Origin of the sequence: Bacillus sp. ISL-39 (assembly GCF_018613295.1) — a bacterium.
Classification (GTDB): domain Bacteria; phylum Bacillota; class Bacilli; order Bacillales; family Cytobacillaceae; genus Mesobacillus.
The window spans coordinates 57672-115342 of the sequence record NZ_JAGGQM010000001.1 but is presented as its reverse complement, the minus strand read 5'-3'; the positions used below and the strand labels follow the sequence as shown (position 1 = coordinate 115342).

Here is a 57671-nt window from a genome sequence, read left to right as displayed (position 1 = left end):
CTGGTCTTCGTTATGGTCAAAGCCTTCCGCGCCATTCCAGCGCAGCAGCCTGTGGATGGTCACGGCAGGCAGGCCGGTTGACTCAGTCATCCTCTTAGCTGCACGACCAGTCGGAGCTGCAAGCAAGAACGGATAAGGTTCTTCTTTTTTATAATCTTTAGGATCCAAAGAACAGCCATGCAGCTCTGCATATAGCTCAACAATTCCCTTGATGACCGTTGTTTTCCCTGTGCCGGGTCCGCCCGTCAGGATCATCATTGGTGACATGAGCGCAGTCTGGATTGCTTCCTTCTGACTTGGTCCGTATTGGACACCCAGGCGCTCCTCTAGATTACCGAGAGCTAGCAGAAACTCTGACTCAGGAAATTGATTTTCATATTCAGTCTGGTCAAGAATCCTTTTTATGTTCACAACCAGTCCTTTTTCCGAGTAATAAAGGGACGGCAGATAAATCCTGTGCTCTTCAGCAACCAGCTTACCTTCTTCACCAAGCTGGATGATTTCGTTCGAGATATCAGTGAATTGTATCTCTATATTCTGATTGTCCTCAAGCAGTTTTTTCACATCGACGAGCAGTTCCTCTGCATCCATGAAAACATGCCCGCCCTGGATGCTTGAAGCCTCGAGAGTATAAAGACAGGCCGCTTTGATACGATCCGGATGGCTGCCTGTCAAACCCAGCTGGCTCCCCAGTTCATCCGCCCTGCCGAACCCGATGCCTTGGATATCCTCCACCAGCTTATAAGGGTTATTTTGGATTACCTCAATGGCCTGTTCTTTGTATACCTGATAAATCTTCATCGACAGCTGAGGGCCAAATCCATATTCGTTCAATGCGACCATTACTTGTTCAAGGCCCTGATGCTCCATCAAAGTGTCATATAGTTCCTTCGCTTTTTCAGGAGCCAGCTTTGGAATCTGGTCAAGTACTGACGGGTTCTCAATGATTCGCGTTATCGCCTTTTCCCCAAGTGTATCGACGATTTTCTCTGCCGTTTTTATCCCGATTCCTTTGAAGAGATCACTTGATAGGTAACTGATGATCCCCTGCTTTGACTGTGGCAGATCCTTGCGGAAATGTGTCGCATGGAATTGGGCGCCGAACTTAGGGTGCTCTTTTACCTCACCAAAGAAAATATAAGTCTCCTGCTCATGAATCCGGGGGAAATAGCCTGTTATGACTGCTTCCTTATCCTCGTACTGCTCATTCGTTTCCTCAACCCTGATCCTCAGGACTGTGTAAAGATTTTGTTCATTATGAAAAATGGTGACAAGATGCTTTCCTTTCATGAACTTACCCTGTTCTGAAAACAAATCAAGCGAGTCCTGTTTGTCCAAAGCACTTCCCCCTTCCCTCCATTGACTTTTGATTGATGACTGATTTCGCATTAATTCTTGCTTTGTATATCTTAGCCGGTTGTTGTAAGGCATCAAGCTCTCTTCTTACTGCCTCTCATTGAAGAAGTCACAACACCCGTAAAAATTCAGCAGCCAATGATTACTGAAGCAACAAAGTTTACGAAAATAGGCTAATTAATTGAGATCCTGGCCCTCAATCAATTTCTTGCCGTGTCCTGCAAGCAAGTGATCTGGCTGGACTTCCAATGCACGATTGAACATATCGAGTGCCTTGTCGCCATCTTCTTTGTACCCATAAGCTACCCCTAGATTATAAAGTGCGTCCGCATGCTCCGGGTCCAGTTGGATTGCCTGTTCAAGCGCAATAATTGCTTCATCGATAAAAGCTTCCCTGGCCAGGCATAGGCCATATTGAAAATGGGCTTCAGCATCATTTTCGAGAAGCTCCGTGCTGCGCTGTAAATATGGCAGAGCCAGCTTGCTGCTGCCCAACTGTGCGAGACTCATGCCCAGCATAAAAAAATTGTCTCCATTGTCCAGCCCTTTTTTCATGGCCAGCTCAAACATCTTTCTGGCTTCATCGAAATCCTGGTTATCGTAATAAACACTGCCCTTGCTGTAGTATGCTGCGGTAGCATTTTCATCAAGATTGATTGCTTTATCGTAAAAATTCATCGCTCTTTCCGTATCGCCTACCGCGGTAAGAACGTTCCCGAAATTTATGTATGCAACTGGATCCTCTGGATGGTCTTCAATCGCTTCGGCGAATGTCTTGGCTGCATCCTCCCACTTGCCTTCTTTCATAAACTGAATACCTGTCTGATTTTTATCCATATATAACACTCCATTCTCCATGAAAGTATACCATACTAAAGGGAATTTAGACTCTATAGTGGGTGACTTCCCAAACTGTAAATGCGTTAAAAACTCCTAAAAAAGCCTAGTCAAAAAACAATCCCCGGCGAAGCTGGCCCGCCGGGGATTTGATCAGGATTAGCCGACATATGTCAGTTTGCTTCCGTCCTTGAAAATCTCGTCAATCGTTCCTCCGCCAAGACATTCATCACCATCATAGAAAACGACGGCTTGTCCGGGTGTCACAGCACGAATTGGTTCTTTGAACAGGACTTTTGCTGTCCCATCATCCTGAAGTTCGACCGTCACAGCGTTATCTGGCTGGCGGTAGCGGAATTTTGCAGTACATTCGAAAGTCTTAGGCTTTTCCCTATCAGATACAAAGCCGACATTAACCGCCGTGATGCTGTCTGAATACAGCAGTTCGTTGTGGAAACCTTGTTCAACCAGCAAGACATTACGTTCAAGGTCCTTGCCGACAACAAACCAGGGTTCACCTGAACCGCCAATGCCAAGGCCCTGGCGCTGGCCGATTGTGTAATACATCAGACCGTCATGTTTTCCTTTTACAACACCGTCCATTGTCTCCATATTGCCTGGCTGTGCCGGCAGGTAATTCCCAAGGAACTCCTTGAAATTCCTTTCACCTATGAAGCAGATGCCTGTACTGTCTTTTTTGGTTGCCGTGGCAAGGTTTGCTTCCATGGCAAGCTCCCTGACTCGGGATTTTTCCAGATTCCCGATCGGAAACAATACTTTTTCAATCTGGCTTTGACTCAATTGGTTCAAGAAATAGGTCTGATCCTTATTTTCATCAAGGCCGCGGAGCATTTGGCGTTCCCCGTCCCGGTCTTCGACTCGAGCGTAATGTCCTGTCGCCAAATAATCAGCTCCAAGGTTCATCGCGTGCTCAAGGAATGCTTTGAATTTGATTTCCTTGTTGCACATGACATCTGGATTCGGCGTCCTGCCTGCTTTATATTCATCTAGGAAATAAGTGAAAACTTTATCCCAATATTGTTTTTCAAAATTGACCGCATAATATGGAATGCCGATCTGGTTGCAGACGCGGATCACATCCTCGTAATCCTCGGTCGCCGTACAGACTCCGTTCTCGTCCGTGTCATCCCAGTTCTTCATGAAGATGCCGATCACATCATAGCCCTGCTCCTTTAAAATGAGCGCAGCAACAGATGAATCAACACCGCCGGACATCCCTACCACCACTCTCGTATCCTTTGGTGATTTTTCCATTATGCTTCACCTCTTTTCTCTTCCTTTAAAACTTATTCTTCCCTTAAACCTGGCTGTTTTTCTAAAACTAGCTAGTTTTCGCAAGCCGGCTGACAATTTTCGCCGTATTCTCAGCTGCTTTTTCAATCTGTTCCTTCGTATTGTGCAACCCAAAGCTAAAGCGGATGGAATTGGTCAGCTTATCATCTTCTTTTCCGAACATCGCGACCAGCACATGGGAAGGATCGATTGATCCAGCAGTGCATGCTGAACCGCTTGAAGCAGCAATGCCAGATAGGTCAAGATTGACAAGCATCGCTTCGACATTCGTGCCCGGAAAGCTTAAGTTTAAAATATGAGGAAGTGATTTATCAAGCAATCCGTTCAGCTGGAAAGAGATTCCGCTCATTTCGAGTTGGTCAATGAACAAATTCCTTAAATCGTTATAGAAGCTGCGTTTTGTTTCAAGCTCCTTCTGGGATAGTTGAACGGCTTTGCGGAACCCGGCAATAGCCGCTACATTCTCGGTTCCGGCACGGCGCTTACGTTCTTGTTCACCACCGAATAGCTGCCTGGACAGCTTGATTCCTTCCCGGATATAAAGAAAGCCAATCCCCTTGGGTCCATTGATTTTATGGGCTGAAACTGAAAGCAAATCAACCTTCAGATCTTCGACGTCCAAATTTTCAATCCCATAAGCCTGGACAGCATCCGTATGAAAAACAGCTTGATGCTCAGCTAACATTTCACCAATCTCTTTGATTGGCTGTATTATGCCCACCTCATTGTTTCCGTACATTATTGTCACAAGGATTGTGTCATCACGTAAGGACTCATCCAATTTCCCCAAAGAAACCAGGCCATTTTCATCTACTGGGAGATAAGTGACCTCAAATCCGCGCTTCTCCAATTCCTCACAGCTGTGCAGGACAGCATGATGTTCAATCTGTGTCGTAATGATATGCTTTCCTTTAGAGCGATTGCTTTCCGCATAACCGATTATGGCCAGGTTATCTGCTTCGGTACCGCCGCTGGTAAAAATGATATTGTTTCCTCTCGTCCCGATGCTTTTCGCCAGTTCATCTCGGGTATCGTCAAGGATCTTCCTTGCCTCACGACCGAAATGATGGATGCTAGAAGGGTTACCGAATTCTGCTTCCATTACCTTGACCATTTCAGCCAGCACGTCCGGATGCATTGGTGTAGTGGCTGCATGGTCCAAATAGATTCTTTCCAAAGTCTTACCCTCTCTTCAGAAGATTTTTTAAAATTGACGTTGTTGCATTTCCCTTAATAATGGACTGTGCAGGCAACAAATTTTTACGAAGAAAATCTAAATATAAAACATATAAGCGTCAGACTCGCCAAAGTTGTCGGAATGATTGGCTAGGTCCTCGATTGTTGTATTGTCAAGTACGTCCTTGACAGCATCCCTGATTCTTGTCCAGAGTTCGCGCTTGGCAGGTTCCTCATCCTCGATACCCTCGACGATGCTGATTGGCCCCTCGAGGACACGAATGATGTCCCCAGCCGAGATGGTTGATGGTTCTGAACTGAGAATATACCCGCCATATGCTCCCCTGATGCTTTTCACCAGGCCGGCATTCCTTAGCGGAGCAACCAATTGCTCCAGGTAATGCTCTGATAAATCATTCGTTTGCGCAATGGACTTTAGTGATATCGGGCCTTCACCATATTTCTTAGCCAGCTCGATCATGATCGTCAATCCGTAGCGTCCTTTCGTTGATATTTTCATATTGCACCTCTATTCCAATTTTTCTTAAAAAGTTAGCTATTTTTTCAGATATATTCATAATGCCCCATATGGCATTCTCTCACTATAAATAGTATCAAAATCCTCAGTCAATAGGTAGGCTTTTGCAATTATAGCACAAATTGCGTGCCCCATGCGCAAGTCCCTCGTTCGTGTTATTGTATATATACGAAATATGCGTTATTGGAGCGATGAGCATGAATATTAAACCTCTTGCTTTCAGGATGCGGCCGAGGACGATAGAGGAAGTGATCGGCCAGTCACATCTTGTTGCTGAAGGAAAAATCATAAACCGGATGGTCAAGGCTCGGCAATTATCCTCCATGATCCTTTACGGTCCGCCTGGCATTGGAAAAACTTCGATTGCCAGTGCCATTGCGGGAAGCACGAATTTCGCGTTCAGGACCCTGAATGCTGTTACCAATAATAAAAAAGATATGGAAGTAGTCGCCGCTGAGGCTAAAATGTCAGGGAAGGTGATCCTGCTTCTTGATGAGGTCCACCGCCTTGACAAGGCAAAGCAGGACTTCCTGCTTCCTTACCTTGAAAATGGAATGATTGTCTTGATTGGAGCGACGACGAGCAATCCTTACCACGCAATCAATCCCGCGATCCGGTCAAGATGCCAGATTTTCGAACTGAAGCCGCTTGAACCAGATGATATTAAAACTGCATTACGCCGGGCTATTGCCGATGAAGAAAGAGGCCTTGGGGACTTAAAAATTAAGATTACCGATGCGGCTCTTACCCATTTCGCCACAGCTTCAGGCGGAGATGTGAGAAGCTCACTGAATGCTCTTGAACTCGCTGTGCTTTCCACCGAACCAGATGGAGACGGGGTCATCCATATAGATGAAGCTGATGCAGAAGAATGCATGCAGAAAAAAAGTCTCTCTCACGATAAAGATGGTGATGCCCATTACGATGTACTGTCAGGTTTCCAAAAATCGATCAGAGGCAGCGACGTGAATGCCGCCCTCCACTATCTTGGCAGATTGATAGAAGCAGGCGACCTCGTCAGCATTAACCGCAGGCTCCTTGTCATTGCCTATGAAGATATTGGACTGGCCAGCCCGCAGGCGGGACAAAGGACGCTGGCAGCCATCGAAGCAGCGGAAAGGGTCGGTTTTCCGGAAGCAAGGATCCCACTGGCCAATGCGGTTATAGAACTATGTCTGTCTCCAAAGTCCAATTCGGCGTATGTTGCTCTTGACTCCGCACTGGCTGACATCCGTTCCGGGATCAGCGGCGAGGTTCCTGACCACCTCAAGGATGCCCATTATAAAGGTGCGAAAGACCTGGGAAGAGGCGTTGATTATCTTTATCCGCATGATTATGAAGGCGGTTGGGTCAAACAGCAGTATCTCCCGGACAGGATCAAGAACAAGGTATATTACAAGCCCAAGAAAACCGGTAAATTCGAACAGGCCATTGCTGCAATCTATGAAAAGATTACAGGGCAAAAAAAATAAGCGGAAGGGCCGACTTACGGCTCTTCCGCTTATTTTTAGCTATTCACGCGTTCAATTTCAATATCTTTCAACAGCTCTCTGACAACATGACTTGCCATGATGAGTCCTGCTACTGACGGAACAAAAGCATTGGAAGATGGCGGCATCTTCGCTTTCCTGATTTCCGCATTATCATTGCCGACCTCTTTTCGGACATCTTCGCGGATTACGATTGGGCTTTCATCTGAAAATACAACCGGAATCCCCTTTTTGACCCCTTCTTTGCGCAAGCGAGTACGAATGACTTTAGCAAGCGGGTCAGTGTGCGTCTTGAAAATATCAGCAATCTGGAAGCGTGTCGGATCCATTTTGTTAGCGGCTCCCATACTTGAAATCATCGGGATGTCACGCTTGATTGCTTCTTTGATCAAATGGATTTTGTAAGAGATTGTATCCGATGCATCAACAATAAAATCCAGATCATAGCCAAAAATTTCTTCATATGTTTCTTCTGTATAGAACATTTTCAACGCAATGACTTCGCATTCAGGATTTATATCCATGATTCTATCACGCATCACTTCTACCTTCTGCTTTCCGACAGTGGAAAGAAGAGCAATAAGCTGTCGGTTGACATTCGTGATATCAACATCATCCTTATCAATCAAGATTAGTTTGCCAACTCCCGACCTTGCCAGGGCTTCTGCCGCAAACGAACCAACTCCGCCTATTCCCAAAACAGCGACGGTACTGTTCTTCATTATATCTAGGCCTTCCTTGCCAATGGCCAATTCATTACGAGAAAATTGATGAAGCATCCATACTCACTCCAAATTTAAGATTAATGTTACTATCTATACCCGCTTTTGAATATAACATACCCTTCATTATTTTAAAGTATTTTTATAGGAATTGAAGTGTATGTAAGTATTGGTAGAGCACTGAAGGAAAGAAGGGTGTATTACATAGAAGTGTCTATTAGAAGATTTCTATCGGACAAATCGAAGCCGGATTTCCTAATTTTTGTCCATTAGAAGGGCCCTATCGGACAAATCGGAGGCTGATTTCTTTAAATTTGTCCATTAGGAGGGCTCTATCGGACAAACCGAAACTTGATTTCCTAATATTTGTCCATTAGAGGGGCTCTATTGGACAAATCAAAGCCTGATTTCCTGATTTTTGTCCATTAGAGGAGTTATATCGGACAAATCGAAGCCTGATTTCCTGATTTTTGTCCATTAGAAGGGCTCTATTGGACAAACAGAAGGCTAAAACTCTGAAATTTGTCCGTTAGAGAAAAACGATATCAGCCGATACGCATTTGGCCATTTATATGGATGATCGTGACATAAAAAAACCATGCATTTCTGCATGGTTTTAGATTACGTATGTAGGAAGAGTCCCAATCGTGCCGTCGTGTTGGTTGCCTTCGTCTTGAACCCGCTCTCAGCAGGTGGGTGCCCTGTTCCGGATTTCTGTAAGTCCTCTAGCCAGAGGCATTTACGCGGCCCGGAAACGCGAACTCCCGAAGGATAGATGTTAGGTCAAAACTTCAGGTTAAACAACGAACACATCAGGACTCTTCATCTGTTGTTATTATATTACCACACGCCTGAATGAACTTCAAGGATATGGCTAATGGATATTACTGGTCTTTTTTAACATTTAATGACAAGTGAAGTTCGTCCAGCTGTGCTCCGCTTACCTCTCCAGGAGCATCTGTCAGCAGGTCGCTTGCGCTTGCTGTTTTCGGGAAAGCAATCGTATCGCGCAGATTTGATCTGCCAGCAAGGAGCATGACCATTCTGTCCAGGCCAAGCGCTATTCCTCCATGAGGAGGCGTTCCATATTCGAATGCCTCAAGAAGGAATCCAAACTGCTCGACTGCCTGCTCCTTCGTGAAGCCCAGAACGGAGAACATTTTTTCCTGGACATCTCTTTCAAAAATCCTTAGTGATCCGCCGCCAAGTTCATAGCCGTTCAGGACAAGGTCATACGCTTGTGCCTTGACACTTGCCGGATCGCTCTCGAGTAAAGCCAGGTCTTCGCGAGCTGGCATCGTGAATGGATGGTGGGCGGCGAAATAGCGATCTGCTTCCTCGTCGAACTCCAATAGGGGCCAGTCTGTAATCCAAAGGAAATTGAATTTGCTCTGGTCAATCAATCCAAGCTCTTTTCCAAGCTTTAAGCGTAAAGCACCAAGCCCATCTGCTACAACAGACTTCTTATCGGCAACGAATAAGAGAAGGTCTCCAGCTGAAACTCCCAGCTTGCCTTTAAGTGAATCTTGTTCTTCTTCCCCAAAGAACTTGGAGATTGGGCCTTTAAGTCCATCTTCTTCTGCTTTCAGCCAGGCAAGGCCTTTGGCACCGTACACAGAAACAAACTCTGTCAAAGCATCAATATCTTTGCGGGAGTAGTTAGCTGCCGCACCTTTTACATTGATGGCCTTTACCTGCCCGCCGTTTGCGACTGCTGATGCAAATACCTTGAAGCCTGAGTCTTTAACCGTTTCCGACAGATCGACAAGCTCCATCCCAAACCGAGTATCCGGCTTGTCTGATCCAAAGCGGCTCATTGCTTCTTCATAGCTCATACGCGGGAATGTCGCAGGGACATCCAGGCCTTTTACATCCTTCATGACCTTTTGCATCATTTGTTCAGTCAGACCCATGATTTCTTCCTGGCTCATGAAGCTTGTTTCAATATCGATTTGCGTGAATTCCGGCTGGCGGTCAGCTCGCAGGTCCTCATCGCGGAAGCAGCGGGCAATCTGGTAATAACGCTCAAAGCCGCCAACCATCATCAACTGCTTAAAAATTTGCGGTGATTGAGGAAGAGCGTAGAACTCACCCGGATGGACACGGCTTGGTACCAGATAGTCACGCGCTCCCTCTGGCGTGCTTTTCGTTAAAATCGGCGTTTCTACATCAAGAAAGCCTTCTCCATCAAGGAAGTCACGAATCGCTTTTGTTACCTGGTGCCTCATCTTGAATGTTTCGAACATGACCGGACGACGGAGATCAAGATAGCGGTATTTCAAGCGCACATCTTCTGATACATCTGTTTTATCAGCAATCACGAAAGGAGTCGTTTTTGCTTCATTGATGATTGTAAGTTCTTCAGCCTGGACTTCAATTCTGCCAGTCTTTAGATTTTCATTGATGCTTCCTTCACTGCGGGCGATAACCGTCCCTTTGACATCAAGAACGTATTCTGTACGAACTTTTTCTGCAAGCGACAGCGCCTCTTGTGACACATCAGGATTGAAAACAATCTGAACAAGTCCTGTCCTGTCACGCAAGTCGATGAAAATCAGCCCGCCAAGATCCCGGCGCTTCTGCACCCAGCCTTTCAGCGTTACCTTTTCACCGATTGCTTCTTCTGTTACTTCACCGCAAAAATATGATCTCCCAAACATCGAAACTCCCCCTCTACTTGCAAATATCCTTGAATTTTTCAACAAAACTTTCAAGCGGCAGTTGAATTTGCTCTCCATCCGCCATTGATTTCAGGTTAATCTTCTTCTCTTTTAATTCGTCTTCTCCCAGCACTGCTACATATCTAGCATTCATCCTGTCAGCAGCCTTGAACTGGGCCTTGATTTTGCGGTCTTGATAATCTCTTTCCGCAGAGAAACCTGCCATTCTCAAATTGTGGAGCAAGCCTACAGTATAATCCTTTGCTTCATCCCCCAATGAAACGAGGTAGCAGTCGATTTCTTCTTTTACAGGAAGTTCAATCCCTTCCGCCTCCAGTGCTGCAAGCAATCTTTCAACGCTTAGCGCAAAACCGATACCCGGTGTTTCCGGTCCGCCGATTTCTTCGACAAGGCCATTGTATCTGCCGCCGCCGCAAAGAGTTGTGATTGCACCGAAGCCTTCTGCATCACTCATGATTTCAAATGCTGTGTGGTTATAGTAGTCCAGTCCGCGTACTAGATTGGCGTCAACCTCGAATTTAATCCCAAGATCAGTCAAATACTTCGTCACTTTACTAAAATATTGAGCAGACTCATCAGTCAGGTAATCAATGATCGATGGTGCCGACTTCATCAGTTCATGGTCACGGTCAGCTTTGCAATCCAGGATTCGCATTGGATTCTTTTCAAGTCGGTTCTGACAATCGCTGCAGAATTCCCCGATTCTAGGCTGGAAATGGCTCACTAAAGCATCCCTGTGAGCTTTCCTGCTTTCCTTATCACCGAGACTGTTCACGACAAGCTTGAGCTTTTTCAATCCAAGTTCCTTATAAAGGGACATGGCAAGGGAAATCACCTCAGCGTCAATCGCCGGGTCTGCACTGCCCATTGCCTCAACACCAAACTGGACAAACTGGCGGAAACGTCCAGCCTGCGGGCGTTCGTAGCGGAACATCGGTCCCATGTAGTAAAGCTTCACTGGCTGATTAGGACTTCCGAACATTTTATTCTCGACAAAAGAGCGAACAGCCGCTGCCGTGCCTTCAGGACGGAGCGTCAGGCTGCGGTCACCCCTGTCAGTGAACGTGTACATTTCTTTTTGGACGATATCTGTTGTATCACCAACGCTTCGCTTGAAAAGGTCTGTATGCTCAAAAATCGGAGTCCTTAATTCCCGATATTGATATCTTTCACAAAGTTCTCTTGCCTTCGCTTCTATAAGCTGCCATTTCTCTGTCTGGCCTGGCAAAATGTCCTGTGTACCGCGTGGGATATTGATTTGATTAGCCACAGTGCATCCTCCTCCATTCATTTCAAATCATTACTTTATAGGCACCTTTACTTTTTTCTTTGCTTTTAACTTGTTGGGAACTTCACAGATAAAGAACCCCTTCTTAAAGCAACATTCCAATGCAAAACCCAGCCTTATGTAAAAAAAAGAATACAAAAAAGCCCCCAATCCCTTGCTATAATAACAAGGGACGAGAGCTTTGAATTCCCGTGGTGCCACCCTAATTGAAGCGCTTGAATGCACTTCCTCTTTAACAGTTAACGCCTGATTACGTCTCCTCCTAATGATGGGACAGCCCATGTTCAGAGAAAATCCTACGGAGTGTTCATTCGCCAAGTCATCGTGCAGAAATGCTTTCAGCCAAGGCATTTCCTCTCTTTTCACTTGTTTCATGGCTACTGTGCTCCATCAACGGTATGTTTTCTATATAACATTTTATTTATATTATAATACGGAGTCCAAATGGCCTTGTCAAGCACAATTCAAGATCGTTCAATCTGTTTTTTCAGTTTTCGGACATCACGGAGTGAAAGCCCAAATTCCGAAGCTAATTCTACAGTGTTGGAGCTTTGTTCCTTTTGGATAAAATCGTGAAAATCCACTCCGAATAATTGATTCTCCCCGAATGATGCAGAATTTCCTTTGTCACTGAACCGCATGGTATCACCTTCCAATGTTTATTGCTAACTATTCTGCCCAGCCTGTGTGAAAACTTTTCATGATTTTAAGATATTCTTCAACACTTGAATTTTTTTCGTTCTTTACCGATATAAGAGAAAAGTCCTCGTGATTTTACCGGAAAAATCCGGTAATATATTTTTATAGAGAGTAAGAGAGGGAGGGAGAGTATTGCCCAGAAATAAAATGGTTCCGATCATCCTGTGCTTGATGCTTATTTTCGGGAGCCTTCCAGCTTTAGAATCGGCTCGGGCGGATAATGGAAGTGTCTCGATTACTGCCACAAGCTTGAATGTAAGGTCGGGACCGGGACTAAGTTACCCGGTAACAGGATCAGTCAAAGTAGGAGAGAAGTTTTCAATCGTAAAGGAAGAAGGCGATTGGATACAAATCAGCCTTGGCGGCAGTAAAAACGGATGGGTCGCTGAATGGTTTACCGCTAAGGAGTCTCCCAAGACAGCAGTTTCACCAGCTGTTTCGGCAAATTCCAAAGGCTCAGGCAGCGTTAACGTCAATGGGTTGAGAGTAAGAAAAGGGCCGGGCACCAACCACCAGGTCATAGGGTCTTTTAACAGTGGACAAGCTGTCGAAATTCTTGGCTTCAATGGAAATTGGGCCGAAGTGCGCAATAGTAACATAAGCGGCTGGGTCTCAAAGGAATACATATCTGTAAAAGAAAACAAGGCTGAAGAAGCACCGACACCTAGCACTAAAACAAGCGGGACGGTCACCGCTACTTCCTTGAATGTAAGAGAAAAGCCTTCATTGAACTCTAGCAAAGTGGGTCAATTAGGTTATGGAGCTGCAGTGACTGTCCATTCACAGTCCAATGGCTGGGCCGAGATTACATACGAAGGAAAAAATGCCTGGGTAAGCGCTGAGTATGTGAAAATCGGAGGAAAACCAACGGATGACAGCAGCAAGCCCTCACCCCCTGCTGATCAGTTCACAGGCACTGTAACTGCCTCACAGCTCAATATCCGGGATAAGAACTCACTGGATGGCAGCGTTATAGGTTCTGTATCAAAGGGACAAAGCTTTAAGATTCTCGATGAACAAAACAATTGGGTCCAAATTGAATACCAGCCGGGCAAAACAGGCTGGGCAGCAGGCTGGTTTTTCGAAAAAAAGAAAAACGGGCCAGCAGCTGCACCTAGCCAGCCTGTTAAAAACAGCAGCGTTTCCATGCTCCACAACGGGACAAACATTCGCAAAGGCCCAGACACAGGCACAGCAGTCATTTTCCGAGCCAATCAGGGTGACAGCTTTGAAATCTTAAGCGTTGAAAAAGATTGGTATAAAATCGCGCTTCCGAATGGGGCGAGCGGGTTTGTAGCCGGCTGGATTGTTTCTGTAAAAGGAACTGCACCGCAAATAGAAAGACCGGGAGCAGAGAAACACACTAAAAATAAAACTGTCGTCCTTGACCCTGGCCACGGCGGCAGGGATAACGGGACAACGGGTGTAAGAGGTACCCTGGAGAAGGCTCTTACACTGAAAACAGCTCAGCTTTTATATGACAAACTAAGAGCTGCCGGCACAAACGTCATCCTGACCAGGAACAATGACCAATATATTTCACTTGGTTCAAGAGTAAGCAGCTCTCATTACCATAATGCCGATGCGTTTATTAGCATCCATTACGACAGCATTAACGATCGGACCGTCAGGGGCATGACGACTTACTATTACAATTCAAAACAAAAACCTTTGGGTGAACAAATCCACTCTTCTGTAATAAGCAAAACGATGTTAAAGGATCGAGGCACTCGTTTTGGAGACTATCACGTCATCAGGGAAAACAAGCAAACAGCCGTCCTCCTGGAATTAGGCTATTTAAGCAACCCTGCGGAAGAGATGCTTGTCAATACACCTCAATATCAGGAAGCAGTAGCAAACGGGATATTTGAAGGACTTGCCCGCTATTTTAAGAATAATTAAGCAGAACGACTGAAGACATCCCAACTGTCTTCAGTCTTTTTTTGTGAGAAGAAGGGAATGCCCGATAAATCATAAGGCTATCTTTCGGCGCGAGAGGTGCCCTTATCTCTTCGAATCCTCCTCCATAAGGGTATCTTTCACCGTGAGAGGTGCCCTTATCTCTTCGAATCCTCCTCCATAAGGGTATCTATAGGAACGACAAGTCCGCTATATACTAAAAAAAGAATCCCGCTATCGGGATTCCTTCTTTGAATTATTTACTGTCAATGATTAATGTTACCGGACCGTCATTTGTCAATTGAACGTCCATCATTGCGCCGAATACACCTGTTTCGACCTTGATTCCCTTTTCGGAAAGGAAACGGTTGAATGCTTCATAGACAACTTCTGCGTGATCTGGCTTGGCTGCGTCCATGAAGTTTGGACGGCGTCCCTTGCGGCAATCACCATACAGGGTAAACTGTGAAACGGAAAGAATCTCTCCCCCTACATCGAGGAGGGACAAGTTCATCTTTCCTGCTTCATCTTCAAATACCCTGAGATTCGCAGCCTTCTCGGCAAGAAAAGCTGCATCTTTTTCCGTATCCTCATGTGTAACACCCACAAGGATGACAAATCCTTTATTGATGGAGCCTGTTACTTCCCCATCAACTGTCACTTTTGCTTCTTTGCTTCTCTGTATCACTAAACGCATCGGTAATCTCCTTACACATCGGTGTCACAGTTTTTGCTTCATGACTACTAAGTCTGCTTAACTCATTACCCTTCTGACCGCATAGATATCGGGAATTTGCTTAATCCGGTCGACGACTCTTTGCAGATGGCTGACATTATGGATGGCGATGGACATATTGATGGTTGCCATTTTATTTTTGTCAGATTTCCCCGAAACCGCGGTAATGTTCGTCTTTGTTTCATTTACCGCCTGCAGGACTTCATTCAGCAAGCCCCTGCGGTCATAGCCGCTGATCTCGATATCCACATTATATTCCTTGCGGTCATTCAAGCCGGTCTCCCATTCTACCGGAATCAATCTGGCCTGCGCATCCTCAGTGTGGATGTTCGTGCAGTCAGAACGGTGAACAGATACTCCCCTGCCTTTTGTGATGAAACCTACAATATCATCCCCAGGTACAGGGTTACAGCAGCGGGATAGCCTGATCAGCAAATTATCGATACCCGACACTCGGACTCCAGACTCTCGCTTCTTAGCAGGTGAAAATGATTTAAGCTCGGAAACAGCATTCGAAATATCCTTTTCCTGTTCCAGGTCACGCTGCTTGCGGAGCTTTTCTGTCAGCCTGTTGGCTACCTGGAGAGCTGTTATTCCGTTGTAACCGATTGAAGCAAACAAATCGTCTTCATTGGTAAAATTATATTTCTCGGAAACCTTTTTCAGGTTTTCAGTTGTCAAAATCTCTTTAACATCGAAATCCATATTGCGGACTTCTTTTTCCAGGAGCTCACGGCCCTTTTCAACATTTTCATCCTTCTGCTGCTTCTTGAAGAATTGGCGAATCTTGTTTTTTGCCTGGGAGGTCTGTGCAAGCTTTAGCCAATCTTTGCTCGGTCCATAAGAATGTTTTGAAGTAAGGATTTCAATGATATCCCCAGTTTTCAATTGGTAATCCAAAGTCACCATCTTGCCATTGACCTTGGCACCGATCGTCTTATTGCCGATTTCAGAGTGGATTCGATAGGCGAAATCGATTGGCACTGAACCAGCTGGCAACTCGATAACATCGCCTTTCGGTGTGAAAATAAATACCATATCCGAGAAAAGGTCAATTTTTAGAGACTCCATGAACTCTTCTGCATTTGCAGTATCATTCTGGAATTCAAGAATTTCACGGAACCATGATAGCTTTGTTTCAAAATTGGAAGCATCAGTTGGTTTGCCCTCTTTATATGCCCAGTGGGCCGCAACCCCAAATTCCGCGATCCTGTGCATTTCATCAGTCCTGATCTGGACTTCCAGCGGATCACCTTTAGGGCCGATCACTGTCGTGTGCAGGGACTGATACATATTAGGCTTTGGCATCGCGATGTAGTCTTTGAATCTGCCTGGCATCGGTTTCCAGCATGTATGGATGATTCCCAGGATTGCATAGCAGTCCTTGATGCTGTTGACGACAATACGGACAGCCAGCAAATCGTAGATTTCATTGAACTGCTTGTTTTGCAGGACCATTTTCCGATAGATGCTGTATATATGCTTAGGCCTTCCTGAAATTTCAGCCTTGATTGAAACCTCATTCAGCCTTTCCTTCACTTCATCGATGACTTCATCAAGATATTGCTCGCGTTCTGCCCGTTTCTTTTTCATCAGGTTGACGATACGGTAATATTGCTGGGGATTAAGATAGCGTAAAGCAGTATCTTCAAGCTCCCATTTGATTTTTGAGATACCGAGCCTGTGAGCCAGAGGTGCAAAAATCTCCAGCGTTTCATTCGAAATCCTCCGCTGTTTTTCACTCGGCAAATGCTTCAAAGTCCTCATGTTATGAAGGCGGTCAGCAAGCTTGATCAAGATGACACGGATATCCTGTGCCATTGCAACAAACATCTTCCGGTGGTTCTCCGCCTGTTGCTCTTCATGCGACTTATACTTGATTTTACCAAGCTTCGTGACTCCATCAACAAGCATGGCCACTTCGTCATTGAACGCCTCTCTTATATCACCAAGAGTCACATCCGTATCCTCGACGACATCATGAAGAAAACCAGCTGCGACCGTCGCCGGATCCATCTCCAGGTCAGCGAGAATCCCTGCTACCTGGATAGGGTGGATGATGTACGGTTCCCCGGATTTCCTGAATTGATCATGATGAGCCTGTCTGGCGAACTCATATGCCTCTCTTACCATTTCAACATGTTCATCATTCAAATATGATTTTGTACAGTCAATGACTTGTTCTGCGGTCATTACCTGGTCATTCGCCATAGGATCACCTAATTTAAATTTCTTTATATTAACCCGCATTTTCTCTCCAGCGGGAACCAAGGGAAAAGTCGACAAAAATATTAAACATCCTCTATATACAATAATTATTCTTATAAAGGATTGTTACTATTATCAAAGAAAAAATTGAAGATGTAAAGAGAAAGGAAGAGATTTTACAGCAGAAATTAAAAAAATTGTCGAAAGATATTTTATTATAGGTTAATTTTAGCAAACCTGCCTGCCATTGGATGAATTTCTTTTTATAAAAAACTGTTTTCGTAAAGATTGTTGTTAAAATCCTAAAGCCGATTTTAACGTAATAGATGATCATTTTGCAGGTCGGTATAAAGCTTGCATGGTCTTTTCTCACAAAAGAGTTAACCTTTCGAAAGAAAGTAGATCATCCAATCCTATTTTGTCGTCAATAGCAACAAAGTTTGAGAAAAGAGCCTTATAAAAAAAGGGCACTTCGCAATGAAGCGCCCGGTCGATTTAATATTGCATCAAGGTTAAAATATCGTAGCCATCCAACTTGTTACGGCCATCGAGATAAGTAAGTTCAATCAGGAAGGCGATTCCTGCCACGATTCCCCCTAGTTCTTCAACTAGCTTGATCGTTGCTTCAATCGTTCCGCCAGTTGCAAGCAGGTCGTCGGTGATCAGGACTCTTTGTCCGGGCTTGATCGCGTCTTTATGGATCGTCAAGACGTCACTGCCATATTCAAGTCCGTAGTTGACCTTGATTGTCTCGCGCGGAAGCTTTCCTTCTTTTCTGACAGGAGCAAAACCTACTCCATGCGCATAGGCAACCGGGCAACCGATAATAAAGCCGCGTGCTTCTGGTCCGACTACAAGATCAATTTGCTTTTCACGGGCATAGGCCACGATTTGGTCTGTTGCATATCTATAAGCATCGCCATTGTCCATTAAGGTTGTGATGTCCTTAAATTTAATGCCGGGCTTTGGCCAATCGGGAACGATTGTTACAAATTGTTTCAAATCCATTGAATAATTGCCTCCTCATTTTTCACCGACTCTTGAATGAATTGGTCAAACCAGTTCTTCAATTGCTCATACGATGAGTAGAGCAATTCATTTTCAAGAGTGAATGCTTGCACCTTGTGCTGATATGTTTTGGATTCAGTCAGATCCCTTTTGGGGACATTTTCTTCTAGTGAAATAAACCCATTGTTTATTTTAACAAAATCTAGTTCAAAAAACACCTTCGACATGAAATCTATTGTTTCTTTTGTCCACCCTCGATGCTTGGCCAAATCGTCGCCATACCGTTTAAGATCGAATGGCCCTTTCTTGGCGAGGAAAGCGTAAAACCATTTGAAGTGCTCCCTCGTTGGCATCGTCGTGAAGAAATCGCTGCTTTCTTTATAAAAATGGACATAGACCCTTCCCGGATTTTTCCCGGAAAATAACTTCTCCAGAATCTCTTTGGATGGCGGCAGGTCCAATAGAACAACATACGAATGATCAAGATTCAGCTGTTCAGCTTGTTCATCGGTGTTTACCAGTTCCAATGAGTCTCCGATAATAGGAGAAAACTTATTTTTCAAATCAGCGTTAAAGAGAACCCACTTAATATGATCCCCCGGAATCATTTCGGGAAGCTTTTCCAGTCTTTTGAGACCGCGGAAATCGAATAGCTGCCAGGACTTGACCGCCACATCCCTGAGAAAAATTTGCGGCTTCCTGATATTGTTCCATTCGTTGATGGACAGTTCGCCAATGACTGACAGCTTCGAGCTCGGCGAGATATGATCATGGAGATGGCCTAAGCCGAATCCAATTCCATCAATAACAGTACCTTCCTCTTCCAGTGCCAGCTTAAGATGCGACTGATCTGCCCCTATCTTTCTAAGGGTTGATATATTTGCTCCATCAATCAGGACCTTGGGTTTTGGGTTGCTGACGCCATATGGAGATAGCAGCCCAAGTTCGTTTATGGTCTCAATCGTAATCTCTTTAACATCTATTCTCGCATCGATATGGGAGACAGGAGTTAAATCTTCTTCTTTCAGTTGCTCTTTTGCGAGTGCATTCAATCTTGACCTTAATTCATCAACATCATTAAGATTCAACGTCATTCCCGCAGCCATGGGATGACCGCCAAAATGCGGAAGGATTTCTCTGCAGGTTGAAAGGTTTTTGAAAAGATCGAAACCAGCGATACTTCGTGCTGACCCCTTCGCAAGTCCCTTCTCTTTGTCAAAACTAAGGACGATCGTTGGCCGGTAATATTTTTCGACAAGCTTGGAAGCTACGATGCCGATGACCCCTGCGTTCCAGCCTTCCTTACCGACGACAAGGACTGAGTTATCATGGATTGGGTAATTCATTTCCACTTCAGAAACTGCTTCTTCGGCAATTTGTGAAACGATGTTTTGCCGCTCTTTATTGATTGAATCTATTTCTTCCGCAAGCATTTTCGCTTCTTCCGAATCAGCTGTCATCATTAATTGCACAGCTGGGTCAGCACTGCCAAGCCTCCCTGCTGCATTGACCCTCGGTCCAATCATAAAACCTATTGTTTCTTCATCAATAGAAGATCTATCCGTTTTCGCGAGTTTAAGCAGCGCATTCAAGCCAGGTGTCTGGCTCGACTTCAACTTCTCGATTCCCCTCAGGGCAATCAGCCTGTTCTCTCCCATAAGTGGAACAAGGTCGGCAATGGTCCCGATAGCCGCAAACTCCAGCAAATGCTCTGGGACTCTCCCCAGCAGGGCATGGGCAACCTTAAAAGCGACACCTACACCAGCTAAATCCTTAAAAGGGTATACACTGCCGTCCAGCTTTGGATGGATGATCGCAAATGCATCCGGCAGGACCGGTCCAGGTTCATGGTGGTCTGTAATGATCAGGTCGACACCTATTTCTTTTGCAACTGCTGCCTCATGGAGAGCAGAAATGCCCGTATCGACAGTGATGATCAAGCCCACTCCGCTGTCTGCCGCACTCCTGAAAGCTTTTTCATTAGGACCATATCCTTCTGTAAAACGGTTCGGTATGTAATAGTCGGCGTTCGCCCCGAGTTCAGCCAGGGCTTTCATCATGACCGTCGTACTGCTCACACCGTCTGCATCATAGTCACCAAACACCCAAACGGGCTCCTGCGTTTCTACTGCTTTTTTGATCCGCTCAACTGTCTTATCCATGTCCTTCAGCAAATAGGGGTCGTGAAATTCGCTTTTTTGCCCAAACAAAAAATACCGGGCATCTTCCACGGTATCCAGTCCGCGATTGACTAGCAGAGAAGCAGTCAGATGATTTATGTTCAATTCCTTGGCGAGTGAATCTATTATTGTCCGGTCGGATTTTTTTACAATCCACCTTGATTTTGGCTTTAACATACGTTCACCTCTCAGCTTATTCATTATACAAAAGCAGAGAGGGTGTTTCAATGACAATGAATGCTAATAAGGGACATTACAATAAGGAAATGTATAGTACTATACTAAAATGGCAGCATAATTGTATGCTGCCATAAGTACTGGATTAATGGATATCTTCTATTTCGTGCTGGGGTGCTGTTTCCTCCGGCAGAGTTTCTTTTTGGGCCAGCTGCTCTTCTAATGAGCTGTTTTTCTTCCTCAAAGATTTTACTTCCCTTTGAAGCACAAACATCCTGAACAGACCGACAGAACCAACGATGATCCCGCCCATCAATACAGACCCCAGAATTACCAAAATTAACGGCCATTTTGATTCCCCGAATAAATAGTTCACTGTTACTGGATCGACATTGATGACGGCGAAAACAGCCACAATCAATGCAAAAGCAAGTCCCAGCAGCAATGTCCATTGAAACTTCATTCTATCCCCTCCCCTGAGACTTATTGAATATCTACGCCATCCTCGGAATCTTCACTCTCACTGAACGGATTTATATGGACCAGAACATTTTGGACATTTTTATTTTCCATCAGTTTCTTTTTCACACTTTTTCCAATCCGGTGGCCCTGTTCCACGGTAATATGTGGATCGACAGATATTTTTAAATCAATGATAACATAGTGACCGTGCTCTCTGGCATGTAATTCATCCAATTTCTTTACTTCAGGAATTGATTGGACAACAGTCCTGAATTCTTCTGTATCCTCTTCATGAAGGACGTGGTCAAGTGCATTATGGATCGACTCCTTGCCAAGCTTCCATGCCATCCTGATGACCAGCAAGGCTACTAGCAGTCCTGTCACCGGGTCGGCGTATTCCAGCCACCCAATTCCAAACATCCCGCCCAACACAGCCGCGCTGATCCCTATTAGTGCAGCGATGGAGGAATAGACATCCGATCTATGCTCATACGCATTGACGATCAGCGCGTCACTCTTTAATTGCTTCCCCAATCTGTATTTGTACCTGAACATTCCCTCTTTTACTATAATTGAAACGACTACAGCCACAATCGCCACAGATTTTGGAGGTTCGATAGGATGAAAAAATGCTTCGAACGATGATCTGCCGATTTCGACTCCCACAAGCATTAATAATACTGCCACAATGATGGCAGCAATTGATTCGGCCTTGCCATGACCGTAAGGATGATCTTCATCCGGCGGAGCTTTCGCCGCCTTAAGACCTATGTATACAGCTAATGAACCCACTACATCAGATGCAGAATGGACTGCATCCGCTACAAGCGCTTTACTGTTAGCATAGATGCCGACCCCCCACTTCAATCCTGCCAGTATAATATTACCGACAACGCCAACCATTGCGGCAAATTCAGCCTTCTTAAAACGAACGTCTTTTTCCAACAGCAAAACTCCTCTCTGTAAAGAGCTTTTATTCCGCGTCCTTTACTTATTCCACCATATTTAGTCTGTCGGCATTCCTGTTATTTTATCCTGAAATATGGTTGTTCTAACCAAAAGTGAAAAAAATACCACGGAAAGTCCGTGGTATTTTAGTTTGCTTTTTATTAAACTTGAGGCTCATCTGTGTAGACTTTCTTTTCCTTAAAAGTCTTGATTGTGCCTTTCTTCTTAAGCTCTTTCTTCTTCCATACATACCACAGCTGTGCTGCGATGAAAATGGAAGAATAAGTACCGGCAATTAGACCAATAAGAAGGGCGAAAGAGAAATTCCAGATTGATTGGCTGCCGAATAGCAACAGAGCCACAACTGTTATGACAACAGTCAGGATGGTGTTAACCGAACGGCCAAGTGTCTGACGAAGAGAAGCATTTACTACATCCGCAATATCTTCCGGTGTCTTTAGGCGTTTCTTCTTCACCATATTCTCACGCATCCTGTCAAAAGTAACAATTGTATCATTGATTGAATAACCAACAATTGTCAGGACAGCCGCTATGAAGGTAATATCAACTTCAAGCCTTGTGAGACTGAATAGAACAATGATAAAGAACGCGTCATGAAGCAATGCGACTATTGCAGCCAGCGCCATGTAAATCTCAAAGCGGATCGTTACATAGATAATGATCCCCACGGAAGCAATGGCAACTGCAATCATGGCATTCTTAGCCAGTTCTTTACCGATTGTCGGTGAAACTGTTCCAACATTCGGTTCGGCACCGAATTCTTCCTTGAAGTGAGATTTAAGCTCAGAGATCTCATCTTTGCTTAGAACTGTTTTAAATCTTGCAACGCCAATTTCGCCATTATCACCGGAGATGACAATATCGTTTGTTTCCAAATCAACTTGCTTAAGCTCAGCTTTTAATTGTTCCGCTGTAAGTTTGCTGTCAGACATGACCTCTACCCTTGTCCCAGCTGCAAAATCGATTCCAAGATTCAGGCGGAACACGAGGAGTGCAATCAGTCCAATACCGATAAGTATAGCAGATGCAGTAAAGAACTTTTTTCGGCTCTTGATGAAATCAAATCTATCGAACTTGGTTTTCAAATCCAGACTATCCAAACCTTCCGAAATATCATGAACCTCACTTGGCTTCACACCGAATAAGCCTGGTTTGTTTTTGAACAAGCCACTGTTCACGAGCAATCCAAGGAACAAGCGTGCACCGAAGACTGCTGTGATAAAGCTTGCCAGGATACTGATGATCAGCATGGTCGCAAAGCCTTTTACAGAGCTTGTCCCGTACGCGAATAAAACGATTGCGGCCAGCAAAGTCGTGATGTTGGCATCAAAGATCGTAGACAGAGAGCCTTTGCTGCCCGCATCAAACGCTGCTTTGATATTGCGGCCAACCTTCAATTCTTCTTTGATACGTTCATAGGTTATGATGTTTGCGTCCACCGCCATACCGACACCGAGGATCAAGGCCGCGATTCCAGGCAGTGTGAGTACACCGTTCATCCAATCAAATACAAGCAGGATGAGGTAAACGTAAATAGATAACGTAATAACTGCGACAATTCCAGGGATACGGTATAAAGCGAGCATGAATACGAAAACAGCAAGAATACCGATGATTCCAGCGAAAACTGTCTCATTTAGAGCCTGTTCCCCGAACTTCGCTCCAACAGAAGTAGAGTAAGTTTCTTCCAAATTAACCGGCAATGATCCCGCATTAAGCAGAGAAGCGAGCTGCTGGGCTTCTTCAATTGTAAAATTACCAGTAATCTCAACATTCTTTTGGTTCAGGATCTTATCTACATTAGGATTGGAAAGGAATTTAGGTTCAGGCTTCATCCTTTCTTCCTTATAGGAATCAACCCCTTCTTCGAAATCCAGCCAGATGATCAGCTGATTTTCAGGGTACATATCACGGATTTCCTTTGTGATCTCGCCGAATTGATCCCCATCTTTAAGTGTGATTGAAATGCTCGGCTTGTTTTGCTGGTCGAAGCTTTGCTTTGCACCATTTTCTTCCAGGTCACTGCCATCCATCATGACGCGGTCGTTGACGTCACGGAAGGTAAGATTCGCTTCTGTAGAAAGAATTTCACGCGCTTTGTTCTGGTCTTTTACACCAGCCAGCTGTACGCGAATCCGGTCATCTCCTTCAATCTGAATGTTCGGTTCACTGACACCGAGAACGTTGACTCTTCGTTCAAGAGCCTCAGCAGTACTCTTCAGGGTTTCACGGTCAACTTTCTCTCCCTTTTTTCCATTTAGAGGCGTGACTTCATAAAGAACCTCAAAACCACCCTGCAGGTCAAGGCCGAGCTTGATATCTTTCAATATATTCTGGGTTGTTGCACCCATGGCACTTCCGATTAAAATAACCAGCAAAAAGAAGGCCACGATGCGGCTGCGTTTTACCATTATGTATAAATCCTCCTTATTCTTCGCACAAACATGCTGCCAGACAAATAAAACATAAGACCAAGAAAATAAACAGTAGCCAATTTATAGCATTCTAATTATGTAACAGTTTAAAAAAACTGTCAATTAAGCTTTTTCCATTTCTACACCGGGAATGCTTGTCTAAGAAAAAATCGGCACCTGGATTTTTTCGAGTATCAATGAATGCGATATATCGGAAATATAGCTTTATAATAGGCGAAAAAAGCCCCTATGTATCAAGCCCCTCTAGATTTTGGAAACAGAAAAATCGGGTTATGAATGTTTGGTATCATAATTCGATATTTAGTCTAACACTTGACAAAAAGACATTTCACCGGCATTTCCTGTTCAAATATCTATTAAAACCCTTTTTAGACATTTCACGGGTGTTCCTTGCTCAAAATGTCTATTAAAGTCCTTCTTAGACATTTCACGGGTGTTCCCTGTTCGAAATGTCTATTAAAGTCCTTTTTTTAGACATTTCACGGGTGTTCCCTGTTCGAAATGTCTATTAAAGTCCTTTTTTTAAACATTTCACTGGGGTCCCCTGTTCAAAATGTCTATTAAAGACCTCTTTTTAGACATTTCTTTAGGGGTACCTCGCTCAAAATGTCCAATGAACCATATAAAGGAGATATCAGCTATACCTATGAACCTTTTAAGTATAGAGCTTCATCATTTCAGCAGCTCTTTCCGTTCTTCTTCATTATCAAGCGCAAAGTCTCCCAGTTTGAAGGCTTCAACGGTGGTGAAATTCATTACGTCGCCGATTTTTGCGGATAAAATATCAGCGACAATTTCATACATTTGAATTTCTTCTTTCGGTTTCTTCCACTTTTTCTTCGTGAGATAATCCCATAATTCTTTTTCTCCAACTTGTTCATAACCGAATATTTTGAATTCTTCAACTTTGCTTTCCAGAGCGGGTTTCACTTGCTTGTAAAACCGTCCGTATTGATGGCTTGGATTCATTACCTGGCCTCCCCGTCCAATTTTCCAGTCTTTAAATGTCTTAACCTTGTCATGCTTTGTCCACTTTCTTGCATATAGTTAATTGTATATGAAATATGCATTTTTGAGAAGGCAGGGAGCGGAATGTCGAAGTTTTTAAAAGGAACATTTATTTTGTTAATGGCCGGCCTCGTCACGAGGGTGCTTGGATTCATAAATCGGATTGTCATCGCCCGTTTCATCGGCGAGGAAGGTGTTGGCCTTTATATGATGGCCTTCCCGACCATGGTGCTTGTCGTGACAATTACCCAGCTAGGGCTCCCAGTTGCGATTTCAAAAAATGTGGCTGAAGCTGAGGCAAGAGGCGACTTCCAAAAAATCAAGAAAATCCTTGTCGTTTCCCTTGCCACCACCATATCCCTATCGATTATCTTTACACCAGCGCTCATTCTGCTTGCTCCATACCTGTCCGAGACATTGTTCACGGATCCAAGAACACAATGGCCGCTGCTTGCCATTGCACCAATTGTTCCGATCGTTGCAGTATCATCGGTTCTCCGCGGCTACTTCCAAGGAAGGCAGAATATGCGGCCATCCGCGAAATCACAAGTGATCGAACAGCTTGTCAGGATCACCTTGATTGCTGTTTTGACAAAAGCCTTCATGCCGTATGGAATTGAATATGCCGCAGCGGGTGCCATGATTGCGTCAGTGATTGGAGAGCTTATTTCATTGATTTATTTGATGACGACCTTTAAGCTGCGAAAAAAATTTAGGCTGCGAAAGAACTTCTTTCAATTCGTCCATTCCGGAAAGTCGACTTTCAATGATTTAATGGGGATTGCATTGCCAACAACAGGTTCAAGATTGATCGGATCTGTTTCCTGGTTTTTTGAACCGATTGTCGTTGCGCACAGTCTGGCGATTGCCGGAGTCGCCGCCGTAGCCGCCACGAAACAATATGGGGCATTGACTGGCTTTGCCATGCCCTTGCTGTTATTGCCATCGTTCATCACCTATTCTTTATCCACCTCACTTGTACCTGCTATCAGTGAAGCGAACTCCAGAAAGAACATGAAGGTGATTGAACATCTTCTGCAGCAATCTTTGCGATTTTCCCTATTGACAGGGGGCCTGGCAATCGTCGTTTTATATGTTCTGGCCGAACCCTTAATGACGTTGATGTACGGGACTTCCAATGGAGCACAATTCATCAAGCTCATGGCACCATTTTTCCTGTTCTACTATTTCCAGGGACCGCTGCAGGCAGCACTGCAGGCTCTTGATTTGGCCAGGGCAGCGATGATCAACAGCCTGATTGGAAATCTTGCGAAGACCGCTGTCATCTTCCTGTTGGCAAGCCAGCCTGCTTTTGGCATAAACGGCGTAGCCCTCGGTATGGTCATGGGAATTGTCCTGATCACCCTCCTCCATTTCGCGACCATGCTGAAGGCTGTTTCATTTACTTTTTATGTAAAAGATTATGTAAAGGTATTAGTTATTATCATTCTATCGGGGTCAATGGGCTTCATGCTCTGGGACTGGCTTGGTGGGAATCTTTCATTGGCAGCAAGGATTCTTATAAATGCAGGGACTGTAAGCATTCTGTACTTGTCTCTCTCTGTCGTGCTTGGGTTGATCAGAAAAAATGAGCTTTCGAAATTACAATCCGTACTTACATCATTTATAAAAAGGTAAGAAAAAAAACGTGGGCGTTGTCCACGTTTTTATTTATCCTTAAGATCAATATAAAATTCCCCATTTTGGTAGCTGCAAAAGGAAATCTCTCCCGGATCTTCGTATCCCCGTTTTTTTAACTGCTCCAGCAGCCAGGAACTTGATTTGTCAACCATCCCAAGGTTATCCTTCTGGACCTCGCCATCGATGATCAGTGGAAGTGCAAGACTGCTGCTATCCTGCTCCCCATCCTGTTCACCCTGTTTCTTTTGGAAAATGGACAGGGTACCGGACGGCTCCAAAATGGCATACTCCACATCGGCAATATCCCCTACATCCTTTTCTCTTAATTGAAGCAGCAGATCATCAAAATTATATCTTTGCGACCGCATGGCTTTTTCATCGATTTTCCCATCATTAATAATGATTGTCGGCTTTCCATCCACGATATCCCTGAATCTTTTGCTTTTAAGCGAAAGCACTGCCAGTGCAATTTGTATGATTACAAATATGCCGATTGGGAGAAGAGTGTTGATCAAGGGATCCTTCGTATTTTCTATGGCCACGGATGCCATCTCAGCGATCATAATATAGACAACCAAATCAAGAACGCTTAATTCACCGATTTCCCTTTTTCCCATTAAACGAAAAATCAACAGGATCAATAAATAAAGGAGAACTGTCCTAAAAAGGATAATCAAATATTGTTCCACGGTATTCCCCGCCCTTCACACAGCATTCCTCTTTAGTCTTTAACTCCGAACTGAAAAAATACTTATTGTTTAAGTATTTTTTATAATATCTCCTGTATAAAACTGATTCTATTTGTCCTTTTTCGTGAATATGCTTGTACTAGGCATTTCCCGTTTAAAGGGATCAGATCAGAGAGGAGAGGGGTTAATGGAATCCAAAAGTTTAGGAAGGGCCGTCCTGTACGGGGTAATTGCAATATTTCTACTGGCAATCGTGAGCAGTTTGATATTTTCTCTTCTTTTAAAGTTCACTTCTGTCCAAGAAGCTTCACTTCAGTACGTCATGACATCCATTTCTTTTTTATCCATTTTCATCGGCGGCTTTATTACTGGCGGAAATGGAAAAGAAAAAGGGTGGATGATTGGAGGAGCAACGGGCCTGGTTTATTCTTTAGTTATTTTCCTGTTTCAATACCTGGGTTATGACAGCCTATTTTCAATTGAACAAATCATCTACCATATTTGCTATATTCTCACAGCTATGATGGGTGGCATTCTCGGTGTAAACATCGTTGGCGGTCCTTCAAAGGCATAAAAAAGAAGCGAACCGAGAGTTCGCTTCTTTTTCGTTTGAAAAATAGCTATTACATTTTACACTTCGATTATTGTCCAGCTCCAGCGCCCAGCCAGTTTTCATCCTAGAAATAGCTTCCTCGAGTATCTTGCAGAAGCGTTAGCTTTGAGCAGCTCGAGTCGGTTGTCTGGTTGCAGCCTTGAGACGCTTCCGCTTTTCGTTATACTCCTGCTGCTGATTCCTTGACGTCGCGGATTGCCGCGCGGTCATATGTAAGACGGCTTCCGTCTCCACATTTGATGACAACAGTACCTTCATCAAGTGCATCGACAATTCCATGCAAACCGCCGATTGTTACTACTTTATCACCTTTTTGCAGGTCGCTCTGCATTTGCTGAACCGCTTTCTGCCTCTTTTGCTGAGGGCGGATCAACAAGAAATAGAATAGTACAAACATCAACAATAGCGGGAATACTGTACCTACTAATCCTTCCATTCATTTCCCCTCCTTTCATGTTCAAGGCTGATGACGCCATGCGAGAGCAGCCTTATTAAAAAGCAGTTTATTTAGAAGTTTTTGGCATTCGGTTTATTGAAACCATATTGCTCAAAAAACTCATCTCTAAAGTCCCCCAGACGGTCTTCTCGGATCGCCTGTCTGACCTGCTCCATTAAGTTTATCAGAAAATGTAGATTATGATAAGAAGTAAGTCTAATTCCGAACGTTTCATCTGTTTTAATCAGGTGGCGGATGTAGGCCCTGCTGTAATTTTTACATGTATAGCAATCACAGTTAGGATCCAATGGTCCAAAGTCACGGGCGAATTTCGCGTTCTTGACAACCAGTCTTCCCTCACTTGTCATCAATGTGCCATTTCGGGCGATACGGGTAGGCAAGACACAGTCGAACATATCAATACCGCGCATGGCACCATCGATCAAGGAATCCGGAGAACCAACTCCCATCAAGTAACGAGGCTTATCGGACGGCAGCCATGGAGTAGTGAATTCCAGCACTCTGTTCATCACATCCTTTGGTTCGCCGACTGAAAGGCCGCCAACTGCGTAACCTGGGAAGTCCATAGAAACCAGGTCTTTTGCGCTTTGCTTTCTTAATTCCTCATATTCTCCGCCCTGGACGATCCCGAATAATCCCTGATCCTGTGGACGCTGATGGGCTGTGAGGCAGCGCTCTGCCCAGCGGGAGGTCCGCTCGACTGATTTTTTCATATAGTCATATTCAGCAGGGTATGGCGGACATTCATCGAATGCCATCATGATATCAGAACCAAGCGCGTTCTGGATTTCCATCGCTTTCTCTGGGGAAAGGAAAAGCTTGTCCCCATTCATATGATTGCGGAAGTGAACGCCTTCCTCTTCAATTTTCCTAAACTCACTCAAAGAGAACACCTGGAATCCCCCTGAATCAGTGAGGATGGCGCGGTCCCAGTTCATGAATTTATGCAGGCCGCCTGCCTCCTTGACGATCTCATGGCCTGGCCTCAGCCAAAGATGATAGGTGTTGCTCAGGATAATCCCCGCACCCATCTGGACCAATTCCTCGGGTGACATAGTTTTGACTGTTGCCAGTGTACCAACAGGCATGAAGACCGGAGTTTCAAAAGAGCCGTGCGGTGTATGCACACGCCCAAGCCTTGCTCCTGTCTGCTTACAGGTTTTAATTAATTCATAACGGATTGCTGACAATGTATAAGCTCCTTCCAGAAGTCCAATTTCAATTAAGTGTATATTTTTTAGTGATAGAACTATAAGATCAACATCGCATCCCCGAAACTAAAAAAGCGATACTTTTCCTCTACAGCTTTATTATAGGCATTAAGGACATTTTCCCGTCCAGCCAGAGCACTTACAAGCATGATCAATGTCGACTTTGGCAAGTGGAAATTCGTAATCATCCCATCGATTGCCTTAAATTCATATCCGGGATAAATGAAGATGTTTGTCCAGCCATTTTCAGCGACAAACTTACCATCATTGGCTGTCGCAATCGTCTCCAGGGTCCTTGTTGAAGTCGTTCCAACGGTGATGATTCGGCCGCCCTGCTCACGGACGGTGTTCAGCAGCAAGGCCGTTCCTTCAGTCACCTGGTAAAATTCAGAGTGCATATCGTGTTCTTCGATGGAATCCACGCTGACAGGCCTGAACGTTCCCAGTCCGACATGAAGGGTAATGAAGGCGATATGGACGCCCATGTCCTTGATTTCTTCCAGCAGCTGCTCTGTAAAATGCAAGCCTGCGGTCGGAGCTGCCGCCGATCCTCTTTCCCTTGCGAACACAGTCTGGTATCTGTCCTTATCCTCCAGCTGCTCCTTAATATAAGGAGGAAGAGGCATTTCTCCCAGCTGTTCCAGCACTTCATAAAAGATCCCGTTATAAGAAAACTTAAGATTCCTGCCGCCGTGTTCAGCTTCCCCGGTGCATTCCGCTGTCAACAGGCCGTCGCCAAAGATGATTTTTGTGCCCTCCTTTACTCTCTTTGCCGGTTTCACAAGCGTTTCCCATTCATCTCCCTCAAGCTGCTTCAAGAGAAGGACTTCTATTTTAGCTCCCGTGTCCTCTTTCATGCCAAAAAGCCTTGCCGGAAGAACTTTCGTGTCATTCAGGACGAGGCAGTCACCCGGTTTCAGATGACTTTTGATGTTCTTGAAAACATCATGTTCTATATTGCCAGATTCTTTATTCAGGACCATCAGCCTGCTTTCCGCTCTTTGTTCAAGCGGAGTCTGGGCAATCAGTTCCTCAGGTAAATGGAAATCAAACAAATCTACTTTCATGTTGTCACCCTTACTAAGTTTCTATTTATTTTGTTCATGGGCCGATCATCTGAATCGGCCGATAAAGTAAAAGATCGCAGACAAGATAATGCTTGCCAGGATGGATGTCACAATTGGGAAGTAAAAGGTCGTGTTGCCTTTTTTTATGACGATGTCTCCTGGAAGCCTTCCCAAATTGACAAACTGCATGATGAAGCCAATGATGAAAATGACGGCCCCGGCGACCATCACGAACTTAGCTGCACCTGTCATCGCTCAGGCACCTCCATTTCAAAATGCCGGTATACTGCCTCCGTTACAATTCTTCCCCTAGGTGTCCTCTGTAAAAACCCGATCTGCAATAAATATGGCTCATACACATCTTCAATTGTCTGCGATTCCTCTCCGATGGTTGCGGAAATCGTCTCTAATCCGACCGGTCCGCCGCGGTATTTTTCAATGATGCCTTTGAGCAATTTATGGTCTATATGGTCAAGTCCCAAACGGTCTACCTGCATCAGTTCCAATGCCTCCTGGGCAAGAGTTTCCTCAACAGCGCCATTGCCTCGCACCTGCGCAAAATCGCGTACCCGCTTCAATAGGCGGTTGGCGATTCTCGGCGTCCCTCGCGATCTCCTCGCAAGCTCCTGGGCGGCAGGCCAGTCGATGGCAGTTTCCAGAAGCTCGGCTGTCCTGACGACAATATCAGTTAGCTGTTTCTCATTATAGTATTCCAAACGGCTCAAAACTCCAAACCTGTCTCTTAATGGAGCTGACAACGAACCAGCGCGGGTTGTCGCACCAATAAGCGTGAACGGCGGGAGATCAAGCCTGACAGATCGGGCACTTGGCCCTTTCCCTATGACGATATCAAGGCAAAAGTCTTCCATAGCGGGATAGAGTACTTCCTCGATCGTTCTTGGAAGTCTGTGAATTTCATCAATGAACAGGACATCGCCAGGTTCCAATGCCGTCAGGATGGCTGCCAGGTCCCCAGGCCTTTCGATCGCCGGTCCGGATGTCGTCCTGAGGTTGACTCCCATTTCGTTGGCGATGATTGCTGCGAGCGTCGTCTTGCCCAAACCAGGCGGTCCGTAGAGCAGCACATGGTCCAGCGTTTCACGCCTCATTTTGGCCGCTTCAATAAATACCTCAAGATTTGCTTTCACTTTATCCTGGCCGATATATTGCCTGAGTGTCTGCGGACGCAGGCTCTGCTCAAATGAAACATCCTGGTCGCCCGCTTCACTGGAGATGATTCGTTCTTCCATCTGTTTCTCACCCTTCTTATAAGCTGGTTGACCGATCCTGAATCGTATCGGTCAATGTTAACTCAGCATTACTTTAATAGCTTTTGTAAGGCTTTCTTTATATATTGATCGGTCGTCAATGTTTCCTTCTTCAAATCTGGAGTTATTTTGCGGATTTCTTTTTCAGAATAACCCAGCGTCTTAAGTGCCAAAACCGCCTCATCAAATTCAACCGACTGGCTTATTGTGGCAGCAACCTCGTCCGAATTGAAAAGATTAGGGAAGTAATCTGGCACAAGGTCATGCAGCTTCCCCTTCAGATCGAGGATCATTTGTCTGGCGGTCTTCTTGCCTACTCCAGGGAATTTGACCAGGAACGATTCATCTTCATTTTCAATTGCCTGCACCACCTGACCAGGCTCACCCGATGCCAGGATGGCCAGAGCCCCTTTCGGTCCGATTCCCGAAACATTCAAAAGCCTTGTGAAAAGCGCCTTTTCTTCTCGATTCTTGAATCCGTATAGAGCAATGAGGTCTTCTCTGACATAATGATATGTAAAAATACAAATCTCTTTACCTGCTTCTTTTGTGAATATAAATGGGTTTGGTGTCATGATTTGATACCCAATCCCGCTATTTTCAATCACTATATATTCAGGACCGACGAAATCGACGGTACCTTTTATGAATTCATACAATACTCTCGCCCCTCTGCTTTGCTGTAACTCATTTTAACATACTCCTTTTAAAGGTATGAATAAAAATATGCAAAAAGGCGAACGTATGATCATTTTTATAAGAAAAGCGCAAGCGCCTTGGTCAGCCCCGACCAGCGCTGCCCGCCTATAACGCCACGTCCTCCCCAGTAATAAAATCTCTCCGAAACCTTGGAAAACACAAATAAGAGCCAGTCATCCCGGCTCTTCACTGTTTTCTCTCACTGTATATGGTTTAAAAGTCTCCAATACCTCTTCATAACATTGTTTATTCCGGATTGGTATGCCTTTTTTCAATTGATCACGCTTAATACTTTCAAGTCTGCCGAGGTCAATCTGAAAGAAGGATTGGATAATATTCGAACCATCCGGCCTTCCATTAAAAATAGTTAGGACTCCTTCATCTGAGAGCCCAAAATATCCATTTGCCTTCAAAAGCGGCGAAATATCATCATATTCCTGCCTGAATACCGCCTTGTTCGCTTCTATATCTACTAGCTGCCATTCGTCATATTTTGCCCAAAAGTCCTCCATAGACCAAATTGTTTCCTGAATCCGTTCCTCACTCATTTCACCATCAAGGTAGACTCTTTGCAAAATGATGGTGATCTTAAGAGGTTCGTTGATTTCCTCGACTGCTTCTTCAGGCTTCTCAGCAAAAACTGGCTCTGTCTGAAGTACTAAACTGTATCCCGATAGACCGATTAGGAGCATAACAGCTGAGCTTAATACTTTTAATAATTTGATTGAAGCCATTGCTGTCCACCTCTCTTATTTGCTAAAATATGTTTCTTTTTCACTAATAGTGTAGCCAAAATGTTCTTATTTATCCTTTTAAAATAAGGCTGTTTTCGCATTGATTGTTGCTTTTCGCATAAAACTCCTTAGCCGCATGCCGTAAGGATTTGAAGCTCTTTTCTTAATGCTCCTTACATGATACTCCTAAAAATCCAGCAGCAATTTTTACTTTTGGTTGAGCAAGCAGCAAAGTTTACGAATAGAGCCATAAATAAACATGAAATAGAAGGCTAGAGGTTACTCTGCCTTCTATCGTGCTTACGGATTGAAGTTGATGCTTTCCCGCGGGTTTCCATTCTTCCGGTCATAATCAATATTCCTTGATCTGCTGAAGGTTCCTTCATCCTCGATGATGCGAAGTTCTCTGTCTTCAGTATATGGAAGGACAGCCTGTTTGATTTTCTTGTCTGTCTGTTTTTTTAGTGACTTGTCCTTATAGGTCACGGCAATTTCTACTTTCCTGCCAAATAAAACCGACCTTACCTTATCGACATTATCGACAGACTCAGCAGCAATTCCTACTTTGCGGGCCAATCTGTTATCTTGTTCAGAATTCGTGTAGATTCTTGCCTGGCCGCTTCCCCTCTGTTCACTCAGGTGTCCATGGTAATTTAAATCACCGCGGCTGTATTTATTATCTCTTTGGAAAAAGTTATGGTCATGGTCAGAACGAGGGACGGTTGGATTCGGAGGATTGCCATTTTCATCTCTGGACTGAAGCATCCTCCGTTTCCGGTTTTCTGCGGCTATTCCCTCTTTTCCGAAATTATGGTCAAAAAGCTCCGTGACAGCACCCTCTCTGTCATCCATCACGTCAATTTCATTCCCTTTTTCGTTCGAGTAATAGCCAAGTGGCTGCCCACCGCTGGCATTCCTGCCCTGTACAGCGGCTTCCTCATTTCCATTACAAGCCGTCAGCCCTATTGTGAGCAAGGAAGCTATAGGTAAGAACAACATTCTTTTGTTCAATCGAAAAACCCCCATCCTAGCTAAAATGAGCATGTTATATGCTCATTATTAGAGTGCGGATGGGGCTGGATTTTCATTCTGACAGATACGTCCAAAAACCTAAACATCCAGTCTGGATTTAACCTCTTCCTGAAAACGTTTCCTTTGCTGAAACTGGCCGGCAGTCATTCCAACGATTGGTCCCAGACTAGATGGATTGGATTGATTTCTTTCCCTCAACAAGCGGTTCCACTCCCTTAGGATATCAGCAGGATATAATAGCCCATATAAGAAAGCATCAGAGCGCAACCATTTATTTAAATGCTTTATTTTTGCCAGTGACTCAAACCGCCAATCCAGGAATGGCAGAATCCGATTTGCGTACTGCAGCATATCATAGGCTCTCGATCCAGTGCTGATTAAATCGAAATCAATTATGAACAGCTTCCCGGCCTTCGAGCGCAGAAAATTGTGGTGGGCTACATCTCCGTGGAGGATGGCTGGCGGCTCTGTTTCGAGATCATTTTTCAACTTCGTAAAATTCATCAGCGAAAAATCCGCCCATTCCAGGAGCTCATCGGTCATGCTTTTATTAACATAGCGATTAACTGCAGGGAGGTTCTTCGTGAATTCATGTTTTCGATGCTGCCACTTTCCCGCTATATCCGTTTTCGGCAGCATAGCAGCATACGAAGGAACAAGAACTGAAGTATGATCATGGAACCTATTCAGCAGTTCAACGCCATCCTCTCTGTCCTTTTGGACTCCATAATCAAAACGCTGCTCATGATGGTCAATAAATTCAATACAACCATAGTATGACCCATGGAAATGAAGCGGATCTTTATTTTGATTATAAAACCGGTAGGATTGGTTAAAACCCGATTTCCGCAACGATGAAGCAAATGTTTCTTGAATTTTTAATTTTCGCAGATCCTTATATCCTTTTATAATAATTTTTTTGCTGACTGTTTCAACCAGATAGACATTCCCTCTCAGATGGGTCATACCTTTGATTTCCACATCGAGTTCTCTGGATAAATAAGAGAAGAGACGATTGAAAAAGAAATCGTCTCCACCCCTCTTGATGTTAATATTCATTGCTCTCTTCATCATCGAAGCGCGGCATCGGCATTCCGTAGCCTCCACCCATTGGACCTGCTCCGTAAAGATTCATGAACCCCTGCGGACCCATGCCCATTTGATATCCATGGTGCGGGTGAGGCTGCATACCCGGAGCACCGGCAAATCCGTGGTGCATCATATGCTGAGGATGGTGCATTCCTGCTCCCATCATACCGTAAGGATTACCCATTTGACCTCCGCAGCCACAATCATTGCCGGCACCCTGGACTGCCTGCTTTGGCATCATTGGAGGCTGCATCATCCCGCCTACTTGCGGCATTTGGTTATCCATCATTCCGCCTACCTGTGGAAATTGGTTATCCATCATTCCTCCGACTTGAGGCATCATCGGCATCTGGCCTTGCATCATTCCTCCGACTTGCGGCATCATCGGCATCTGGCCTTGCATCATTCCTCCGACCTGCGGCATTTGATGCGGCATCTGCCCCTGCATCATTCCTCCGACCTGCGGCATTTGATGCGGCATCTGGCCCTGCATCATACCGCCTACCTGTGGCATTTGATGCGGCATCTGATGATCCATCATTCCTCCGACCTGTGGCATTTGATGCGGCATCTGATGATCCATCATTCCTCCGACCTGTGGCATTTGATGCGGCATTTGATGCGGCATTTGATGCGGCATTTGATGATCCGTCATTCCGCCTACCTGTGGCATTTGATACGGCATCTGATGATCCGTCATTCCGCCTACCTGTGGCATTTGATTATTTTCCATCATTCCGCCTACTTGCGGCATCATCGGCATCTGCCCCTGCATCATCCCTCCGACCTGTGGCATTTGATTTTCCATCATCCCTCCGACTTGCGGCATTTGATTTTCCATCATTCCGCCTACTTGCGGCATCTGAGGCATTGGCATATCCGAAGATTCATCATCCATCATTCCGCCTACCTGCGGCATTTGGTTATCCATCATTCCGCCCACCTGCGGCATTTGGTTATCCATCATTCCGCCTACTTGTGGCTGTAGATGCATTTGATTATCCATCGCACCGGCTACTTGCGGCATATATGGCATCTGGTGAGGATACCCTTGTTCCGGTATACAGCCCGGTCCAGGCATTACAGGTGAAATAGGAACACCATGGAAAACAGGACCTGTCATTTGCGGTGCTGTATGATGAGGCATATTCCCCCCCATAGTCGGGCTTAATGGCATCTGCATCTGGGCAAAAGATGATGATTCCATATCCTCCGCTGGCAATGCCATGTTTGGCATCATTCCTGGGTATTGGGACATCCCCTGTACCTGTGGGTATGGCATTTGCTGTCCTTGATGGCCATAGGCGGGACCTGTGATGGAAGGTGCTCCTGGGTAACAGTTATAAGGATAAGGGATCATCGGCTGCTGGTAACCTCCTTGAACGAATGGCATCATTGATGGTGATTCATCCATGAAATCATTCTTTTCAATTTTTATATCGGGCTTTATTTCTGACTTCACATTTGGTTTCATCTCAGCTTTTGGCAACTGAGGTTTTACCTCTGGTTTAACCTGTGGTTTGGTCTGCTGCTTGACTGGAGCCTTGACCTCAGGCTTGATTTCTGGCTTGACCTCTGGTTTGACTTCCGGGAAGATATTGTCCGGCTTGGGCGGGAGCTGCGGCTTCGGCTTCGGCTGCGGTTTTGGCTGTGGTTTTGGCTGTGGTTTTGGCTGTGGCGGGAGCTGCATATTGGCCATATTCATCATATAGTAATTGTTAATATCGATTTCAGGCTTAATTTGCACTGGCATCTTCGGTTTATATGGTTTAACAGGCTCTTCCTTCTTAACCGGTTTAGGCATTTCCTTCTTCGGCTGTTCCTTTACGGGAGCCTCTTTTGGCACTTCTTTCTTCACTTCTGGCATTGGCATCGGTTTCTCTTTGGCAATCGGCATTTCCTTTTTGCCACCCATATTGATTTTTGCTTGAGGCGTTCCACCTGCGATCGGAGCTTCTTTCTTTATTGTTCCTCCAGCAGTTGGAACTTTTATTTTCATACCGGGCATAATCATATCAGGGTTGCTGAGCTGGGCGTTCATCTTTTTCAGCTCTTCAAAGTTCACGCCGTACTTCTTGGCGATCTTCCAAAGAGTATCCCCTTTCTGTACGATATGGATTTTCACTCTGATTCCCTCCTATGGCATAAGTCCATATATTCTATGTTGGTGTGGGCAAATTGCTAACAATCTTCAAAAAAACTTATGCTTCTATCTAAATAAATATGTTTTTCCACAGGAGATTAAGCTTTTCCCATAAAAAAAATCCTCCCCGGCCAGGGAAGGATTCAAATTATGACTGCTCAAGCATGCGTTTCAGGGCAAGCTTCGCGTTTAATGCGGTTTCTTCATCTACTTTTATAAGATTAATTTCCTGTCCCTGAAAAACACAATCGAGACTCCAGGCAAGATGCTGAAGGTCAATCCTGTTCATTGTCAGGCATGGACACATATGAGGATTCAAGGAAATAATATGCTTATCTGTGTGTTGTGAAATCAGGCGTTTGACCAGGTTCATTTCTGTCCCGATTGCCCAGGATGAGCCGGCAGGAGATGCTTCAATCGCTTCAATAATATAATTTGTGGAGCCTGCCATATCTGACAACGCAACAACTTCACGTGTACATTCAGGGTGGACAATGATTTTCATGTCAGGGTGTACTTCGCGGACATGGGCGATATTTTCCACTTTAAAATTCTCATGGACAGAGCAATGTCCCTTCCAAAGGATGACCTTAACTTTTTCAAGCGGGCCATCAAATTCAAGGATATTCTCAATCGGGTTGTATACGGCCATTTCGTCGAGGCCGATTCCAATGTTAAAAGCCGTATTCCTGCCTAAATGCTGATCCGGAAGGAATAGCAGGCGTTCTTTTTTTGAAAAAGCCCAGCGGACCATCTTCTCGGCGTTGGAGGATGTCACAGTCGCACCGCCATTCGCTCCGACAAAGGATTTAATCGCTGCTGTTGAATTCACATACGTCAACGGCAGAATAGTGTCCCCAAACAAGACCTGAAGAAAATCCCAGGCTCTTTCCGTCTGGTAAATATCCGCCATATCTGCCATCGAGCAGCCTGCCCTCATATCTGGCAGGTAGACCTTCTGGCTTTCGGTCGTTAAAATGTCTGCAGTTTCGGCCATGAAATGAACTCCGCAAAACACAATATGTTCTGCTTCCCTGTTCTCTGCCGAAAGCTGGGCTAATTTCAATGAATCCCCAGTCGCATCAGCAAATTGAATCACTTCGTCTTTTTGATAATGATGACCAGGAATAAAAAGTTTCTTTCCCATTTTCTCTTTAATTCCCTTGATCATACCCTCAAGTTCCTGCACAGACATATTTTTGTACTTATCAGGAAGCATCCTAGATTTCGCTTCGAGCGCCTCCAAAATATTCATATTCTGCAGCCCCTTTCGTTTCAGCCATCACTTTTGCGCTAATATCCAATGATTTTACAGAATGTGTAAGGAATCCAAGAGAAATATAATCTACACCGCAATCTCTATAGCTATGGAGGTTATCGAGCGTAATCCCTCCGGATGCCTCTGTTAAAATTCCTGCTGGGACATTGCCGATCCATTCCTTGATTTGTTCCGGCGGCCTGTTATCGAACATGATGACGTCAACCTTTGCTTCAATCGCTTCCCGGAGCTGTTCCATTGTTTCAATCTCGACTTCAACCTTCACCATATGCCCAAGATTTAGTCTCACTGCTTCAACTGCATTGCTGATTGATCCTGCGAAGGAGATGTGATTATCCTTAATCATCACGGCGTCATACAACCCATAACGATGGTTGAATCCGCCGCCGCAGCGAACCGCATACTTCTCAAGCATTCTGAGACCCGGGGTGGTTTTACGCGTATCACAGATTCTCGTTTTTGCGCTGTCTAAAACTCTGACAGCCTCATTCGTTTTCGTCGCAATCCCGCTCATCCGCTGTACAAGATTAAGGACGACCCTTTCTGCTTTAAGCAAAGCGGAAACTCTGCCAGTGATCAAGGCTAATTCTTGACCCTTGACTACTTTATCCCCATCTTGAACATGCAGGATAATCTGACTGCCCTCATCAAGCAGCCTGAAGCCTGTTTGGATAATTTGCTCCCCACAGAAGTTTCCGTCATCCTTCGAGATTAAAACAAGGCTTCCTTTGTTTTCTTTTCCGAAAATCAGTTCACTGGTGACATCACGTTCACCTATATCTTCAATAAAAAATTGTTCAAGTAGCAAGCGCAGTTTGATTGAATTCATGCTTACCATCCTTTACGTTTTTTCGTTGATGGATGATTTGTTTTTTCATCCAATTGGCGTTATCTTCATGCGGAAAATCTTTTCGGTAGTGCCCGCCCCTGCTTTCTGTCCTTTCCAAAGCCGACTGTGTGATTAATGTTGCGGTGATGTACATGAACAGTCTGTTTAATTCAGATGGCTCCAAGTGGTCCAGACGTGCCTCAAGCCATTGACCCATATTGAACTGAGCAAGCCACTCATTCTGTAAAATCAGCAATTCTTTTGTCCTGACAATCCCTGTTCGGTCCATCATGGTTTGTTTTAGTGAGTCCATGTCAGGAAGCTCACCTTCGAAGACAAATTGATTCACGTTGGCTTCTCTTTTGGCAGTTTGATGATGAATTCCCATGATACTTACTGCTTCTTTTTTGTCTGCTTGATGGCTGTTGATCCATCCAGCGAGGTTTTCGCCAACAAACATGCCTTCTAATAAGGAATTGCTCGCCAGCCTGTTTGCTCCGTGGATTCCAGTGCATGCAGTTTCTCCGATTGCATGCAATCCGGGGATACTGGTTCTGCCATGCAAGTCTGTCTTTACCCCGCCCATGATAAAATGGCTCCCGGGAACAACAGGGATCAAGCCTTTTTCAATATCTATTCCATGCTGTGCACATAGCATGCTGATCGTCGGGAACCTGCTGTTGAAATCCTGGATATTGGCAATGTCTAAATAGATTTGAATCCCTCTCCGCGAGTAATCATAAATAGTCTGGGAAACAATGTGCCGTGGTGCCAGGTCCTTCAACGGATGAATTTCTTCCATGATCCGCTTTCCCTCTGCAGTGACAAGCAGGGCCCCTTCACCCCTTACTGCTTCTGAAATGAGACCCTTCGTCTTTCCATCTACGTAAAGAAGTGTAGGGTGAAACTGGATAAATTCCATATCGGCCAGCTCCGCACCTGCTCTATAGGCAAGCGCCATTCCATCCCCGGTTGCAGTTTCAGCATTCGAGGTGAGAGCGAAGACCTGCCCGCAGCCGCCCGTAGCAAGGACAATATGGGGAGCCGAATATACTTCAATCGTTCCATCCGGCAGCTTCGCTTTCACTCCGGTACAGCGAGTTTCATCACTGTTTAAAATAAGTTCATAAACAAATGTGGATTGTTCAACTGAAACATTATCATTCAAACCTGACAGCAAAAAGTCGACCATATGCTTACCGGTCGCATCGCCTCCGCTATGGACAATCCTCTTTTCACTATGAGCGCCTTCCATCCCGAGAAGCAATTTTCCATTTCCATCCTCATCAAAACGACAGCCTGATTGCCATAAGCCTTTGATCAGCTGCGGCGCTTTCTTGGTCATTTTAAGTACAGCTTCAGGGTTACTATGATGAGCTCCCGCCTCCATTGTGTCGAGATAATGGAAATAAGGATCATCACTCGCAGAAACCGCTGCCGCGACTCCACCCTGGGCAAGATATGAATTGCCCGCTGTCAATTCCCGTTTTGTGAGAATAATCACATTTAAATCCTTTGATAATTTATTGGCCAATTGCAATGCGGCAATCCCACTGCCTACAATGATTACATCTGATTGTTTCATATATTGATAGCCTCCTGGATTAACAGGTGTCTTGACATCTATATTTACACAGTTTTACACTGTTGACAAGAGCTTTTATTTTTACACTGGAGAAAGCAAGATACGATATGTGACCGAAATTCGTTTAAAAGTCGTCTTCGGGCACATGTTAGCTCTTCTTGTGACCGAGATTCGTTTAAAAGCCTGACTTCGGGCACATGTTGGCTCTTCTTGTGACCGAGATTCGTTTGAAAGCCTGACTTCGGGCACATGTTGGCTCTTCTTGTGACCGAGATTCGTTTGAAAGCCTGACTTCGGGCACATGTTGACTCTTCTTGTGACCGAGATTCAAGAAGAGTCAGCTTTACAGGCATAAGCAACCAGTAAGAATGGACAGGAGCGAAAACCTATGAAATATTTTGATTACGCGGCAACATGCCCGCTCGACCGGGACGCAGCTAATATTTTCATTGAAGCGTCGACAAAGTACTATGGAAATAGCCAGAGCCTGCATGAAGCCGGGAGTGCATCTGCCAACCTCCTCGAAAGCTGCAGAAAGGAGTTTTCGCACCTGCTTGATGTCGATGAAGCAGGGATTTATTTTACGAGCGGAGGTTCTGAATCGAATTACCTTGGCATTATGGCGCTCCTCTCTGCCAAAAGAAAACACGGCAATCACATTGTTACCGGAGCAGCCGAGCATTCTTCTGTCTACAATCTGATGAAAAAGCTTGAAGGAGAGGGATGGGAAATCACATACCTCCCATTGGACGTAACCGGAAAAATAGAGTATGCAAGTTTTACAAAAGCTGTCCGGCCGGATACTGTGCTCGTTTCGATTCAGCATGGAAACCCTGAGATCGGCACAATTCAGCCAGTCATCAAGATTGCTGATTATTGCCATTCAAAAGACATACTGATTCACACTGACTGCGTGCAAACATTTGGAAAAATCCCACTTAACACCCTGGCCGGCTGCGTAGATGCCCTTTCGATTTCAGGCCATAAGTTTTACGGGCCAAAAGGAACCGGTGCTGCCTATGTCAATCCGAAACTTGCATGGAAGCCTTACATTGATGGAACAGTACATGAAAAAGGCTTCAGACCTGGCACGGTAAATGTCCCGGGAATCGCAGCAATGACTGCAGCAGCGCAAAAAGCACATTCACTCATAGATACAGAAACGAAAAGAGTTACTAAATTGAGAGAGGCTCTTATTGAATCCCTTTCAGATGTCAGGGAATCAATTGAGATTTTTGGTGCAGATCGCGATGAACAGCTTCCGGGGATCGTGGGAATGGCGATAAAGGGATTGGAGGGACAATATGTCCTGCTTGAATGCGACCGCAGTGGGTTTGCGATTTCCACCGGAACCGCTTGTCATACAGGCATGCTGTCACCAGCGAAGACGATGTCTGCAATGGGAATCAACAGGAAACAGGCAAAGGAATTTTTCAGAATTTCATTCGGCCGGGAGACTAATCAGGAAGATGCAGTCGATCTTGGGAAAATGCTTGCAGCAATCACCGCCCAGATGTCGGCCGTTTAACTTCAAGCTGATTTTATGGTAAAATTCTCGAATGAAGAAGTTGAAGGAGAGATCGGATTATGAAGGAACCTACGAAAATCCTCGGAGATGAACGCCGGGCATACATCCTGAAACGTCTGCAGGAAAGCAGTGAACCCATCACCGGAGGCGAACTTTCGGCGATAACGAATGTAAGCAGGCAGGTCATTGTTGGCGATATTACCTTGCTTAAAGCCAAAAATGAACCAATCATAGCTACCAGCCAGGGATACCTATATATGCATGCCTCTCGTCCTTCAGCAGCGGAAAGGACCATTGCTGTCTCCCACGGCCCTGAAAGGACAGAAGAAGAACTCCTGCTTCTTGTCGATCAGGGAGTAACTGTTAAGGACGTGAAAATTGAACATCCCGTGTATGGGGATTTAACTGCTTCCATCATGGTTTCAAACCGAAACGAAGTAAAACAGTTCATGGAAAAAATCAAGGCTACTAACGCTTCCTACCTATCGGAGTTAACAGACGGAATCCACTTGCACACAATCTCCGCTCCAACGGAAAAAGTCCTGGATGAAGCAGAAGAAACGCTAAGAAAAGAAAATTTACTTATTAATTTCGAATAGAAATATAAAAAAATCCATCAAATTGATGGATTTTTTATATCTTATGGCTTGAATAGCTCCCAAGCACCTTAACAGTGCAACCCAGTGCCTCTAGTTCCGCAATCGCACCCGGAACCAATACATCATCCATTTTCAAATTGATATCGATAATGAAAAAGTATCTCCCTAAGCCCGTTTTCATCGGACGTGATTCTATCTTGGATAGATTGAGTTTCCGCCAGGAGAAAGCAGATAAAACTTGATGCAGCGCTCCTGCGCGATCTGAAGGCAGTGTAATCATCAGGCTTGTCTTGGACTCTTCGGTTGAAGCCATGTGAATATCATGATCTTCCTTTGCAAGCACAGCGAAGACGGTATGATTATAGCTGTAATCATGGATATTTTCCTTAGCCGTCACTAATTCGTATTCCTCTGCAGCAAGGCTATTCGCGATGGCAGCAATATTTTGCTCTGGATGGTTTTTTACATATTTGGCCGCTGCGGCTGTAGAAGACATATCTTCAAGTGGAATTCCTTTGAATTCTTTATGTAAAAATTTATGGCACTGTGCAAGTGCGTGTGGATGGCTGCAAATTTGTTCTGCTTCCCTCCACTTTTCGATATTGTCTCGATGAACCAGCAAATGCTGCCTGATTGGCACCACCGCTTCACCAACAATCTGAAGGTCTGTTTCATGGACCAAATAATCGATGGTAAGATTAACGGAACCCTCGATTGAATTTTCCAGCGGAACGATTGCTGCGTCAATTTCTCCTGCAGAAACGGCATCCATGCATTCTGGTATACTCACAAATGGTATCCTCTTAGCCTCTTTAAACAATTGCCGGGCAGCATAATCCGTAAATGTTGCTTCCGGTCCAAGATATCCAATAATCAAACCTATCCCCCCTGCTACAGTACCCTTTCTTTTTAAGCTCCTGACCCCAGAACTTCAACTTTTTCTACAAATTCCAGTCTTTTCAGTCTCGCGAGCAATTCATCCATTTCGACTCTCATTTCGGTGACATTCAAGCTCAGCGTTACATTTGCCCTGCTTTGCAGAGGAATGGTCTGATGGATGGTCAAAACATTGCAGCCAGTTGCAGCAACCGTGCTCAGCAGTTCAGAAAGCGTCCCAGACCGATCTTCAAGCTGAAAAAACAGCGTAATGATCCGTTCCTTCACAATTGTATGGAAAGGAAAAACGGTATCACGGTATTTATAAAATGCACTTCGGCTCAAATCGACACGTTGAACTGCATCCCAGACTGACTCTGCTTTACCGCGCTCGATCATTTCCTTTGCCTCGAGCGTTTTCTTCATTGCCTCAGGCAGAACATCTTCACGAACAAGGTAAAACTTCCTATCTTGATTTTGCTTCATCTCCACCACCCCATCCGTTTGCTGGCTTTTTTTATTCTTCTTGCTGCCACGATTCTGTTTTTTAAAGAGGAAAGCCGATTAGCCTGTTTCTGGCTAATCGACCTTCTAAAATCATTTAAGCCTATTCCACGAATTCAAATTCATATTCAAGCAGCTTCACTGTATCTCCGTCTTTCGCGCCTCTTTCACGAAGAGCATCATCAATGCCCATACCGCGCATCTGGCGGGCGAACCTTTGGACAGATTCATCTCTAGAAAAATCGGTCATCTTGAACAGCCTTTCAATACTGTCACCCGAAATGACAAATGCTCCATCCGGTTCACGAGTAATCTGGAATTCCTGCTCCGCTTTTTCGTGCTTGTACATAACTCGAGTTTCATCTTTTTCTAATTCCTCTTCATCAATGAGAGGGAACTCAGGAGTCTTTTCAATCAGGTCAGCTACCGCGAACAATAATTCACGCAGACCTTCTCTTGTTACAGCCGAAATTGGGAAAACAGGGTGCTCATCTCCCAGTTTTTCCTTGAACACCTTCAGGTTTTCTTCCGCGTCTGGCATGTCCATTTTATTGGCCACGATTACCTGCGGTCTTTCAGTCAGCCTCAAGTTATATTCCTTCAACTCATTATTGATTGTCAAATAATCCTCATAAGGATCGCGGCCTTCCGTTGCAGCCATGTCAATAACGTGGATGATGACCCGTGTACGTTCGATATGGCGCAGGAACTGATGCCCAAGGCCCACTCCTGAATGTGCTCCTTCAATAAGTCCAGGCAAGTCTGCAAGCACGAAGCTTCTGCCGTCTTCTGTTTCGACCATACCCAGGTTCGGTGCAATGGTCGTGAAGTGGTATTCTGCAATCTTTGGCCTAGCTGCTGAAACAACAGACAATAACGTCGATTTCCCGACGCTTGGGAAGCCTACGAGCCCCACATCCGCAAGGAGTTTCAACTCCATGATGATTTCTCTTTCTTGTCCTGGTTCACCTTTTTCGGAAAGCTCTGGTGCCGGGTTGGCTGGTGTTGCGAAACGCGAGTTACCGCGTCCGCCCCGTCCGCCCTTTGCGATGACAGCCTTTTGCCCATGCTCTACAAGGTCAGCAATGATTGCGCCGGTCTCGGCATCGGACACGATTGTCCCTGGTGGAACCTTTACGATCATATCCTTCGAATTTTTACCATGCTGGTTTTTAGACATTCCGTGCTCGCCGCGCGGTGCCTTGAAATGGCGCTGGTACCTGAAATCCATCAGCGTGCGCAGTCCTTCCTCAACCTGGAAGACCACATTCGCACCATTACCGCCGTCGCCGCCAGCCGGGCCGCCCTTCGGTACATACTTTTCACGTCGGAACGCGACCATTCCATCGCCGCCGTCCCCGCCTTTTACATAAATCTTAACCTGATCGACAAACATTATGTCATTACCACCTGTCTGAAATTTGTTATCGCTTTTATGTTTCCCTAGAGTGATTCCATAAAAACTTCTATCGTCAATTCCCCATCGACCACGCCATCCGAGATAACTTTCATGTTATCACCAGGCTGCTGGTCGAGGAAACTTTTCAAGCGATTTTTATCATTTATTATTCCGCTAAAATCAAAAAAAGAACCCGATTCCTTTCTCCTGCGGCTCAATTGTGACGGAGAGATGATTTTCCTGATATTGTTCAATCGAAGAATTCAATGTATCAAAAAGCTGCTCTGTCCAGCCAGTCAACAGCTGGTCATCTAATCTGTGGAAGTTCTGGGAGTCCATTACTTCATATTCCAATTGGAAATGATGATTCTCCCAATTGCAGGTTAACAATTTAGAGGCAAACTGAGGAAGATGTAAATTAGATAGCTTTGCATCCTGCCTGGCTTCCATGATAATTTCTTCAATAATCTCTTTAGCCCGGTCCACTTTATTCAGCGATAAATTCCCTTTAATTAATTGAAGCTTATTCATCCAATCATGGCGTGCATGGCGCAAAACCTCGATTGTATCCCACTCTTTCTTCATACACATACTCCTACTCATAAGACTGCTTGGTGTAAGTATAACAAAAAAGCCATTCTGCGTAAGCTAATTATGTATTTATATGTTGGTTGGACCTATAAAATCGTGATTTATATTAACCTGAATTACTGTCATAACACCCTATTCGGGCATTAATGAATTTTTTGCTCCATTCAGCAGATCACAATTATGGAGCATTCAATACATAAGAACTCCATAATGCCATCAATAAGCTTTCAAAATACAAGAAAACCCTAACCGCAGTGGTTAGGGCTTCTCTTTAGCTTACGCTTCTTGAGCTGCTGGATAAACACTTACTTGCTTGCGGTCACGGCCAAGACGTTCGAATTTAACGACGCCGTCAACCTTAGCGAATAGAGTGTCATCTCCACCTTTACCCACGTTTACACCTGGGTAGATTTTAGTTCCGCGCTGACGATAAAGGATAGAACCACCAGATACGAATTGACCGTCTGCACGCTTAGCGCCAAGGCGCTTAGAGATTGAGTCACGTCCGTTCTTAGTTGAACCTACACCCTTCTTAGAAGCGAAGAATTGAAGATCTAATCTTAACATTTGTTCCACCTCCTACTGTTTGAAGGTTAATTTTATATGCTTTCCGTACTCTTTTTCCATCGATTGCAATGTAATGACCATGCTTTCGAGGAGCAGTTGGATTTTCTCCTGTGTATCCGCCGGCAAATTGTCGGGGATTTCACAGCGGAGAAAACCGTCGGCGCCTTGTTCAATGTCAGGGGTGATACCTGTCAAACCAATGATGGAATTGACAGTCCCGATCGAGATGGTCGAAACACCTGCACAGACAATGTCACTGCCATGGGCAGCGAATCCAGCGTGGCCGCTAATCGTAAACGATTGGATGCTTCCGGATTTTGTACGATTAATCGTTGCACGAATCATGGTAATCCGCCTTAATTAAGCGTTGATCTTTTCGATAACAACTTTAGTGTAAGGCTGACGATGACCTTGCTTCTTACGATTGTTCTTTTTCGCTTTGTACTTGAAAACGATAATTTTCTTTTGACGGCCGTTCTTTTCAACTTTAGCAGTTACAGTTGCGCCTTCAACTACTGGGCTACCAACTTTAACGTTATCGCCACCTACAAAAAGAACCTTGTCAAAAGTTACAGTTTCGCCTTCAGTAGCGTTCAGCTTTTCAATGTAGATTGCTTGTCCTTCTTCTACCTTTACTTGCTTGCCGCCAGTTTCGATAATTGCGTACATTCCATTGCACCTCCTCATTAGACTCAGACTCGCCAACCGCAGGCGTTTGCGAATTTGCAAAGCTTAGATACCTGAAGTGTGCGGTTGTAGCACGGGTGCTACAAACAATAACATTAAAATATTATCATATGTTTAGCGAAAGTGTCAACATAATAATACATGTTCTTTGGCTCAACCTGATTCTGTCGAAGCACCAACCTTAAGGATTTCATAAAAAGGTTTCGCCGCATCTGACAACGAGAATTTTATCTTAAGGCCCAGTGCTTTTTCAAGCCTCAGTTTATGGATATCGGACTCACCGGAAAAATGCTTGATGACCTCATTCGTCGCTGCTATGAGAACTACTTCATAATCAGAATTTTTGTATTCCCACAACGAGCGCTCAAGTCTGTATGCAACGGTTTCCGAGCTCAGCACCTGCCCCGTACCTCCGCATGTCCAGCATTTTTCAGTCACCGTCTCGGCCAGCGACTGCTTCGTTTTCTTTCTTGTCAGCTGAAGGATTCCCAGCTCGGTAAAGCCGATGATCCTTGTCCGCCGCTCATCCTGGAGCAGCTCTTTTTGAATGAGTTTCTGCACCTTGTTCCGTTCACTATCATTCTTCATATCAATAAAATCAATCAGAATGATGCCTGCAAGATCTCTGAGCCTGATTTGCCTTGCCGCTTCGACTGCAGCATTCAGATTCGTTTTCGTGACAGTGTCACGAAGATCCGTTTTGCCGGAAAACTTTCCTGTGTTCACATCGATCATTGTAAGTGCCTCACCCTGGTCAATGACCATGTAGGCTCCTTTATCCAGCCAGACCATCTTTTTTAGCAGCCGCTCGATTTCTTGCTCGATTTTATAAAAGGAGAAAATATTTTCTTTGCCATTATAAAACTCTGACTCTATACCTTCTGGATGATTCTGCTGAATTCTTTTTTTCATATCGAGACAATCTGTGATCACTTCCACATTTTCAACAGATAGAAGTGCCGCCATCGCCTGCTCAAAAAAGTAGTCACGGCTGTGAACGATCCCCGGCTTCTTCATGGCTGAAATGGACTTTACCATTTGAGCGTATTGATCCCGCTGCTGTTCCAGCTCACGCAAGATGACTTGCTCTGTCTGACTCAGGCTTTCAGTCCTGAAAATGAGGCCTTCTTCAGGCGTTTTAACCTGGCTGGAGAATTCTCTCCATTTATCCCTTGTTTCTGGTGATTCTGCCTTTTTAGATACAGCTATGTATTTTCCGTGAGGCATATAAACAAGGTTCTCACCCTGTAATTCGATGATTCCTGTCAGCCTTGCCCCTTTTGTCCCGGCCGCATCTTTTTCAACCTGGACCAGCAGCTTTTCTCCTTGGTGGACATAGGAAGAGATTGAACGATTCGCTTTATTTTCGTCATCTGAAAGTACATAGGATGGGAGCTTATCTTTCTGCAGGAAGCCGCTTATTTCTTCGCCAAAATTGACGAATGCCGCATTCATCCCTGGAATAACTTTTTCGACAATGCCAAGGTAGACATTCCCGACCAGCGATTCCTGGCCCGGCTGTTCAATATATATTTTTTCGACTTCGCCATTCTTGACCATAGCGAAGCGCTTTTCTCTCGAATTTGCATTGATAATTAATTGGTTCATTGATTCTCCCTACTCGCAAAAAAATGCAGCGCAAAAGGTGTCTGCGCTGCATTCATTATCCTATTTTAGAAGGTGTAAAGCAAATCTCCTATTTTCGCTGATAATAACTTCTCACTGAAAAAAGCATGAAGCAATTCATTCTCGTCCATGACCATTTCCTTGCCGTCCTGCTGCTTGATGATAATAGGATGCTTGCAGCCGCGCTGGAACTTTTCCAATACATGGCCGACCATTTCATTCTCTGTTGCGTTGATCGGCTTTAGCTCTCTCAAGTCCAGCTGCTTTCCATAATGCCGCTCCATCAAAAAACGCATGAAGATAAAACGCCGCTGCTTCCATTCATAATAAATAGAAAAGGCCAGGAAACCGATGATGACCCAGACATTCAATGTCAAAGTTGCTATAACGCTTAGAATCACCGAAAAAATAACGAGTGATCCTGCTGAAACAAACAATGTACGCAAATGGGCTTCCTGAAAGGATTTGTTCATTGATAATAAAATGAACACCAGCTTGCCGCCATCCAATGGCCAGATTGGGATAAGGTTGAACAGCAGGATCATCATATTATATTCGATGAACAGCAGATGCCATTTTTCCGGAAGAATCCCTGCAATTAACAGCAAATAGGAGAGTGCCATCATCCAAACATGCTGCATGGGTCCTGCCAGAACAACAATCAATTCCTCTTTTAACGGCCTGTTCCCGTGCTCATCCATTTCAGCTACCCCGCCAAATGGAAGCAGGGCGATCTTCTTGATTCTCCACGAAAAAAAAGAAGCTGCAGCACCATGTCCCATTTCATGAACAAAAATAATCAGCAGCACCATCATCAACTCTATAAAATGCGCGGTCACAACCGCAAGGGCGATGATCACCCACAACAAAGGATGGATGTGTATTTTTCGCAATAACGCAATGGCTTTATTCAAACTTGATCACCTGGACGGGATCTACGAAGTCATCCCCTTTTTTAATGGCGAAATAAAATGAACCCTTTATTCCATCCGTACTGTCCATTGCCGTACCTACCTTCGCTCCTTTAGAGATATACTCGTAGAGGCTGACATCGATTTTATCGAGGTTTCCGTACCATGTTTCACTCTTGTCTGCATGCTGCACAATGACCGTTTTACCGAAACCTTCCTTGATGCCGACAAAGTGGACAAGCCCTTCATCCATCGCTTCCACGCCGGCACCCTTGCCGGTCTCAATCTGAATTCTCTGGCCATTGTCCCCAAAATCCTCAAGGATTTTCCCGGAAGCAGGGAGTGCATATTGAGCGCCTGGGTTCAGTTCCTGATTGGTTTCTTCATCTTCCCTTTTTTGTGCCGGAAGCAAAGCCAGAGGCTTGCCAAATTGGTCTTCATACCAGTTTGAAACGGCAGCAAACTGAAATTCCTGGTCCATCGTATGCTTTACATATTGCTGGATGGTTTCTGCTTTTTCTGATGGACTCCGGAAAATAATCGCAATGATCAAAACGAGGCATGCTGAAGCGAGCACTTTGAATAAAAAAACTTCCTTCTTGAATAGAGGATGCCCCCCTTCCCCCGGCCCTATGTCATAAGATGGAATCCTGTCAAAACCATGCCGTTCTTCCTCGGTTGAAAATAAGCGGTTATGGCTCATTTTCTCCATTCTTTCCCGCTCTCTTTTCCTCTTCATCATCCTTCTGCGTATATCATCAGCTCTCGAGTTCATCCAATCCCCACCATTCCCCTTGTACTCTAAGTTAGTACAAGTCTATGACCTGTCCAACAAGAGTATGACAAATTCGTATAATGGGACTGACCCAGGTGAGTTTTTTGTTGTAATCTCCAGTTTTTGGGGCAGGATTATCTTGTGTCCTCAATTTTTCAGCTCTGGATGGTCTTTAGAACTTCTTACGACCATGACACTCTCTTTTTCTGCTCTGGATGGTCTTTAGAAACCTTCTTACGACCAGCACAATCCCTTTTTTGCTCAGGATGGTCTTTAGAAACCTTCTTATGACCATGACAAGCCCTTTTTTCTGCTCAGGATGGTCTTTAGAACTCTTCTTACGACAATGACACTCTCTTTTTCCGCTCTGGATGGTCTTTAGAAACCTTCTTATGACCATGACAAGCCCTTTTTCCGCTCTGGATGGTCTTTATAGCTCTTCTTACGACCATCACAATCTCTTTTTCCGCTCTCCATGGTCTTTAGAAACCTTCTTACGACCATGACACTCTCTTTTTCCGCTCTGGATGGTCTTTAGAACTCTTCTTATGACCATGCCAAGCCCTTTTTCCGCTCTGGATGGTCTTTAGAACTCTTCTTACGACCATGACACTCTCTTTTTACGCTCTGGATGGTCTTTAGAAACCTTCTTATGACCAAGACAAGCCCTTTTTCCGCTCTCCATGGTCTTTAGAAACCTTCTTACGACCATGACACCCCTTTTTTCTGCTCAGGATGGTCTTTAGAAACTTCTTACGACCATGACACTCTCTTTTTCCGCCTCTGGATGGTCTTTAGAAACCTTCTTACGACCATGACACTCTCTTTTTCAGCTCTGGATGGTCTTTAGAACTCTTCTTATGACCATGACAAGCCCTTTTTCCGCTCTGGATGGTCTTTAGAACTCTTCTTATGACCATGACAAGCCCTTTTTCCGCTCTTCATGGTCTTTACCGTTTTTTCGTACCCAGAATTCTTTCTAAGCGGGCAGCCAAATGGCTTAATCATACTGACCTTAAGATGATACATACATAAAAAAAAGCATCTGCCCTCGGTCAAGCGAGTTCAGATGCTTTTTGATCAGCGGACACCGAAGAACTTTTTAATCTTCGAAAATACGCCTTTATTATCATTATCCAACTGCTGCAATGGAACAGACTCACCAAGAATCCTCCTGGCAATGTTCCTGTACGCAATGGATGCTTTGCTATTTGGATTCAAAGCGATTGGCTCTCCGTGGTTTGATGCTTTGATGACCTCATCATCATCGGCCACAATCCCGATTAAATCGATAGAGAGATGCGTCGTGATTTCATCCACATCCAGCATGTCGCCATTTTTCATCATATGGGTGCGGATCCGGTTGATGACAAGCTTTGGTGATTCAACATTTTCCTCTTTTTCAAGCAGGCCGATAATCCTGTCTGCATCCCTGACCGCTGAAACCTCAGGGGTAGTAACAACAATAGCCTTGTCAGCACCAGCAACAGCGTTTTTATAGCCCTGCTCGATTCCTGCCGGGCAATCTATGATGATATAATCATAATCCTGCTTTAGTTCATTCACTAATTTTCTCATTTGTTCCGGCTGGACCGCCGTTTTATCGCTTGTCTGTGCCGCTGGAAGCAAATATAGGTGGTCATCGAAGCGCTTATCTTTTACAAGGGCCTGATGGATCTTGCATCTTCCTTCTATTACATCGACGAGATCATATATGATGCGGTTTTCAAGCCCCATGACAACGTCCAGGTTGCGCAAGCCGATATCTGTATCGACAAGGCAGACTCTTTTGCCTTGAAGGGCCAAAGCTGTACCTATATTAGCAGAAGTTGTTGTTTTGCCAACTCCGCCTTTTCCGGATGTAACTACTATCGCTTCTCCCAATTTAAAGGCCTCCTTCAAATCTAGTTAAATTAGGTCTTTTTTTCATTAAAACTTGCAATCTATCAACTACAATCTGTTGACTGTCCGATATGTAAGCACATTCCATCACACGGTTTTCTTCATCGGGAACATGGTCCGGAGCCCGATTGATACAATCACTGATCCTAAGTTGTGATGGCTTCATGACAGAAGCAGCAATGACTGCTTCGTTATTGCCTTCCGAACCTGCATGTGCAACCCCTCTTAAAGCACCCATGATAAATATATTTCCTGTCGCTTTCACTGTTCCTCCGGGATTGACATCTCCAATGAGCAGCAAGTCACCAGTTATCTCAAGAACCTGTCCTGAACGGATCACTTTGGCAACAGACACGATTTCTGTTTCCTGACGAAGCTTGTCGGCCTCCTCCCTTGTGATCACATTCGTCTCCAGATCCTCGACGATTAAGTTCCTCTTCTGCCGGATCAGGTCTTTCAGCTCTTCTTCCTGAGCTTTTGAAAGATATCTATTTCCTACTTTCACCTTAACTGAAAGCAGCTGCTGCTCTTCCTGGACACGTGAAGAATTGGAAAGCTTCCTGTCGAGCTCCTTCTTCAGTTCATCGTAGGAGCAAGTATCATCCAAATGGAGCGTAAGTCCATCTTTTGTTCCTTTTATTGTCACATTTTGTGTTTTCTTCATACTGGATGTTCACCTCATACGAAAAGCGCAAGCGCCTTGGTCAGCCCCGATCAGCATTGGAGGGCCAACCAGTGAAGTCGTTCTTTGACTTCATTGGCCGGACCGAAACGTCTCGAGGGGCTAGGCGCTGGAGCTAGACACTAATCTAAGTGTAAAAGTTAAACTTTCTACCTCAGAACAAAAAGCGCAAGACAATTGTCTGCTATAAAAAGTAATTTCTAATATTACTGAAAGAAATTCGACAAGTATCCGCCAAACTCCTTTATTTGAAAAACCTTGCTCACTGCTTTCTAAAATCCAGCCTGCTTATATGAGTAAAAATACTTTTCCTTAAAAAAAGTACAGACTACCACTATTATTCGTTTCTAAGCCAGTCTGCAGCATTCTCGAACTGTTTTTTAAATGGATAGGCAGCCAATATGATAAAGGCAAGGTTTAGAATCAATGTTGGGACTAGTCTTATTTTAACATAGGTCGAAAAGTCCAGGTCAGTAATTTTTATCAGCAGCATCAACTCGTAGACTCCTACCTCCAGAAGCACAATGCCAAGCAGGGATAGTATGGATACAATTAAAATATTGGTCTGCAGGATCCTCATCATGTTTGCGGCCAAATAAGCAATGAACGGGAACATGAATAGATAGATCCCGATGATTTCCGTGTAGACGATATCAAAAAGGAGTCCAAAAATTAGCCCATAAAGGATTCCATGTTTTGGGCTCAGGTACGCCGTCAAAAATAAAATCCCTGCCATGAGGAAATGCGGTACAAGAATCCGGTCACTGTTGAATAACTCGGCAGGCAGCAATTCAACAAACAAACTTTCCAGAATGAATAAAAAAGCGAAAAGAGCAGGGAGCAAGAAACGGATCAATTGCCTTCCTCCTCGCCTTCACTATCTTCCAAGCTTTCTTCTATGTCTACTGATATCATTGATTTTTTAACAACCATGACATGTTCCAGGTCATAGAGATTTGCTTCGGGCTTAATATATGCTGTTTGATTTAAGCCAAATTGATCAGGGACAACTTTGACAACCTTGCCAATTGGAAGATCTTTCGGAAAGATGCCGCCCATACCAGTGGTGACGACATTTTGTCCTTTTTCAATTTCCGCATTATATGGCAGTCCTTTTAATAAAAGAAGCTCATTTTTCTTGTCATATCCTTCGATCGTGCCATAAAGCGGCTTGTCAGCCTGCAGGATTGCAGAAATCCTGTTAGTCGGGTCAATTGAGCTGATTAGCTGCACGGTTGCCGAAAATGGTGTTGTGCTTTTGACTTTGCCAATTAAGCCTTTTGATGTGATAACGGCCATATTTTTTTCAATTCCGTTGGAAGCGCCTTTATTGATGATGATCAGTTCATTCCATCGTTCAGGACTTCTGGCAATCCTGATAGCCTGGATTGGCTCATAGTCTGCTAGTGATTCTTTCTTATCTAAAATTTCCTGAAGCTCCTCGTTTTCTTTTTCAAGGGAGTATACTTTCGCTTCAAGGCGGGCCATATCATCTACGCGTTTCTTCAACTCTTTGTTTTCCTGATATGTATTTTGCAAGTCTTGAAGGTTCTCAATTAAACCAGCGATATAATTGGCCGGCCTGGAAACAACGGATTGCACCCAGCTGGTCGAGTCTTTGATAAACTGCTCGGGCCATGTCAATTCTTCTCTTTCCCTTAAAGAAAATCCAATCAATGCCACGAGGACAATAATGCTCACAAGCAGCATTATCAGGCGTTTATTAAAAAAGAACTGTGGCATGATTTACACCTCTAATCTATAAAAATGGATGACAGAAAGGGAGGGAAGTGGATAATCCCCGCTTCCCTTCCCTATTACCTTGATTCTTTTGCTTTAGTCTTGAATAAATCGATATGGTCCAGTGCCTTTCCGGTACCGATTGCCACACAGTCCAGCGGATCTTCGGCAATCAAGACCGGCATCTTTGTTTCTTCACTGATGACCTTGTCCAAATTACGGAGCAAAGCACCTCCGCCTGTAAGGACAATTCCTCGGTCCATGATGTCAGAAGCAAGTTCTGGCGGTGTTTTTTCCAGGGTAAGCTTCACAGCATCAACAATGGCGTATACTGTGTCACGCAATGCTTTGGCAATTTCTTCTGCCGTGATTTCAATTGTTTTCGGCAGGCCTGTCAGCAAGTCACGACCGCGGATTTCCATATTTTCAATGCCATCCGAGTCTCCTGCTGAACCGATTTCCATTTTAATTGCTTCCGCTGTTCTCTCACCAATCATCAGGTTGTAAGTTTTACGGATATAATTGATGATAGCGTCATCCATCTCATCACCCGCAATGCGGACAGATTGAGATGTAACGATTCCTCCCAGAGAGATAATCGCGACTTCTGTCGTACCGCCGCCGATGTCGACAACCATACTTCCAGTTGGTTCCCATACAGGAAGATTGGCTCCAATCGCGGCTGCAAACGGTTCCTCAATCGTAAAAGCATCCCTGGCGCCAGCCTGGCGAGTCGCATCAATAACCGCTCGTTCTTCAACCGCTGTAATGCCAGATGGAACGCATATCATGACATACGGCTTGCCGGCAAACCAGCCCTTATTCTTCGTTGCCTGTTTGATGTAGTACTTCATCATTGTCGCTGTTGTCTCATAATCAGCAATGACACCATCCTTCATCGGCCTTAACGCGACGACATTTCCTGGTGTACGTCCGATCATGTTCTTTGCATCATTTCCTACAGCGACGATATTTTTTGTATCCGTCTGAAGTGCCACTACGGACGGCTCTCTTAAAACGATTCCTTTTCCTTTAACATAAACAAGTGTATTAGCAGTACCAAGGTCGATTCCGAGGTCTCTTGTACCAATCCCAAACATATTTGTATCTCCCTTTCTTAACAAAAAATGCAATAAAAGAACAGGCAATCTATAACAAAATTAGTTGAATGTTCATAGGCAGATTTCCTGACAAATTTTTAACTTGTCCGCAAAAATCATAAATTATATTATATCGCAACGTCAATCAAAATCCTAGTATCATACATACCCTTTTTCCTTCAAACTAACATATTTATTTTCCCCAATGATCAAATGATCTAACAATTCAATTCCGACAATTTTCCCGGACTCGGCAAGCCGCTTGGTGACTTCGATATCCTCCCTGCTCGGAGTCGGGTCACCCGAGGGATGATTGTGGACGCAAATGACGGATGCTGCTGATCTGCGGACCGCTTCTTTGAAGACCTCTCGCGGATGGACAATCGAAGCGTTAAGGCTGCCGATGAAAATCGTCTGCTTGTGGATCACCTGATTTTTCGTATTCAAGTACAGGCAGACAAAATGCTCCTGGGTCAGGAAGCGCATATCGTTCATTAAATATTTCGCACCGTCTTCCGGTGAGCGGATCACATAGCGTTCATCAAGGGTATGGTTGGCGATGCGCCTGCCGATTTCCACAGCCGCAAGGACATGGATCGCTTTTGCTGTCCCGATTCCTTTAATTTGTGTCAGCTCTTCCAGTGTTGCATCTTTAAGAAGCCGGA

Annotated in this window: 53 protein-coding genes, 1 other RNA gene and 2 other annotated features (2 of these 56 cut by a window edge); of the genes, 6 read left to right on the top strand and 48 right to left on the bottom strand. The window is 44.7% G+C overall.

Annotated elements, in window-relative coordinates:
- From recD2 to cymR, 5 genes are all read right to left on the bottom strand, one after another.
- Positions 1-1338: the 5' portion of an SF1B family DNA helicase RecD2 gene (gene recD2, locus J7E37_RS00530; RefSeq protein WP_215021815.1), read on the bottom strand. Its footprint begins 1122 nt before the window's first position; the window shows 1338 of its 2460 coding nt (coding positions 1-1338); it begins with the start codon at positions 1336-1338; its stop codon lies beyond the left edge, outside the window.
- A 195-nt stretch (positions 1339-1533) separates the two neighbouring features.
- Positions 1534-2193 (bottom strand): tetratricopeptide repeat protein, encoded by a 660-nt coding sequence (locus tag J7E37_RS00525; RefSeq protein WP_215021813.1) that lies wholly within the window; start codon positions 2191-2193, stop codon positions 1534-1536.
- Positions 2194-2352: 159 nt separating this feature from the next.
- The gene (gene mnmA / locus J7E37_RS00520) at positions 2353-3468 is read right to left on the bottom strand and encodes a tRNA 2-thiouridine(34) synthase MnmA (RefSeq protein WP_214778084.1); all 1116 of its coding nucleotides are present in this window, start codon (positions 3466-3468) and stop codon (positions 2353-2355) included.
- A 67-nt stretch (positions 3469-3535) separates the two neighbouring features.
- Positions 3536-4684 carry a cysteine desulfurase family protein gene (locus J7E37_RS00515; RefSeq protein ID WP_214778081.1) on the bottom strand — a complete coding sequence of 383 codons (1149 nt, stop codon included), beginning with the start codon at positions 4682-4684 and terminating at the stop codon, positions 3536-3538.
- A 96-nt stretch (positions 4685-4780) separates the two neighbouring features.
- On the bottom strand, positions 4781-5203 hold the full coding sequence (gene cymR / locus J7E37_RS00510) for a cysteine metabolism transcriptional regulator CymR (protein WP_041967745.1): 423 nt from the start codon (positions 5201-5203) through the stop codon (positions 4781-4783).
- Positions 5204-5424: 221 nt separating this feature from the next.
- On the opposite strand from cymR, the gene J7E37_RS00505 reads away from it, so the two are divergent.
- Complete coding sequence (locus J7E37_RS00505; RefSeq protein WP_215022019.1) at positions 5425-6693, top strand: replication-associated recombination protein A; 1269 nt, start codon at positions 5425-5427, stop codon at positions 6691-6693.
- Positions 6694-6728: 35 nt separating this feature from the next.
- Here the strand turns inward: J7E37_RS00505 and J7E37_RS00500 are convergent, their stop codons facing one another.
- The 5 genes from J7E37_RS00500 to J7E37_RS00480 all read right to left on the bottom strand — a co-directional run bounded on the left by J7E37_RS00500 (position 6729) and on the right by J7E37_RS00480 (position 12043).
- Positions 6729-7490 (bottom strand): tRNA threonylcarbamoyladenosine dehydratase, encoded by a 762-nt coding sequence (locus J7E37_RS00500; RefSeq protein ID WP_214739263.1) that lies wholly within the window; start codon positions 7488-7490, stop codon positions 6729-6731.
- A 577-nt stretch (positions 7491-8067) separates the two neighbouring features.
- Positions 8068-8255: non-coding RNA, 6S RNA (gene ssrS / locus J7E37_RS00495), on the bottom strand.
- 62 nt (positions 8256-8317) lie between these two features.
- Positions 8318-10093 carry an aspartate--tRNA ligase gene (gene aspS / locus J7E37_RS00490; protein WP_215021810.1) on the bottom strand — a complete coding sequence of 592 codons (1776 nt, stop codon included), beginning with the start codon at positions 10091-10093 and terminating at the stop codon, positions 8318-8320.
- Positions 10094-10106: 13 nt separating this feature from the next.
- Positions 10107-11384, bottom strand: a complete 1278-nt coding sequence (gene hisS / locus J7E37_RS00485; RefSeq protein ID WP_353049966.1) for a histidine--tRNA ligase — start codon at positions 11382-11384, stop codon at positions 10107-10109.
- 183 nt (positions 11385-11567) lie between these two features.
- Positions 11568-11805: a binding site (T-box leader), on the bottom strand.
- Between the two features lie 61 nt (positions 11806-11866).
- Complete coding sequence (locus J7E37_RS00480; protein WP_214778068.1) at positions 11867-12043, bottom strand: hypothetical protein; 177 nt, start codon at positions 12041-12043, stop codon at positions 11867-11869.
- A gap of 190 nt (positions 12044-12233) precedes the next feature.
- Here J7E37_RS00480 and J7E37_RS00475 point away from each other — a divergent pair, with 190 nt between their 5' ends.
- A complete protein-coding gene (locus J7E37_RS00475) occupies positions 12234-14003 on the top strand; it encodes an N-acetylmuramoyl-L-alanine amidase family protein (RefSeq protein ID WP_215021804.1) in 1770 nt (589 codons plus the stop codon).
- A gap of 253 nt (positions 14004-14256) precedes the next feature.
- Here J7E37_RS00475 and dtd read toward each other — a convergent pair whose 3' ends face one another.
- The 8 genes from dtd to J7E37_RS00435 form a co-directional block, all read right to left on the bottom strand.
- Positions 14257-14697, bottom strand: a complete 441-nt coding sequence (gene dtd / locus J7E37_RS00470; protein ID WP_215021802.1) for a D-aminoacyl-tRNA deacylase — start codon at positions 14695-14697, stop codon at positions 14257-14259.
- A 57-nt stretch (positions 14698-14754) separates the two neighbouring features.
- Complete coding sequence (locus J7E37_RS00465; RefSeq protein WP_215022017.1) at positions 14755-16947, bottom strand: RelA/SpoT family protein; 2193 nt, start codon at positions 16945-16947, stop codon at positions 14755-14757.
- 492 nt (positions 16948-17439) lie between these two features.
- A complete protein-coding gene (locus tag J7E37_RS00460) occupies positions 17440-17952 on the bottom strand; it encodes an adenine phosphoribosyltransferase (RefSeq protein ID WP_214778061.1) in 513 nt (170 codons plus the stop codon).
- Positions 17943-20309, bottom strand: a complete 2367-nt coding sequence (gene recJ, locus J7E37_RS00455; RefSeq protein WP_214778058.1) for a single-stranded-DNA-specific exonuclease RecJ — start codon at positions 20307-20309, stop codon at positions 17943-17945. The genes J7E37_RS00460 and recJ overlap by 10 nt, the downstream gene beginning before the upstream one ends.
- Positions 20310-20454: 145 nt before the next feature.
- Positions 20455-20772, bottom strand: a complete 318-nt coding sequence (locus tag J7E37_RS00450) for a LapA family protein (protein ID WP_214778056.1) — start codon at positions 20770-20772, stop codon at positions 20455-20457.
- A gap of 20 nt (positions 20773-20792) precedes the next feature.
- Positions 20793-21716, bottom strand: coding sequence for a cation diffusion facilitator family transporter (locus J7E37_RS00445; protein ID WP_215021799.1), 924 nt, complete (start codon positions 21714-21716; stop codon positions 20793-20795).
- 164 nt (positions 21717-21880) lie between these two features.
- Positions 21881-24151, bottom strand: a complete 2271-nt coding sequence (gene secDF, locus J7E37_RS00440) for a protein translocase subunit SecDF (RefSeq protein ID WP_215021797.1) — start codon at positions 24149-24151, stop codon at positions 21881-21883.
- 696 nt (positions 24152-24847) lie between these two features.
- Positions 24848-25144, bottom strand: a complete 297-nt coding sequence (locus J7E37_RS00435) for a post-transcriptional regulator (RefSeq protein WP_214778052.1) — start codon at positions 25142-25144, stop codon at positions 24848-24850.
- A gap of 123 nt (positions 25145-25267) precedes the next feature.
- Between J7E37_RS00435 and spoVB the strand changes: the two genes are divergently transcribed.
- On the top strand, positions 25268-26821 hold the full coding sequence (spoVB, locus tag J7E37_RS00430; RefSeq protein ID WP_215021794.1) for a stage V sporulation protein B: 1554 nt from the start codon (positions 25268-25270) through the stop codon (positions 26819-26821).
- Positions 26822-26850: 29 nt separating this feature from the next.
- On the opposite strand, the gene J7E37_RS00425 is transcribed toward spoVB, so the two are convergent.
- Positions 26851-27513: a DUF421 domain-containing protein gene (locus tag J7E37_RS00425; RefSeq protein ID WP_214778050.1), complete on the bottom strand. Its 663-nt coding sequence runs from the start codon at positions 27511-27513 to the stop codon at positions 26851-26853.
- A 187-nt stretch (positions 27514-27700) separates the two neighbouring features.
- Between J7E37_RS00425 and J7E37_RS00420 the strand changes: the two genes are divergently transcribed.
- Entirely contained in the window at positions 27701-28087 is a 387-nt protein-coding gene (locus tag J7E37_RS00420) for a TIGR04086 family membrane protein (protein WP_214778048.1), read from the top strand.
- A 199-nt stretch (positions 28088-28286) separates the two neighbouring features.
- Here the strand turns inward: J7E37_RS00420 and yajC are convergent, their stop codons facing one another.
- The 13 genes from yajC to nadB all read right to left on the bottom strand — a co-directional run bounded on the left by yajC (position 28287) and on the right by nadB (position 41519).
- Positions 28287-28562 carry a preprotein translocase subunit YajC gene (gene yajC / locus J7E37_RS00415; RefSeq protein ID WP_214778046.1) on the bottom strand — a complete coding sequence of 92 codons (276 nt, stop codon included), beginning with the start codon at positions 28560-28562 and terminating at the stop codon, positions 28287-28289.
- 71 nt (positions 28563-28633) lie between these two features.
- The gene (gene tgt, locus J7E37_RS00410; protein WP_214778044.1) at positions 28634-29773 is read right to left on the bottom strand and encodes a tRNA guanosine(34) transglycosylase Tgt; all 1140 of its coding nucleotides are present in this window, start codon (positions 29771-29773) and stop codon (positions 28634-28636) included.
- Between the two features lie 59 nt (positions 29774-29832).
- Positions 29833-30861 (bottom strand): tRNA preQ1(34) S-adenosylmethionine ribosyltransferase-isomerase QueA, encoded by a 1029-nt coding sequence (gene queA, locus J7E37_RS00405; protein ID WP_214778042.1) that lies wholly within the window; start codon positions 30859-30861, stop codon positions 29833-29835.
- A 45-nt stretch (positions 30862-30906) separates the two neighbouring features.
- Positions 30907-31113, bottom strand: a complete 207-nt coding sequence (locus J7E37_RS00400) for a DUF2905 domain-containing protein (protein WP_214778040.1) — start codon at positions 31111-31113, stop codon at positions 30907-30909.
- Positions 31110-32111, bottom strand: coding sequence for a Holliday junction branch migration DNA helicase RuvB (gene ruvB, locus J7E37_RS00395; protein WP_215021792.1), 1002 nt, complete (start codon positions 32109-32111; stop codon positions 31110-31112). The genes J7E37_RS00400 and ruvB overlap by 4 nt, the downstream gene beginning before the upstream one ends.
- 68 nt (positions 32112-32179) lie before the next feature.
- Positions 32180-32788 carry a Holliday junction branch migration protein RuvA gene (gene ruvA / locus J7E37_RS00390; RefSeq protein ID WP_215021790.1) on the bottom strand — a complete coding sequence of 203 codons (609 nt, stop codon included), beginning with the start codon at positions 32786-32788 and terminating at the stop codon, positions 32180-32182.
- Positions 32789-33001: 213 nt separating this feature from the next.
- Positions 33002-33562, bottom strand: a complete 561-nt coding sequence (locus tag J7E37_RS00385; protein ID WP_251009378.1) for an intercompartmental signaling factor BofC — start codon at positions 33560-33562, stop codon at positions 33002-33004.
- A gap of 300 nt (positions 33563-33862) precedes the next feature.
- Complete coding sequence (locus J7E37_RS00380; RefSeq protein WP_214778033.1) at positions 33863-34573, bottom strand: YhcN/YlaJ family sporulation lipoprotein; 711 nt, start codon at positions 34571-34573, stop codon at positions 33863-33865.
- Positions 34574-34672: 99 nt separating this feature from the next.
- Positions 34673-35701, bottom strand: coding sequence for a phosphotransferase (locus J7E37_RS22390; RefSeq protein ID WP_215021787.1), 1029 nt, complete (start codon positions 35699-35701; stop codon positions 34673-34675).
- A complete protein-coding gene (gene safA / locus J7E37_RS00370) occupies positions 35643-37808 on the bottom strand; it encodes a SafA/ExsA family spore coat assembly protein (protein ID WP_215021783.1) in 2166 nt (721 codons plus the stop codon). The genes J7E37_RS22390 and safA overlap by 59 nt, the downstream gene beginning before the upstream one ends.
- Positions 37809-37974: 166 nt before the next feature.
- Entirely contained in the window at positions 37975-39081 is a 1107-nt protein-coding gene (gene nadA, locus J7E37_RS00365) for a quinolinate synthase NadA (protein WP_215021781.1), read from the bottom strand.
- Entirely contained in the window at positions 39047-39934 is an 888-nt protein-coding gene (nadC, locus tag J7E37_RS00360) for a carboxylating nicotinate-nucleotide diphosphorylase (RefSeq protein ID WP_215021778.1), read from the bottom strand. Before nadC ends, nadA begins: the two co-directional genes overlap by 35 nt.
- Positions 39903-41519: an L-aspartate oxidase gene (gene nadB / locus J7E37_RS00355; RefSeq protein ID WP_215021776.1), complete on the bottom strand. Its 1617-nt coding sequence runs from the start codon at positions 41517-41519 to the stop codon at positions 39903-39905. Before nadB ends, nadC begins: the two co-directional genes overlap by 32 nt.
- A gap of 388 nt (positions 41520-41907) precedes the next feature.
- Here nadB and J7E37_RS00350 point away from each other — a divergent pair, with 388 nt between their 5' ends.
- Together J7E37_RS00350 and J7E37_RS00345 are read left to right on the top strand one after the other, a co-directional pair.
- A complete protein-coding gene (locus tag J7E37_RS00350; RefSeq protein ID WP_215021773.1) occupies positions 41908-43047 on the top strand; it encodes an IscS subfamily cysteine desulfurase in 1140 nt (379 codons plus the stop codon).
- A gap of 59 nt (positions 43048-43106) precedes the next feature.
- Positions 43107-43646: a transcription repressor NadR gene (locus J7E37_RS00345; protein ID WP_215021770.1), complete on the top strand. Its 540-nt coding sequence runs from the start codon at positions 43107-43109 to the stop codon at positions 43644-43646.
- Positions 43647-43680: 34 nt separating this feature from the next.
- On the opposite strand, the gene pheA is transcribed toward J7E37_RS00345, so the two are convergent.
- The 16 genes from pheA to radC form a co-directional block, all read right to left on the bottom strand.
- Positions 43681-44523: a prephenate dehydratase gene (pheA, locus tag J7E37_RS00340; RefSeq protein ID WP_215021768.1), complete on the bottom strand. Its 843-nt coding sequence runs from the start codon at positions 44521-44523 to the stop codon at positions 43681-43683.
- Positions 44524-44555: 32 nt separating this feature from the next.
- Positions 44556-45008, bottom strand: a complete 453-nt coding sequence (locus J7E37_RS00335; protein ID WP_214738747.1) for an ACT domain-containing protein — start codon at positions 45006-45008, stop codon at positions 44556-44558.
- Between the two features lie 121 nt (positions 45009-45129).
- Positions 45130-46422, bottom strand: a complete 1293-nt coding sequence (gene obgE, locus J7E37_RS00330; protein ID WP_214778015.1) for a GTPase ObgE — start codon at positions 46420-46422, stop codon at positions 45130-45132.
- 183 nt (positions 46423-46605) lie between these two features.
- Complete coding sequence (locus tag J7E37_RS00325) at positions 46606-47010, bottom strand: Spo0B C-terminal domain-containing protein (RefSeq protein WP_251009377.1); 405 nt, start codon at positions 47008-47010, stop codon at positions 46606-46608.
- Between the two features lie 282 nt (positions 47011-47292).
- The gene (gene rpmA / locus J7E37_RS00320) at positions 47293-47583 is read right to left on the bottom strand and encodes a 50S ribosomal protein L27 (protein WP_041964011.1); all 291 of its coding nucleotides are present in this window, start codon (positions 47581-47583) and stop codon (positions 47293-47295) included.
- A 12-nt stretch (positions 47584-47595) separates the two neighbouring features.
- Positions 47596-47928 carry a ribosomal-processing cysteine protease Prp gene (locus J7E37_RS00315; protein WP_192471523.1) on the bottom strand — a complete coding sequence of 111 codons (333 nt, stop codon included), beginning with the start codon at positions 47926-47928 and terminating at the stop codon, positions 47596-47598.
- 15 nt (positions 47929-47943) lie between these two features.
- Positions 47944-48252 carry a 50S ribosomal protein L21 gene (gene rplU, locus J7E37_RS00310; RefSeq protein ID WP_214778011.1) on the bottom strand — a complete coding sequence of 103 codons (309 nt, stop codon included), beginning with the start codon at positions 48250-48252 and terminating at the stop codon, positions 47944-47946.
- Between the two features lie 15 nt (positions 48253-48267).
- Positions 48268-48348 (bottom strand) — a sequence feature (ribosomal protein L21 leader region).
- Between the two features lie 75 nt (positions 48349-48423).
- Positions 48424-49878 (bottom strand): Rne/Rng family ribonuclease, encoded by a 1455-nt coding sequence (locus tag J7E37_RS00305; RefSeq protein ID WP_215021765.1) that lies wholly within the window; start codon positions 49876-49878, stop codon positions 48424-48426.
- A gap of 65 nt (positions 49879-49943) precedes the next feature.
- Positions 49944-50810 (bottom strand): M50 family metallopeptidase, encoded by an 867-nt coding sequence (locus J7E37_RS00300; RefSeq protein WP_215021762.1) that lies wholly within the window; start codon positions 50808-50810, stop codon positions 49944-49946.
- Positions 50803-51582: a M23 family metallopeptidase gene (locus J7E37_RS00295; RefSeq protein ID WP_215021759.1), complete on the bottom strand. Its 780-nt coding sequence runs from the start codon at positions 51580-51582 to the stop codon at positions 50803-50805. The genes J7E37_RS00300 and J7E37_RS00295 overlap by 8 nt, the downstream gene beginning before the upstream one ends.
- A gap of 1080 nt (positions 51583-52662) precedes the next feature.
- The gene (gene minD / locus J7E37_RS00290; protein WP_192471519.1) at positions 52663-53466 is read right to left on the bottom strand and encodes a septum site-determining protein MinD; all 804 of its coding nucleotides are present in this window, start codon (positions 53464-53466) and stop codon (positions 52663-52665) included.
- A gap of 1 nt (position 53467) precedes the next feature.
- Positions 53468-54148, bottom strand: coding sequence for a septum site-determining protein MinC (minC, locus tag J7E37_RS00285; RefSeq protein ID WP_214778000.1), 681 nt, complete (start codon positions 54146-54148; stop codon positions 53468-53470).
- 355 nt (positions 54149-54503) lie between these two features.
- Positions 54504-55022 (bottom strand): rod shape-determining protein MreD, encoded by a 519-nt coding sequence (mreD, locus tag J7E37_RS00280; protein ID WP_214777997.1) that lies wholly within the window; start codon positions 55020-55022, stop codon positions 54504-54506.
- The gene (gene mreC / locus J7E37_RS00275) at positions 55019-55909 is read right to left on the bottom strand and encodes a rod shape-determining protein MreC (protein ID WP_214777995.1); all 891 of its coding nucleotides are present in this window, start codon (positions 55907-55909) and stop codon (positions 55019-55021) included. The genes mreD and mreC overlap by 4 nt, the downstream gene beginning before the upstream one ends.
- A gap of 74 nt (positions 55910-55983) precedes the next feature.
- Positions 55984-57006 carry a rod shape-determining protein gene (locus J7E37_RS00270; protein WP_214777993.1) on the bottom strand — a complete coding sequence of 341 codons (1023 nt, stop codon included), beginning with the start codon at positions 57004-57006 and terminating at the stop codon, positions 55984-55986.
- A 159-nt stretch (positions 57007-57165) separates the two neighbouring features.
- Positions 57166-57671, bottom strand: partial view of a RadC family protein gene (gene radC, locus J7E37_RS00265; RefSeq protein ID WP_192471542.1) — the 3' portion only. It continues 166 nt past the right edge of the window; 506 of the gene's 672 nt are visible here — the last part of the coding sequence; its start codon lies off the right edge, out of view — the gene reads right to left on this strand; the stop codon is at positions 57166-57168.

What these genes read in the sequence shown, in the direction of transcription:
- J7E37_RS00525 (WP_215021813.1), bottom strand. Translation starts at nt 2,193, where the DNA reads ATGGATAAAAATCAGACAGGTATTCAGTTTATGAAAGAAGGCAAGTGG.
- mnmA (WP_214778084.1), bottom strand. Translation starts at nt 3,468, where the DNA reads ATGGAAAAATCACCAAAGGATACGAGAGTGGTGGTAGGGATGTCCGGC.
- cymR (WP_041967745.1), bottom strand. Translation starts at nt 5,203, where the DNA reads ATGAAAATATCAACGAAAGGACGCTACGGATTGACGATCATGATCGAG.
- J7E37_RS00500 (WP_214739263.1), bottom strand. Translation starts at nt 7,490, where the DNA reads ATGCTTCATCAATTTTCTCGTAATGAATTGGCCATTGGCAAGGAAGGC.
- aspS (WP_215021810.1), bottom strand. Translation starts at nt 10,093, where the DNA reads ATGTTTGGGAGATCATATTTTTGCGGTGAAGTAACAGAAGAAGCAATC.
- J7E37_RS00480 (WP_214778068.1), bottom strand. Translation starts at nt 12,043, where the DNA reads ATGCGGTTCAGTGACAAAGGAAATTCTGCATCATTCGGGGAGAATCAA.
- dtd (WP_215021802.1), bottom strand. Translation starts at nt 14,697, where the DNA reads ATGCGTTTAGTGATACAGAGAAGCAAAGAAGCAAAAGTGACAGTTGAT.
- J7E37_RS00465 (WP_215022017.1), bottom strand. Translation starts at nt 16,947, where the DNA reads ATGGCGAATGACCAGGTAATGACCGCAGAACAAGTCATTGACTGTACA.
- J7E37_RS00460 (WP_214778061.1), bottom strand. Translation starts at nt 17,952, where the DNA reads ATGGATTTGAAACAATTTGTAACAATCGTTCCCGATTGGCCAAAGCCC.
- recJ (WP_214778058.1), bottom strand. Translation starts at nt 20,309, where the DNA reads ATGTTAAAGCCAAAATCAAGGTGGATTGTAAAAAAATCCGACCGGACA.
- J7E37_RS00450 (WP_214778056.1), bottom strand. Translation starts at nt 20,772, where the DNA reads ATGAAGTTTCAATGGACATTGCTGCTGGGACTTGCTTTTGCATTGATT.
- secDF (WP_215021797.1), bottom strand. Translation starts at nt 24,151, where the DNA reads ATGGTAAAACGCAGCCGCATCGTGGCCTTCTTTTTGCTGGTTATTTTA.
- J7E37_RS00435 (WP_214778052.1), bottom strand. Translation starts at nt 25,144, where the DNA reads ATGAATCCAAGCCATCAATACGGACGGTTTTACAAGCAAGTGAAACCC.
- spoVB (WP_215021794.1), top strand. Translation starts at nt 25,268, where the DNA reads ATGTCGAAGTTTTTAAAAGGAACATTTATTTTGTTAATGGCCGGCCTC.
- J7E37_RS00420 (WP_214778048.1), top strand. Translation starts at nt 27,701, where the DNA reads ATGGAATCCAAAAGTTTAGGAAGGGCCGTCCTGTACGGGGTAATTGCA.
- yajC (WP_214778046.1), bottom strand. Translation starts at nt 28,562, where the DNA reads ATGGAAGGATTAGTAGGTACAGTATTCCCGCTATTGTTGATGTTTGTA.
- queA (WP_214778042.1), bottom strand. Translation starts at nt 30,861, where the DNA reads ATGAAAGTAGATTTGTTTGATTTCCATTTACCTGAGGAACTGATTGCC.
- J7E37_RS00400 (WP_214778040.1), bottom strand. Translation starts at nt 31,113, where the DNA reads ATGACAGGTGCAGCTAAGTTCGTGATGGTCGCCGGGGCCGTCATTTTC.
- ruvB (WP_215021792.1), bottom strand. Translation starts at nt 32,111, where the DNA reads ATGGAAGAACGAATCATCTCCAGTGAAGCGGGCGACCAGGATGTTTCA.
- J7E37_RS00385 (WP_251009378.1), bottom strand. Translation starts at nt 33,562, where the DNA reads ATGGCTTCAATCAAATTATTAAAAGTATTAAGCTCAGCTGTTATGCTC.
- nadA (WP_215021781.1), bottom strand. Translation starts at nt 39,081, where the DNA reads ATGAATATTTTGGAGGCGCTCGAAGCGAAATCTAGGATGCTTCCTGAT.
- nadC (WP_215021778.1), bottom strand. Translation starts at nt 39,934, where the DNA reads ATGAATTCAATCAAACTGCGCTTGCTACTTGAACAATTTTTTATTGAA.
- nadB (WP_215021776.1), bottom strand. Translation starts at nt 41,519, where the DNA reads ATGAAACAATCAGATGTAATCATTGTAGGCAGTGGGATTGCCGCATTG.
- J7E37_RS00350 (WP_215021773.1), top strand. Translation starts at nt 41,908, where the DNA reads ATGAAATATTTTGATTACGCGGCAACATGCCCGCTCGACCGGGACGCA.
- J7E37_RS00345 (WP_215021770.1), top strand. Translation starts at nt 43,107, where the DNA reads ATGAAGGAACCTACGAAAATCCTCGGAGATGAACGCCGGGCATACATC.
- J7E37_RS00335 (WP_214738747.1), bottom strand. Translation starts at nt 45,008, where the DNA reads ATGAAGCAAAATCAAGATAGGAAGTTTTACCTTGTTCGTGAAGATGTT.
- obgE (WP_214778015.1), bottom strand. Translation starts at nt 46,422, where the DNA reads ATGTTTGTCGATCAGGTTAAGATTTATGTAAAAGGCGGGGACGGCGGC.
- J7E37_RS00325 (WP_251009377.1), bottom strand. Translation starts at nt 47,010, where the DNA reads ATGAAGAAAGAGTGGGATACAATCGAGGTTTTGCGCCATGCACGCCAT.
- rpmA (WP_041964011.1), bottom strand. Translation starts at nt 47,583, where the DNA reads ATGTTAAGATTAGATCTTCAATTCTTCGCTTCTAAGAAGGGTGTAGGT.
- J7E37_RS00315 (WP_192471523.1), bottom strand. Translation starts at nt 47,928, where the DNA reads ATGATTCGTGCAACGATTAATCGTACAAAATCCGGAAGCATCCAATCG.
- rplU (WP_214778011.1), bottom strand. Translation starts at nt 48,252, where the DNA reads ATGTACGCAATTATCGAAACTGGCGGCAAGCAAGTAAAGGTAGAAGAA.
- J7E37_RS00305 (WP_215021765.1), bottom strand. Translation starts at nt 49,878, where the DNA reads ATGAACCAATTAATTATCAATGCAAATTCGAGAGAAAAGCGCTTCGCT.
- J7E37_RS00295 (WP_215021759.1), bottom strand. Translation starts at nt 51,582, where the DNA reads ATGAACTCGAGAGCTGATGATATACGCAGAAGGATGATGAAGAGGAAA.
- minC (WP_214778000.1), bottom strand. Translation starts at nt 54,148, where the DNA reads ATGAAGAAAACACAAAATGTGACAATAAAAGGAACAAAAGATGGACTT.
- mreC (WP_214777995.1), bottom strand. Translation starts at nt 55,909, where the DNA reads ATGCCACAGTTCTTTTTTAATAAACGCCTGATAATGCTGCTTGTGAGC.
- J7E37_RS00270 (WP_214777993.1), bottom strand. Translation starts at nt 57,006, where the DNA reads ATGTTTGGGATTGGTACAAGAGACCTCGGAATCGACCTTGGTACTGCT.